Annotated in this window: 45 protein-coding genes and 1 riboswitch (1 of these 46 running past the window's edge); of the genes, 21 read left to right on the top strand and 24 right to left on the bottom strand. The window is 54.2% G+C overall.

Going from position 1 to position 57,671, the window contains the following annotated elements:
- The 3 genes from VGM48_RS11105 to VGM48_RS11095 all read right to left on the bottom strand — a co-directional run.
- Positions 1-1,023 carry the 5' portion of a vitamin K epoxide reductase family protein gene (locus tag VGM48_RS11105; protein ID WP_331579015.1) on the bottom strand. The gene continues 606 nt to the left of window position 1, outside the view, so only the first 1,023 of its 1,629 coding nucleotides appear in the window; it begins with the start codon at positions 1,021-1,023; the stop codon falls past the left edge of the window.
- 359 nt (positions 1,024-1,382) lie between these two features.
- A complete protein-coding gene (locus VGM48_RS11100; protein ID WP_331579013.1) occupies positions 1,383-2,930 on the bottom strand; it encodes a DUF6734 family protein in 1,548 nt (515 codons plus the stop codon).
- A 10-nt stretch (positions 2,931-2,940) separates the two neighbouring features.
- The gene (locus VGM48_RS11095) at positions 2,941-3,735 is read right to left on the bottom strand and encodes a 2OG-Fe dioxygenase family protein (protein WP_331579011.1); all 795 of its coding nucleotides are present in this window, start codon (positions 3,733-3,735) and stop codon (positions 2,941-2,943) included.
- A 155-nt stretch (positions 3,736-3,890) separates the two neighbouring features.
- Between VGM48_RS11095 and VGM48_RS11090 the strand changes: the two genes are divergently transcribed.
- On the top strand, positions 3,891-4,499 hold the full coding sequence (locus tag VGM48_RS11090) for a flavin reductase family protein (protein WP_331579009.1): 609 nt from the start codon (positions 3,891-3,893) through the stop codon (positions 4,497-4,499).
- On the opposite strand, the gene VGM48_RS11085 is transcribed toward VGM48_RS11090, so the two are convergent.
- Positions 4,496-5,932: a hypothetical protein gene (locus tag VGM48_RS11085; RefSeq protein ID WP_331579007.1), complete on the bottom strand. Its 1,437-nt coding sequence runs from the start codon at positions 5,930-5,932 to the stop codon at positions 4,496-4,498. The two genes, VGM48_RS11090 and VGM48_RS11085, sit on opposite strands and share 4 nt — an antisense overlap.
- Before the next feature lie 115 nt (positions 5,933-6,047).
- Between VGM48_RS11085 and VGM48_RS11080 the strand changes: the two genes are divergently transcribed.
- From VGM48_RS11080 to VGM48_RS11070, 3 genes are read left to right on the top strand one after another with little or no spacing between them, the layout of a single operon-like run.
- Complete coding sequence (locus VGM48_RS11080; RefSeq protein ID WP_331579005.1) at positions 6,048-7,418, top strand: N-acetylglucosamine-6-phosphate deacetylase; 1,371 nt, start codon at positions 6,048-6,050, stop codon at positions 7,416-7,418.
- Entirely contained in the window at positions 7,405-8,175 is a 771-nt protein-coding gene (locus VGM48_RS11075) for a glucosamine-6-phosphate deaminase (RefSeq protein WP_331579003.1), read from the top strand. Before VGM48_RS11080 ends, VGM48_RS11075 begins: the two co-directional genes overlap by 14 nt.
- Positions 8,172-9,686, top strand: a complete 1,515-nt coding sequence (locus tag VGM48_RS11070; protein WP_331579001.1) for a beta-N-acetylhexosaminidase — start codon at positions 8,172-8,174, stop codon at positions 9,684-9,686. The genes VGM48_RS11075 and VGM48_RS11070 overlap by 4 nt, the downstream gene beginning before the upstream one ends.
- Here the strand turns inward: VGM48_RS11070 and VGM48_RS11065 are convergent.
- Positions 9,602-9,844: a CBU_0592 family membrane protein gene (locus tag VGM48_RS11065; protein WP_331578999.1), complete on the bottom strand. Its 243-nt coding sequence runs from the start codon at positions 9,842-9,844 to the stop codon at positions 9,602-9,604. The two genes, VGM48_RS11070 and VGM48_RS11065, sit on opposite strands and share 85 nt — an antisense overlap.
- An 18-nt stretch (positions 9,845-9,862) precedes the next feature.
- Positions 9,863-10,399, bottom strand: coding sequence for a GyrI-like domain-containing protein (locus VGM48_RS11060; RefSeq protein WP_331578997.1), 537 nt, complete (start codon positions 10,397-10,399; stop codon positions 9,863-9,865).
- 113 nt (positions 10,400-10,512) lie between these two features.
- On the opposite strand from VGM48_RS11060, the gene VGM48_RS11055 reads away from it, so the two are divergent.
- On the top strand, positions 10,513-10,998 hold the full coding sequence (locus VGM48_RS11055) for a nuclear transport factor 2 family protein (RefSeq protein WP_331578995.1): 486 nt from the start codon (positions 10,513-10,515) through the stop codon (positions 10,996-10,998).
- A 42-nt stretch (positions 10,999-11,040) separates the two neighbouring features.
- Here VGM48_RS11055 and VGM48_RS11050 read toward each other — a convergent pair whose 3' ends face one another.
- A complete protein-coding gene (locus tag VGM48_RS11050) occupies positions 11,041-11,436 on the bottom strand; it encodes a VOC family protein (RefSeq protein WP_331578993.1) in 396 nt (131 codons plus the stop codon).
- Positions 11,437-11,683: 247 nt separating this feature from the next.
- On the opposite strand from VGM48_RS11050, the gene VGM48_RS11045 reads away from it, so the two are divergent.
- Positions 11,684-12,121: a hypothetical protein gene (locus VGM48_RS11045; RefSeq protein WP_331578991.1), complete on the top strand. Its 438-nt coding sequence runs from the start codon at positions 11,684-11,686 to the stop codon at positions 12,119-12,121.
- A 53-nt stretch (positions 12,122-12,174) separates the two neighbouring features.
- Here VGM48_RS11045 and VGM48_RS11040 read toward each other — a convergent pair whose 3' ends face one another.
- The gene (locus tag VGM48_RS11040) at positions 12,175-12,540 is read right to left on the bottom strand and encodes an SWIB/MDM2 domain-containing protein (protein WP_331578989.1); all 366 of its coding nucleotides are present in this window, start codon (positions 12,538-12,540) and stop codon (positions 12,175-12,177) included.
- 284 nt (positions 12,541-12,824) lie between these two features.
- On the opposite strand from VGM48_RS11040, the gene VGM48_RS11035 reads away from it, so the two are divergent.
- Both VGM48_RS11035 and VGM48_RS11030 read left to right on the top strand, forming a co-directional pair.
- Positions 12,825-14,831 carry a glycoside hydrolase family 97 protein gene (locus VGM48_RS11035; RefSeq protein ID WP_331578987.1) on the top strand — a complete coding sequence of 669 codons (2,007 nt, stop codon included), beginning with the start codon at positions 12,825-12,827 and terminating at the stop codon, positions 14,829-14,831.
- Between the two features lie 23 nt (positions 14,832-14,854).
- A complete protein-coding gene (locus VGM48_RS11030; RefSeq protein ID WP_331578985.1) occupies positions 14,855-15,391 on the top strand; it encodes a Crp/Fnr family transcriptional regulator in 537 nt (178 codons plus the stop codon).
- On the opposite strand, the gene VGM48_RS11025 is transcribed toward VGM48_RS11030, so the two are convergent.
- A complete protein-coding gene (locus tag VGM48_RS11025; protein ID WP_331578983.1) occupies positions 15,388-15,813 on the bottom strand; it encodes a response regulator in 426 nt (141 codons plus the stop codon). The two genes, VGM48_RS11030 and VGM48_RS11025, sit on opposite strands and share 4 nt — an antisense overlap.
- A 217-nt stretch (positions 15,814-16,030) precedes the next feature.
- Here VGM48_RS11025 and VGM48_RS11020 point away from each other — a divergent pair, with 217 nt between their 5' ends.
- The 5 genes from VGM48_RS11020 (at position 16,031) to VGM48_RS11000 (ending at position 24,608) form a co-directional block, all read left to right on the top strand.
- On the top strand, positions 16,031-17,242 hold the full coding sequence (locus VGM48_RS11020; RefSeq protein WP_331578981.1) for a HAMP domain-containing sensor histidine kinase: 1,212 nt from the start codon (positions 16,031-16,033) through the stop codon (positions 17,240-17,242).
- Between the two features lie 148 nt (positions 17,243-17,390).
- A complete protein-coding gene (locus VGM48_RS11015; protein ID WP_331578979.1) occupies positions 17,391-18,698 on the top strand; it encodes a BamA/TamA family outer membrane protein in 1,308 nt (435 codons plus the stop codon).
- A 13-nt stretch (positions 18,699-18,711) separates the two neighbouring features.
- The gene (locus tag VGM48_RS11010; RefSeq protein ID WP_331578977.1) at positions 18,712-20,382 is read left to right on the top strand and encodes a M28 family metallopeptidase; all 1,671 of its coding nucleotides are present in this window, start codon (positions 18,712-18,714) and stop codon (positions 20,380-20,382) included.
- A 17-nt stretch (positions 20,383-20,399) separates the two neighbouring features.
- Positions 20,400-22,196, top strand: a complete 1,797-nt coding sequence (locus VGM48_RS11005) for an ABC transporter ATP-binding protein (protein ID WP_331578975.1) — start codon at positions 20,400-20,402, stop codon at positions 22,194-22,196.
- A gap of 21 nt (positions 22,197-22,217) precedes the next feature.
- A complete protein-coding gene (locus VGM48_RS11000) occupies positions 22,218-24,608 on the top strand; it encodes an ABC transporter permease (protein WP_331578973.1) in 2,391 nt (796 codons plus the stop codon).
- Between the two features lies 1 nt (position 24,609).
- Here the strand turns inward: VGM48_RS11000 and VGM48_RS10995 are convergent, their stop codons facing one another.
- Entirely contained in the window at positions 24,610-25,866 is a 1,257-nt protein-coding gene (locus VGM48_RS10995; protein ID WP_331578971.1) for a homoserine dehydrogenase, read from the bottom strand.
- 21 nt (positions 25,867-25,887) lie between these two features.
- Positions 25,888-27,183 (bottom strand): PLP-dependent aspartate aminotransferase family protein, encoded by a 1,296-nt coding sequence (locus VGM48_RS10990; protein ID WP_331578969.1) that lies wholly within the window; start codon positions 27,181-27,183, stop codon positions 25,888-25,890.
- A 141-nt stretch (positions 27,184-27,324) separates the two neighbouring features.
- Positions 27,325-27,448: riboswitch (SAM riboswitch) on the bottom strand.
- Between the two features lie 190 nt (positions 27,449-27,638).
- Between VGM48_RS10990 and VGM48_RS10985 the strand changes: the two genes are divergently transcribed.
- The 4 genes from VGM48_RS10985 to VGM48_RS10970 all read left to right on the top strand — a co-directional run bounded on the left by VGM48_RS10985 (position 27,639) and on the right by VGM48_RS10970 (position 34,890).
- Entirely contained in the window at positions 27,639-30,437 is a 2,799-nt protein-coding gene (locus VGM48_RS10985) for a hybrid sensor histidine kinase/response regulator (RefSeq protein ID WP_331578967.1), read from the top strand.
- A 94-nt stretch (positions 30,438-30,531) separates the two neighbouring features.
- Positions 30,532-31,416, top strand: coding sequence for a DUF4382 domain-containing protein (locus VGM48_RS10980; protein ID WP_331578966.1), 885 nt, complete (start codon positions 30,532-30,534; stop codon positions 31,414-31,416).
- Between the two features lie 102 nt (positions 31,417-31,518).
- Entirely contained in the window at positions 31,519-34,350 is a 2,832-nt protein-coding gene (gene uvrA / locus VGM48_RS10975; protein WP_331578964.1) for an excinuclease ABC subunit UvrA, read from the top strand.
- A gap of 9 nt (positions 34,351-34,359) precedes the next feature.
- Positions 34,360-34,890, top strand: a complete 531-nt coding sequence (locus VGM48_RS10970; RefSeq protein ID WP_331578962.1) for a 5' nucleotidase, NT5C type — start codon at positions 34,360-34,362, stop codon at positions 34,888-34,890.
- A 171-nt stretch (positions 34,891-35,061) separates the two neighbouring features.
- Here the strand turns inward: VGM48_RS10970 and VGM48_RS10965 are convergent, their stop codons facing one another.
- The 4 genes from VGM48_RS10965 to VGM48_RS10950 form a co-directional block, all read right to left on the bottom strand.
- Complete coding sequence (locus VGM48_RS10965) at positions 35,062-35,502, bottom strand: T9SS type A sorting domain-containing protein (RefSeq protein ID WP_331578960.1); 441 nt, start codon at positions 35,500-35,502, stop codon at positions 35,062-35,064.
- A 109-nt stretch (positions 35,503-35,611) separates the two neighbouring features.
- On the bottom strand, positions 35,612-36,586 hold the full coding sequence (locus VGM48_RS10960) for an outer membrane beta-barrel protein (RefSeq protein WP_331578958.1): 975 nt from the start codon (positions 36,584-36,586) through the stop codon (positions 35,612-35,614).
- A gap of 166 nt (positions 36,587-36,752) precedes the next feature.
- Positions 36,753-37,202, bottom strand: coding sequence for a GNAT family N-acetyltransferase (locus VGM48_RS10955; protein WP_331578956.1), 450 nt, complete (start codon positions 37,200-37,202; stop codon positions 36,753-36,755).
- A gap of 24 nt (positions 37,203-37,226) precedes the next feature.
- A complete protein-coding gene (locus tag VGM48_RS10950; protein ID WP_331578954.1) occupies positions 37,227-38,492 on the bottom strand; it encodes a replication-associated recombination protein A in 1,266 nt (421 codons plus the stop codon).
- Positions 38,493-38,561: 69 nt separating this feature from the next.
- On the opposite strand from VGM48_RS10950, the gene VGM48_RS10945 reads away from it, so the two are divergent.
- The gene (locus VGM48_RS10945) at positions 38,562-39,965 is read left to right on the top strand and encodes a S1C family serine protease (protein ID WP_331578952.1); all 1,404 of its coding nucleotides are present in this window, start codon (positions 38,562-38,564) and stop codon (positions 39,963-39,965) included.
- Positions 39,966-39,973: 8 nt separating this feature from the next.
- Here the strand turns inward: VGM48_RS10945 and VGM48_RS10940 are convergent, their stop codons facing one another.
- Positions 39,974-40,486, bottom strand: coding sequence for a hypothetical protein (locus tag VGM48_RS10940; protein WP_331578950.1), 513 nt, complete (start codon positions 40,484-40,486; stop codon positions 39,974-39,976).
- The gene (aspS, locus tag VGM48_RS10935; RefSeq protein WP_331578948.1) at positions 40,483-42,321 is read right to left on the bottom strand and encodes an aspartate--tRNA ligase; all 1,839 of its coding nucleotides are present in this window, start codon (positions 42,319-42,321) and stop codon (positions 40,483-40,485) included. The genes VGM48_RS10940 and aspS overlap by 4 nt, the downstream gene beginning before the upstream one ends.
- A 61-nt stretch (positions 42,322-42,382) precedes the next feature.
- On the opposite strand from aspS, the gene VGM48_RS10930 reads away from it, so the two are divergent.
- Positions 42,383-43,234: a zinc-dependent peptidase gene (locus VGM48_RS10930; protein ID WP_331578946.1), complete on the top strand. Its 852-nt coding sequence runs from the start codon at positions 42,383-42,385 to the stop codon at positions 43,232-43,234.
- Positions 43,235-43,428: 194 nt separating this feature from the next.
- On the top strand, positions 43,429-44,277 hold the full coding sequence (locus tag VGM48_RS10925) for a zinc-dependent peptidase (RefSeq protein ID WP_331578944.1): 849 nt from the start codon (positions 43,429-43,431) through the stop codon (positions 44,275-44,277).
- Between the two features lie 5 nt (positions 44,278-44,282).
- Here VGM48_RS10925 and VGM48_RS10920 read toward each other — a convergent pair whose 3' ends face one another.
- The gene (locus VGM48_RS10920; RefSeq protein WP_331578942.1) at positions 44,283-45,368 is read right to left on the bottom strand and encodes an FAD-binding oxidoreductase; all 1,086 of its coding nucleotides are present in this window, start codon (positions 45,366-45,368) and stop codon (positions 44,283-44,285) included.
- A gap of 46 nt (positions 45,369-45,414) precedes the next feature.
- Between VGM48_RS10920 and VGM48_RS10915 the strand changes: the two genes are divergently transcribed.
- The gene (locus VGM48_RS10915; RefSeq protein WP_331578940.1) at positions 45,415-45,918 is read left to right on the top strand and encodes a hypothetical protein; all 504 of its coding nucleotides are present in this window, start codon (positions 45,415-45,417) and stop codon (positions 45,916-45,918) included.
- Positions 45,919-45,985: 67 nt separating this feature from the next.
- On the opposite strand, the gene VGM48_RS10910 is transcribed toward VGM48_RS10915, so the two are convergent.
- The 6 genes from VGM48_RS10910 to VGM48_RS25660 all read right to left on the bottom strand — a co-directional run bounded on the left by VGM48_RS10910 (position 45,986) and on the right by VGM48_RS25660 (position 57,439).
- Complete coding sequence (locus tag VGM48_RS10910) at positions 45,986-52,072, bottom strand: alpha-2-macroglobulin family protein (RefSeq protein WP_331578938.1); 6,087 nt, start codon at positions 52,070-52,072, stop codon at positions 45,986-45,988.
- Positions 52,073-52,203: 131 nt separating this feature from the next.
- Positions 52,204-52,485: a hypothetical protein gene (locus tag VGM48_RS10905; RefSeq protein WP_331578936.1), complete on the bottom strand. Its 282-nt coding sequence runs from the start codon at positions 52,483-52,485 to the stop codon at positions 52,204-52,206.
- Between the two features lie 98 nt (positions 52,486-52,583).
- Positions 52,584-53,456: a succinate--CoA ligase subunit alpha gene (gene sucD, locus VGM48_RS10900; RefSeq protein ID WP_331578934.1), complete on the bottom strand. Its 873-nt coding sequence runs from the start codon at positions 53,454-53,456 to the stop codon at positions 52,584-52,586.
- A 61-nt stretch (positions 53,457-53,517) separates the two neighbouring features.
- Positions 53,518-54,327 (bottom strand): ABC transporter ATP-binding protein, encoded by an 810-nt coding sequence (locus tag VGM48_RS10895; RefSeq protein ID WP_331578932.1) that lies wholly within the window; start codon positions 54,325-54,327, stop codon positions 53,518-53,520.
- Between the two features lie 25 nt (positions 54,328-54,352).
- Positions 54,353-55,090, bottom strand: a complete 738-nt coding sequence (locus VGM48_RS10890) for an ABC transporter permease (protein WP_331578930.1) — start codon at positions 55,088-55,090, stop codon at positions 54,353-54,355.
- Positions 55,091-55,108: 18 nt separating this feature from the next.
- Positions 55,109-57,439, bottom strand: a complete 2,331-nt coding sequence (locus VGM48_RS25660; protein WP_331578928.1) for an NADP-dependent malic enzyme — start codon at positions 57,437-57,439, stop codon at positions 55,109-55,111.
- Positions 57,440-57,671 lie beyond the last annotated feature (232 nt).

Below are 57,671 nucleotides of genomic sequence, written 5' to 3'. Positions count from 1 at the left end.
TACGATGCCCAATAGAAGAACATAGATAAGCCGGATACCGGCAAACGGCATTGCAAAGGCGGTGGGAAAAAAGGAAGGGTTCGGCGCGGCCCAGAAATTAAAGGCGCTCCAGATCAATTCACCTAAGAGCACTGACTGAACCGTAAGACAAAGCGGACACCATTGTTTAGCAACAACCGATTGATAATAAATGCTGAAGATGGTATAGGGCACGGCGCAGGCATTCAAAACGGCCAGCCAACCTATTTTTTCTTTGAGATCGATGTTTGGGAACAACAGCAACATCGATGTCGACGCAAAATAAAACAAGCCAACCTCACTCCAGCTGATCCCCCCTATTTTGGAGGCTTTGCTGTTTAAAATGGCGTCGCAATTCATTTGCCTGCCGGCACGACAGATATTTTTTGCAAAGGCGTTCTCTTTGTTGTTCTCATAAACGATCAATAAGACCGCCGATGCAGTACCAATACCTTTCAAAATTGCAATAGAAGTAAACGCAAAAATATTCCCACCGGACAGGTTGGCCACAAACGCCGTCAGCATCAGCAGGACGACTCCCGCCGTCCAGACAAGTCTTTTATTTCTAGCGGCTTTTTCCTGACCGAGCTTCCTGGCAAAATCTTTCTCGCCACTTTGCTCGTCCGGCTCTGCGATCCATACAACATTCTGATACTTCTGCAGGAATTCATCCTTCGAAATGGTATGCGCCTTCCTGTCTTTGTATAGATACTCAACACTGCTGCCGGAAATGCCGGTTACCAACACAAAGTCCTTCCCGACCTTCGGCAACTTCAGATAGGCGATAAAGGGCGGCTCCAACCGGTCCAGGTTCTCAGCCCTGATCTCAAAGGCTTTGTTATTTATATGATAACGGCTGAAAGTCTCTGTGAGGCTGAGCAGACTGGGAAAATGGGGGTTCTCCTCGATAGATCTTTTTATAGAAGATGCTGTAATTTTTACCTTCAGCAATCTGGCATAGTGGCCGGCAACATTTTTCAAAGAGGTGTCAAAGGATTGAGCCATAGAACAGCGGCGGTAACAGGTCGTAAGAAAAAAGGTCTTAAGAAGTTGTTCTTAAGACCATAGTTGAAGCTGATCATTTTATTGACATCAACAGTCCCGTGGAATAGTGCAATTATCGACAATGTTGGAATGCCACACCTGCTGACAATAGGAAACAGTGATCTGGGAGATCGTGCAACTCATTACGGTGCCATCGCATTTGTAACCGGGGATGTCACAGCCGCCGCCGCCTAAGATCTTTTTCTGTTCATTTTTTGAAAGCTCCCTGGCAAGGCTCAAGGTACCGGCTCTTTTTAATTGATTCATAAAATAGGTTTAAATGGTGAATGATAATGGTATCCTAATTTAAACTACTATTTCTATCTTTCAAAAAGAATCTTTAGCACCCCTGCATAGGATAAACGCTTCAATGTATCAATTACCAATTTTTCAAGTCCGGCCGGATTGGCGGCGATTTCGTCCGGATCGAAATACTGTTTTACCTCTTCGATCAAAGACTCAATGGTATATACGCCGCTTCTTATCGTTTCCACTATGAGCGTATCTAATTGGTCCATGTAATATTCGTAGATGTTTACTCTTACGATGCTCGGGACCAATGCCACCATATTCGAAGACCTGTCTTCGGCGAGGTTTTTCTCCAGGAGCTTTTTTATCGAGTCTCTTTCGGCATATTGCCATATCCAGCCGAGTTCTATCAGCAGAACATTTTCATTCACCTCAACCAATAAGCGAAGCATTTCGGGGGCGCCAAGGGAAAACGCTTGCTGAAGGCTTTCATATTTAAGGGCTTCTTTTTTGTATGGCGATGACATTTCACCGGAATGAGCGAATATTTTTTCAAATAGCCGGTCTTTTTGCTGTTCAAGGTGGTGTAATTCCGCGATCAACTCATCCTTTTTCTGATCCCCGGCACTCCAAATGGACTTTGCTTCACCGGTTCTTTCATAAACGGTATAAGGGTTTGAAATGCCGGTCGAAGGGGAATTGTAAATTTTGTTTGTCATCGGGACGCCCGCCTGCTTTACCATCTCCATGATCCTATAGTAAAATGCCGGGTAGCTTGCCCGGAGGCTGTTTGAAAGATGGTCGCACAAATTCACATGCTTTTTAAAACCTCCCACCGGGTGGACCATTTTTACAGCAGGTCTGTCCTGAAAACGTATGAGGTCTTCATAGACCGGGGTTTCGATCACTTCTTCGAGATAGAAGGAAATGTTCCTGTTCTCTCTCAATGCGATCTGAACCAATGCATATTGTTCAAATAAGAAATTGAGATTGGATAGATTAGCCGGATCGATCTTGTCGATATCCTTCCGGTTCCTATCGACAAATGCAAATGCCTCGGCGCAATAGATCTTAAAGAATTCCAGATCCTTACCGCCGATAAGCCCCGCATTTCCGGAATAGATCGTTTTGTTCTCATAATATCCCTTTTGGTAGATGGGGGGAAGATCGCCGAAGACTTCATTGATCCCATCCAGGGCGGCTTTGTAGAAGAAGAGGTCTTTCTCGAGGTTTTGGGAAATGATCCCCGCCTCCATTATTTTTTTATCCGGTTTTTCCCAGAGAAAGACATCCCCGTCGATATGAAGAAATGGCTCGGACTGGATGCTGTATGAAAATATTTTTGCCAGGGCCCAGAGCTGCGACGGATAGTCCCGCAAAACGCCTTCCAATTCCGTTGACACCCCGGAATAGGGTAGTCCTAACCTGTCTATCAGGATCTCTTTACCAAAATGGTCCGTCACCAGATGAACCTCGTTAAAAAGCGAACAGGCCTGCAGACAGCTCAATGCCCAGCTGATCCAATGATATTCGGATGTCGGCCAACCGGCCTTGATATCGATCGATCTGTTTTGGCTTCCGGGCGCATTACCTGTCCAGAATGTTTGAACGATTCTCATTGCGTTGATCTCATATCGCTTTTCTGAATGGCTCCGGCACCGGCCCAATGGGCATATTGGCCGGCGGTGTCTTGGCGCTGAGAATAATGATATCTCTTGTTCCCCTCCCGCCATTCACGCTTCCGTCCGCGACTTTGAGCTCAGTGCCATAGTGCCAGACCCTTTTGTCGTTCCAGAAGATCAGCTGCCCCGCGGGTATTACCGAATTGAATACGAGGTCATCCGTCTTTTTGCCTTGATCATCCAATACATACTGGCTGACCCCTGAATCATCCGTAAGGTTGGTCCGATTGACTACCAGCATTCCAACATGCCTGTTGCCGTCCTGGTGAAAACCCTCCACGGCGGGGAGGCCGATTCGGTTTGTGAAGCAATCCACCCGTTGGAACTGCACCAGCACGATGGCGTCACTCCAACCGAAAAAGGCGGCATAGCAGGCCAACAGTTTATGAAAATCCGGGCTGTCGGTGATGTTATTGCTGATGCGGGGATATTCCCTGCGCATATCGCCATGAACGGGATTATACCTGATCGATTGTTGCAGGGCGTACTGCGGCAAATTCCAGCATCGATAGCCCGTTTCGTCGGATTGCCAGGCCGGAAGTCCAGTACTGAGATACCGGTTGCTTTGCGCATCGCTCATGCCGCTTAACTGGTTGACCATGGAAATATGTTCATCAATTGCTTTTATCGGAGCGGCCATTGCATGCTTCATTCTAAACCAGGCGATCGACTTGTATCTATAGCCGTCCCGGATATAGGGATCAACGGGGATCTCGTCGAAGAAGGGAGACCAGCTGTGCACATCGATAAATTTTGAGGCGTCAATGGCCTCATATAAGAAATTTGATAAATCCAACTCGGACGGTTGCTGACCCTGGGTGTGCATCACTGAAAGTTTATATGTAATAATATTGAAAATTGTACACTTCGTGGCATGAAATTTTGTGCCGATACTACATGCAACACCGTATAATAGAACCGACGATCCTGTACTTCGGCACTCCGGTTGCCCTTATCACCACCCTTGATCATGCCGGCAATGCCAATATCGGCCCGATGTCTTCCGTCTGGGCATTGGGATGGACGATGATGCTGGGACTGGAGTGTGCGTCAAAGACCTATCAAAATCTGATCGCCACGAAAGAATGTGTGGTAAACCTTGCCGATCACTCACTTTTTGATAAGGTGGAAAGCATTGCCACCCTCACCGGCGCGCAGCCTGTTCCTGAATATAAAAAAGGCCGCTATACGTATGAGCCCGATAAATTTAAAGCCGGGGGTTTCTCAAAATTAGCAGCTGAAACGGTAAAGCCTCCGCGGATTGCCGAATGCCTTCTCCAACTGGAAGCGGTTTTGAAGGAGGTGATCGTCATTACCGACGACCCCAAAGAGGCCGGCGACACGGCTGCTGTGGCTGTAAGGGTGGTGAAGATCCATGCGCATGAGAGTATCATTGCCGATGCCAACCATATCGATCCCGTTAAATGGAATCCGCTTATTTACAATTTCCGTCACTACCGCCAACTGGGCAAGGAGTTGGGCAAAACGTTCAAGGCGGAGATCTAGCCCTTCGGTTCGCAGGCCACCCCAAACAGGCAGCGCTGTTTGATCATGGTGACGACCTCGGGCGGCACATACTCCTCCCATCCCTGTTCGCCGTGCTTGATCATATGCAGGACCCGGTCTGTCTGGACCTGGAGGTTGCGCTCCTCGTAGTGCCGGATGTCTTCGATCTTGTTGTTGGCGATCAGGTAACGATACAGGTCCACCAGATGGGTGGGCGGGTCGAACCGAAGGCAGTTATAGATGATGCCGTTTCGCAGTGTAGGATAGATGAACAGTTTTACGTTTCGGCTGAAGAGGGTGGCGAACGATTCCAGGATGCCTCCCTGCAGGTCCTGGTAATGTTCTTCGGAAAAAATATATTCGAGGTTGGGATACCCTAACACAACGCCCATTTTCAGCTTTGTGATCTTCGAAAGATAAGATACCAGCTTATAGTACTCATGGAAATCCGAGATCAGCACCGTCTGGCCCAGCGCAGAAAGGATATCCACCCGGTCGAGAAAGTCCTTTTCATCGATCTCGGCCGTTGGGTCGGCATCCCGTTCTTTCAGGGCCTGCAGGGTCAGTTCGGTAACGACCACAAGATTATCCTTGTCGACGTCGGGCTCCTGCATAAACTGCAGCACTCCATTTGTCAGCATGTCCAGGTGTACGTTGATGACGGGACGAAACCGCCCGCGGATCATCACCAGATGTTTCTTATACAGCACTTCGGAAGGCTGCATATTCTTGCCGTCCGGTCCGAAGAGGGCGGCATCCGAAAATCCATATTTTACGAGATGCAGTGACATGAGCCGGTTGTCGACCTTTGCAAAGTCGGGACCTTCGAACCGGATCATATCGATCTGGATGGCATCCTTCGACAGGTTGTCCATCAGGGAAAGCAGGAAAATATTCGGATGAGTGTGATAGTAAAAGCAGGCGTAGAGCAGGTTAACGCCAAGGACCCCCACGGCGGCCTGTTGCAGGACGTTGTCGTTATCCAGCAGCTTCACGTGCAGGACGACGTCATTGTGCGGACCATTCGGTGTCAGCTGGAACCGAACGCCCATCCAGCCATGTCCTTCGTTCGTTTTGTGATAGTTGAGGGCCGACATGGTATCCGCAAAAGAAAAGAAGGTCGTCTTGTCGCCGCGCGATTCGGCGAGCCGTTCGATCAACAATCCATATTCTTTTTCCTGCATCGCCAGAAGCCGCGCTTCGCTTACATACCGGCGGCCCTTCTGAACTCCATAAATAGCATCGGAAAAAGTCATGTCGTAAGCCGACATCGTCTTGGCGATAGTGCCTGAAGAAGCGCCTGCCTTAAAAAAATAGGCTGCGACATCCTGGCCGGCGCCGATCTCTGCAAAGGAGCCGTAAATCTGTGGATCAAGATTGATGGCAAGCGCCTTTTGTTTCGTCCCTAAATCCTTGTTGTGAATGACGCTCATGCACAAAGATACATATTTCCCATTACCAAATAATTATCTGTTAAGCAGTTATCACCGCGAACTATAACGTTAAATTTTGTTACTTAGCATACTGTTTTTTCACTCATTTTTTACCATGCGCCCTATCAGGATCGTTAATGGCCGGATCATAACCCCTTACCGGGTTCTTTCCAATGCCACTCTGCTGCTTGCCGGGGGCCGGATCGCTGCGATCAGTGAAGGGGGTGAGCCCGCCCGCAATGGCGCGGCCGACATCCCTGACTCCGCAGACACCCCCGACTCCGCAGACACCCCCGGCATCCCGGACTCCGCCGACACGCTGGTCATCGACGCAGCGGGCCGGTATGTTTCCCCGGGCTTTATCGACCTCCATGTCCACGGCGGCGGGGGCCATGACTTCATGGATGGCACCGACGAGGCCTTCCTCGGCATCGCGAAACTCCATGCCCGGCATGGCACCACGGCGATGACCCCCACCACGCTTAGCGCCGGAAAGGCGGAGCTGCTCACCACCCTCGAGACCTACGAGCGCCTCGCCGGCCTGCAAAGCCGTGCCGCATCGCAAAGCCTTGCCGCATCGCAAAGCCGTGCCGCATCGCAAGCTCCAGAGGGGCCAGGTCTCCGTGCAACTCCAAATGCCGCCGGCGCCCAATTCATCGGCATGCATCTTGAAGGCCCCTATTTTGCGATGGCCCAGCGCGGCGCGCAGGATCCCCGCTATGTCCGCAACCCTGACCCCGCCGAATATCGCGAACTGACGACCCGCTTCCCCGGCATTCGCCGCTGGAGTGTAGCTCCCGAGCTGCCCGGCGCCCTCGAGATGGCCGATTGGCTAAAGGGGAGAGGCATCCTTGCCGCATGGGCCCACACCGATGCCCTCTGTGAGGATATCCAAAAAGCTTTCGAACGCGGGTATACCCATGCTACGCATCTCTACTCGGCCATGCTGGGCGTCACCCGCATCGGCACCACCCGATATGCAGGCGCCATCGAAGCCGCTTTTCTGATGGATGAAATGACCGTCGAGATCATTGCCGACGGCGTCCACTTGCCCCCCGCATTGCTTCAGCTGGTATGCAAGATCAAGGGACCCGGCCGCATAGCGCTCATCACCGACGCGATGCGCGGTGCGGGCATGCCTCCGGGTGAAAGCATCCTTGGCGGGAAGAACAGCGGGCAGCCGGTGATCATCGAGGATGGAGTGGCGAAGCTACCCGACCGCAGCGCGTTTGCCGGCAGCGTGGCCACGGCCGACCGCCTGGTAAGGAATATGATCCGGCTTGCCGGTGTGCCCGTATCCGATGCCGTTCGGATGATGACCAGCACTCCCGCGGCGATCATGGGTGTCGGCGACCGCAAAGGCTCGATCCTCGCCGGCAAGGACGCCGATATCCTCATTTTTGACGAAGACATCAACATCGATCATACCATCATCGGCGGCGAGATCGTCTATACAAAAGAGAGGGAACAACATGCAAAGCGATAGTATCCGCGATAGCCACAATCTCGGAGTCCATATCTTCGACAGTCGCACCGACCTCGGTGAAGCGGCCGCCGCGGCAACCGCCATTACTATCCGGACGCTGCTTACGACCCGGGAAACGGTCAATATCGTCTTTGCCGCCGCCCCTTCGCAAAACGAATTCCTGGCCGCGCTGAACCGGCAACCCCTCGACTGGGACCGGATCAACGCCTTTCATATGGATGAATATCTGGGACTGGGCCCCGAAGCGCCCCAGTCCTTCGGCTACTATCTGAAGAGGCATATCTTCGACAAACATCCATTCCGGAGCGTCAACCTGATGAACGGCCTGGCCGCCGACCCGGAAGCCGAATGCCGCCGCTATACCGCCCTGCTCCAGGCCCATCCAACGGACATCGTCTGTCTCGGCATCGGCGAGAACAACCATCTTGCGTTTAACGATCCTCCCGTCGCCGATTTCCGCGACCCGCAAACCGTCAAGATCGTAACCCTCGACGCGGACTGCCGCCGGCAACAGGTGAACGACGGCTGCTTCCCCACGCTGGCCGCGGTGCCGCTACAAGCCCTGACCATCACGATTCCCGCGCTGATGGCCGGCCGTTACCTTTTTTCGATGGTACCCGGCGAACGCAAGGCCCGCGCCGTCGCCAACACCTTCGACCAACCCGTGACCGAACGCTACCCGTCGACGATCTTAAAACAACATCCCGCGGTGCAACTCTTTCTCGACCGCGACAGCAGCAAACTCTTGTCAACATGAAAAAACTACTGGTGCTCGCGCTGGCGATGCTTTCGATGAATGTACAGGCCCAGACCAACTTCGCCGTCAAGGCCTTTCATCTCGACCTCCGCATCCAGGTGATGACCCTGCCCGCCCTCGAGGCCTTTGCCCAGAAGCTCCAGGCCGGCGGCATCAACACCCTCATCATGGAGTATGAAGGCACCTTCCCTTTTGAGAAAAACCCGCTTATCCCCAACCGCTATGCCTATACCAGGGCGGAGATCGCCTCCTTCATCGCGTTCTGTAAAGATCTCCATATCGAGGTCATCCCGCTGCAACAGAGCTTTGGCCATGTCGAATACATCCTCCGCAACAAGCGTTATAGCGGCCTGCGTGAAGACAACAAGGCCCTGTCCCAGGTCTGTCCCTTGCGGGTCGCCGAAGACAGCCTTCTTTTCACCCAGCTGTATACCGAGCTTGCGCAGATGCATCCCTCACCGTATATCCACATCGGCTGCGACGAAACCTACCTGCTGGGGCACTGTGAACGTTGCCGCCGCAAGGTGGCAGAGGAGGGCATCTCGAAACTTTACATCGATTATGTCAGCATGCTCTGCAACATCGTCCTCCGGCTTGGCAAGAAACCCATCCTTTGGGCGGATATGGTGTTGAAATATCCGGAAGCGGTCAAGCGGCTGCCGGCGGGCACCATCCTGGTAGACTGGAACTATGGCTGGAGTATGGATCATTTCGGCGATCACAAAAAACTGCTGGCCAGCGGCTATACGATCTGGGGCGCACCCGCGATCCGCAGCAGCCCCGATAATTTTTATCAGACAAAATGGGGGAAACACTTCGACAATATCCGCGACTTCGTACCCTATGCCCGGAGTATGGGCTATAAGGGAATGGTCCTCACCTCCTGGTCCACTTCCGGCGCCTATTCCTACACCTATGAATCGGAGGACGAACTCTCGGACCTTCAGGCTATCCGGCATGTGTATCCGATCACCGGGTTCAATATTCTTATCGCCGAGTACTTCGAAAGCCTGAAAGAACAGATGCCCCTCGACATCCAGGCCTTCGTCATCGACTACTGTCATCGGCAATATGGTTTCACCCGCGAGCAGGCGCTTGTCTTTTGGCGCGGGCTTACCGACACCGGAACTGCTGCTGCGCAAACCCTGCGAACCCTTCATCCTCAGAAGAACTCCTCCGAATACGAACACTATCTGCTGATGGCCGATATCCGTGTCGAGCACCTGCTCTTTGAGCGCATCGAGTCGGAAGCCAACGCCCCCGGCTTCGGTGCGGGCGCCGTTCCGGCCCTCGCCGCCCGCCTGCGAGCGCTTCTCGACACCGAAACGATCCTCGCCCGCCGCTTCATCGCCCTCAACAAAGAGGCCTTCTATCCCGCCGAACTCGATCATGAGAACGAGCTTCGCGCCTTCCGCATGCGTGAACTCTACGCCCGGCTAACGAGGGATCGAACCAATCCCACGGCGGACACCAATGTCCAGCAGCCTTCGAGGATGATAAAGGGCCAATAGCGCAGCATCACCGATGCCCCACAGGCCAGCCCCGCGCCGATCATATTCAAAAGAAGATATGCGCCGCCTTCCTTCGACATCCTGCCGATCAAATTCAGAAAGAAGGCTATCAGCAGGAGAGTCACGCCGGTGGCCCCGGTATAATCGGTTATCGTCATGGCCGCAACTTACGATAATTACAGCGTGATCGGTAAAAGCCGTGCGCTCCGGCTATCTTTTGCGGGCAGGAAAAAAGCGACCTCCGTCTGCCATTGCGCCGGATCGGGCACCTCGCGTTCATCGGTAAGATAGAACTCGGTGCGGCTGCCAAATGCCGTTCCCTCGCCGGGGATCATCTCCTTATCGCAATGGCCGGCCTCCCCGATCCAGGTGTCCAGCGCCATATGCGCTTCCATCAGGTGACGGTAGTCGCCGGTATGGATCAACGTAGCATATTCCCCGGCAGGGAACAAGCCGCCGATGACCCGGTGATCGCCGGCCACGGCCTCGGGAACCGGCACTCCCACCTCCACCTGTAGCCGGCCGTCCTCCCGCATCATGAGATATTGAAAGAAGGGTGGACCATCCGGAGTGATCTCCTGCTTTTTCAACCAGGAATAGAGCTCAGGATACAGTTGGGGAAGGGTGGTGGGAATATCGTGTGGGGCGACCGTCAGCCGGATCGCGACATAATACCTTTCATTTCGATGGTGGATGACGGGTGTTGAAAGCATAGGTTCGATTGTTTTATGAGCAATGGCTCCTGCAAAAATACCCGATCCCGCCAAGTTCAAGACGGGGTAAAAGCGACAATTTCAGGGGCTTTTTTCCCTATCTTTAGAATACAATGAAAAACTTCCTCCTCTTCCTATTTCCGGCCTTGCTGGCCGCAGGCTGTGGCGGCTCGACCGTCGACACGGTGCACGAACTGCCGGACAGTGTTGCAAAAGCCAACCGGAAGGTAATGGCGGCCGCAGATTCGAGCGCGCTGACCGGCGTCCTGCGAAAGTCAGCCGATGATTGGAATAATGGTGATCTGGCCGGGTTCATGAATTCTTATGACGACAACGCCACGATGATGTCCCATCATGGGCTGATCGGTAAGGACTCGATGATGATCCATTACCGCCAAACCTATTTCAAGGAAGGCGCCGCCCGTCAGCAGCTTAGCTTCGATCAGTTTAAAATAACTCCGCTTGCCGGGTACTATGTCCTGCTGACCGGCCGGTTTACGCTCGCCGGAAATCATCTGCCCACCCTTTCGGGCTGGTTCTCCCTTGTCTGTGTGCATACCGGCACAGGCTGGAAGATCCTGCATGATCACACCAGTTAGGCGTCCGCTTTCAAAGCGGCCGCATACTCACGCGCCCCGCGGCTAGATACGCTTCTCGATCAGCCATTCATGGCCAAAAGGATCGACCAGCGAACCCTGCCGGTAGCCATATTCATAATCCTGCGCCGGCGACGTGATGCGGGCACCTGCCGCTACTGCACGCCCCATTACCGCGTCGACATCGGGAACAAACAACCCAATTATCGTGGTCACACCCCCGGCCCGCTCCGGATCGATGTTACCCTTCGACTGTCGCTCTTCATGAAAATGGAACAGGTTGCCGTCGATCGTCATCTCCGAGACATGGATACTGCCGTCGTCGTTGCTGAAGCGTCGCAGTTCCACCGCCCCGAAGGCATGGATATAAAAATCGAGCTCCATAACCCCGCTTTTGATGATCAGCTGCGGGGCGAAAAAGGTTTTGGGTGACTCATTCATGGAAATATGTTTTCGGTTTGAACAGCTAATTTACGGTCTAATTATGCACATTAACATTTCCCAGGTGGCTGATAACCAGTCCGTCTAAATCTTTTCTACGCGGTTATGCGGACTTTTTTGAGCCGGAGGGTTGCAAAATCCGGGTTCACCTGCTATTTTTACCTCGTTAATCCTACCTGGACAGAGTCTATTCCCTTGAAATACCGTGAGACAATTCATTGTATTTCAAAATTGTAAAACGGACTCTATGTTACACGCAAAAGATCTTAGATTTGGCAACAAGGTGTTTAACCAACAGGGCGAAGTGATCACCGTCCAGCAAATCCTCTCCAACACCGTCGTATACGACACTCAACTCAACGTAAACAGACAGACCTCAAAAGTGAGCAACGGCTATAACTATTCCTATACCATGCAGGTAGTGGAAGTCGTAAAGGAGGCCGAACTGCAGGAGATCGAGCCTATCAAACTGACTCCAAAGGTGCTCGAGAAATGCGGCTTCCGGAATTTCGTTCGCGACGAGTGGATCTTTACTTACGGTAATACGCACACGGACTTCGAACTGACCGATGACGGGCTGAAGCTCAGGCACTCAACGCCGACCCGCGTCCCCATCAGGTATGTACACCAGCTGCAGAACTTCTTTTATGCGATCGCCGGCCAGGAGCTGGAGGTCGATCTGTAATAAAAAAACCGGCCATCGATACATCGATGGCCGGTTAAATGTTGTGAGACAACTTACTTCACGTTCTTGCTCACGATCTTTGCGAGGTCGAACATGGAGACCTGATCTTTTCCACCGAAGACAGCTTTCAGCTTGCTATCGGCATTGATCATACGCCTGTTCTTCTTATCCTGCAGGTTGTTCTTCTTGATATAATCCCATATTTTCTTTACGATCTCCGTTCTCGGCAAGGGCTTGCTGCCGATGACCTCGGCCAGTGTAGCGCTGGGAGAAAGAGGAGCCATAAATGCCGCATTGGGCTTGCGGGTGGAAGCCTTCTTAGCCGCCTTCTTCGGGGCTTTTTTCGCTGCTTTTGCAGGAGCCTTTTTGGCGGTTTTTTTGGCCGCTTTCTTCGCAGCCTTCTTGATAGCTTTTGCCATGATTATTTCATTTTAATGGGTTAATGAAATAAAAGTACAGATTTTAATTTTTCTGAATGCATAATTTTTTAAAATTTTCGACAAGCGGCGGCTAATTTTCCCTCGGAGAATGGTGGTTTTCCCTCGGAGAATGGTGAAAATCCCTCGGGCGCCGACGGGACCCTGGTCTCCGGGGTGTCATCGGCGCCGGCCGGGCAATGCCGGGAAACCCGCGCCAGGCCTGAATTTCGCCTTTGAAAATGCATGATATTCCCATACACCTATCTTTGCAAAAATTGTCCCTGATGCCTGCCATCCGCCTTTTCCCGTTCGTCACCGCCCTCTTTCTCTCTATGACGGGCTTCGCCAATGACATCGAGTTGCACTCGCCCGACGGCAATATCCGGGTTGTTGTCCGGCTTACGGACAGCGTTCCGCTTTACAGCGTCTTCTATAAGGCAATGCCGATTGTCGACGCTTCCCCGCTGGACCTCGTGTTCAAAGAACCCGGCGCTCCCGGGGGCGCTTCCTTCTTCGGCCGGGGAATGCTCATCCGATCCGGTTCCCGGGAAGGGGTTGACAGCTACACTCTACCGATAGGCCGCAACAGGAGGGTCAGCGATAGCTATCATGAAACGGCCATTACGATGGAAGAACCCCGCTCCCGTCATCGCCGGCTTACCCTTGTGTTCAGGGCCTATAACGACGGCATCGCTTTTTGCTGGGTCTTCCCAAAGCAGGCAGGCTGGACGCGGTACGCGCTGCTCGCCGAGAATAGTGGTATCCGGCTTGCCGGCGATCCGTTTTTGCAAGCCTCTTATCTTCCGGGATATACCAGCTCGCACGAAGGCCGCTATACCCGGCTGCCTTTTAGCGAAGTAAAGAGCGATACTCTTATGGACACGCCGGTCTTCCTGGAATTCCCCGGGAAGAACACGGGGACCGAGCCGCTTTATATGGCCGTCACCGAAGCCAGGCTTACCGACTATGCCGGGATGTATCTTATCAAACACAAGGGGATTCTGACAAGCGAATTATCTCCGCTTCCCGGCGGCCACGGGATCAGGGTAGAGGCCATCCTGCCCCACCGCAGTCCCTGGAGGGTGCTCTTCATCGGTCCGCGGCCAGGCGCTTTTCTCGAATCCAACCTGCTTACCGACCTGAACGACTCCTGCGCAATAAAAGATATTTCCTGGCTTCACCCCGGCAAGACGGATTTTCACTGGTGGAATGGGGATGTCGTACCAGATACGAGCTTTTCACCGGGCATCAACTTCGAGACCAACCAATACTATATCGATTTCTGCGCCCGCCAGGGGATCGCCTATCATACGGTCATCGGCTTTGGCGGCACCGCGTGGTATAAGAATGATGGTGTCAGCTATGCCCCCGGTCCGCATTCCGACCCTTCTGAACCGATACCCGGTCTCGACATGAAACAAATCTGCGATTATGCCGCCGCAAAAGGGGTGGGCATTCGTGTCTGGGTCCACTGGCAACCCCTCCTGCGGGATATCGACAAAACATTCACCCGGTTTGAGCAATGGGGGATAAAAGGGATGATGGTGGATTTCATGGACCGGGATGACCAGCAGATGGTGAATATCCAAACGGAGATCCTGCGCAAGGCTGCCGCCCATCACCTGCACATCCAGTTCCATGGGGCTTACAAACCCACCGGGTTGATCCGCACCTGGCCAAACGAGCTTACGCGTGAGGGGACGCTCAATTATGAGAATGACAAATGGGATAATCCCATCACGCCCGAAGACGACCTCAACGTCGTCTTTACCCGCTTACTGGCCGGAGCCACCGACTATCATCTGGGCGGGTTCCGTGCCGTGCCGCGCTCGGAATACCGGGCGCAATTTACCCGGCCGCTGGTGCTGGGTACCCGATGCCATATGCTTGCGATGTATGTCGTGCTGGAAAGCTATCTGCCGATGGTGTGTGACTATCCGGCGGCTTATGAGGGCCAGCCGGGATTCGAATTTATAAAGGCTGTCCCTTCCAACTGGGAGGAGACAAAGGTCCCGACCGCCATGCCCGGGCAGTGGGCGACCGTCGCGCGGCGCAACGGCGATGACTGGTTTATCGGAACCATCAGCGGCCCAATCGCCCGCACTCTGCGGATCCCGCTCCGGTTCCTGTCATCCGGCCGTTATGAGGCGACTATCTTCAGCGATGCTCCCGATGCGGCGGGACACCCCAACCGGCTCATCCGGACTAGCCGGGTCGTCGAATCGACGGACAGCATCGAAGCCGTGCTGGCCGACGGTGGCGGCCAGGCTGTCATCCTGCGAAAACTATAGTCGCTTTTCCCTATCTTTCAACTATGCCCGATACCTATTGGAGCCAATACAGGCATTTGTGGACGGAGAAGGTTATTCCGGCCAGAACGACGCTCTTACGCGAAGGCGAGGTTGCCCGGCAGGCCTATGCCATTCAAAAAGGCTGTCTGCGGCTTTGGTTCAACAACAATGGTAAAGACATCACTTTCCAGTTCTTTTTCGAGGGTCAGGCCGTGTCTTCCATCGAAAGCTTTCGCAACGGCCGGCCGAGCCTTTTCAGTATCGAAAGCCTCGAACCCTGTGAGCTGCTGGTGATCACCAAAAAGAATTTCGATATCCTGCTGGCCGAGGCTCCGGGCTTCAAGGGACTTGTCGAGGAAAGCGTCTATCAGCGGCTGGAGCATTATTCCTCGTTGTTCCTTTCTCATATCCGCGACACGCCCCCGCAGCGCTATCAAAAGCTGCTGAATGAACATCCCCAGATCATCCAACGCATCCCCCAGCATTATATCGCCAGCTATCTGGGTATAACACCGGTCTCACTCAGTAGGATCAGAAATAAGGCAGGGAAGGGTTTTTAACCCGTGGCGGACGATGATTGCTGACCGGCCGGCTCGCCACAGGCCTGCTCGCCACAGGCCGGCTCGCCACAGGCCTGCTGCAAAAGGAGCACCAGCGCATCGAGGTCGAACGGCTTCTCGATATAGCGATCCGCCCCTGCCTCTCCCGCCAGCCGGGCGATGTCCAGGTTGGCGCTGAAATAAACGATCGGCAGCCGGTGAAAGGCGGGAGTTGCCTTTATCTCCTGCGTGGCCACGATACCCCCGAGTGGCGGGATCTTGTTATCCATCAATACGACATCCGGTGCGGTATCCAGCACCTTGCTCAGGAGGTTCTCGCAATTGTTCTGAGTAACCACCTCGAATCCGTTTGATTCCAAAACGATGGCACATACTTCCAGGATGTCCGCATCGTCATCGAAGATCAGGATCTTTTTCTTCATACATTATCCGTTAATAGGCGCGAAATCAGCGGCTGCAAGGGATTATTATCTACATCTATGCCAAACATACAATAAAACGACAAGAATTGACCGATGCCCTGAACCTTTACGTGAGAAAGCGGTGCGCCCCATGGAACGATAATTGCACCGGCGCTTTACAGGGAGTTCTGCGAGAGATGGATGGATCATCCGTAATAGTGTGTAAATCAGTTTAATCATGACAGAGATCACCAGGCTTTCATTGGAAAATGAAATGGATATCGTGGTTGCCCACAAACGCATGGTCAATGTCGCCCATTTTTTTTCCCTGCCGGATTCGACACAGACAACCGTCGCCACTGCCGTTGCGGAGGTGTGCCGGGTTATCGTTGACAAGACGGATAAAGGCTTGTTGACCATTTACGTCAAAAAGGACCACGGCAAATACTCGCTTGGCGGTCAGGTCACCTGGCCTGCCGATATCGTCGTGAGGGAATCGGAGGAGGGGTTACGCTATGTTCAACTGCTGGTTCCCGAATTTCATCTGGAACAGAAATATGCGCCGGTGATCACGGTGTGTATCGGCATTCCCCGCAGCCTCCGCGTGACGGACAAGATGGTTAACGAAGCAATGGAGCATTTCCAATCGGTGAAACCCGCCACACCCTATGAAAAATTAAAGCTCAGGACTGCTGACCTGCATTGGCAGGCGGGGGAACAGGAGGAAGAACGGCGTTGCAGCCGTCTGCTGGATGAGAAAAAGAGCGAGTTTATCAGCATCGCCAGCCATGAACTGAAAACCCCGCTTACCTCGATCGTGGCCTTTACCAAATTGGCTCTGCAAACGGGCGCCGCGGGTGATCCGGCAAAGACCCAGCGGTATATCGAGAAGATCGACAGCCAGGTAAACAAGCTGCACATCCTCATCGGGCAGCTGCTGGATCTCTCGACGATCGAATCGGGAAAAATGAATTATCAAATGCAGGAATGGGGCTGGAACGGTTATTTGCAGGACCTGATCCCGCTGCTTGAACACCTGGTTCCTTCGCATCGGCTGTTCTGGCAACCCTGCATTACCGAGGTTCGGGTTCGGATGGACGGATTGCGGATGGAGCAGGTGCTGACCAATCTTGTCGGTAATGCCGCGAAATACTCCAATGCCGATACCCAGATCGATATCGATTGCTCCTGCGATGCGGACAACCTCACCATCCGTGTGCGCGATGAGGGTATCGGCATCTCCGAGGAGAACATGAGCCGCATCTTTGACAAATATTTCCGGGACGAAGCCGTCGCCGATAAATACAGCGGGTTTGGAACGGGGCTTTATATCAGCTCGGATATTATCAGGGAGCACAAGGGGACCATTCGTGCAGAGAAGAACGAATCCGTCGGTTCCGCGTTCTATTTTACGCTGCCGCGTATAAAGGCCGGAGGGCCAGTTGCCTGATCTGCAAAACAGGTAAAATAACCCGGCTTTTCCCCGACTTATGGCATTTAGCGCCCCTTTTTCGGGAATTTCTATCCATTGCCCGTAATTTTACAGTTGGAAGATAATCGGAATGGCGTTTGTAAATAGAAGAGGTACAAGGTAATTCATGAGCAGGATCAGCTACTTATTAATTTTATTCATCAGCATCCGCGGCATTGCTTACGGCCAGGTAGGCCATCCGGCGGATTCCCTCAAATCGGATTCCATCCGCCTGAAGCTGGCGCAGGATCAGCATCCAACCGAAGATGTCTCCGGCCAATATGATTTTGGCGATCTGACCCGGTTCATCCTAAATCACGGGCGACCCGCCAAACCCGGCCACAACCGTTCGGGCATAACCGTCGTTCCCAATGTTGCGGCAAACCCCACCATCGGCGGACAGCTGGGGATAAAGGCCGTAGCCGGCAAGCGCCTTGGCAACGATCCCAAGACCCTTTTCTCGACAGCGGCCACATCGGCGTCCATCACGACGAAGGGCATCATTTATTTTTATGTCAACCACAATCTCTTTACTCCCGGCAATAAATATAATTTCCAGGGCAACCTGGTAGCCGCTAAAACGGTGACCCCCGATTTTGGTTATGGCATCGGCCGGCCCATAAAGGGGGGGACAGCGGCCGACTCCGTGCTGGCGAATCCTGCGCATAAGGGGCACGCCATTCACTCTCACTATTACAACATCCGGGAAAAGATATACAAGAATGTTGCAAAGAACCTGTTCCTCGGCGCCGGATTGTCTTTCGAGATCAGGGATCACATCGATGTCGGGGACACTGCCGCGAATGCCACCCCTTCCAGCGTCTATAACATCCGGCATGGATTTCCCCAGGATCACTACCTGGCAAACGGATTTCTCTTCAACCTGGAATACATCACCCGGGACAATCCCAACCGCGCGTACAAAGGTATTTTTTTCGACTTCGGGATCCGGGTGAACCAAACCTGGATCGGCAGTACGAAAAATTCGGTGCAGCTGACCTCCGACTTCAAAAAATACTTCTCCCTTTCTCCCACGCACCCGCAATTCGTGCTGGCGCTGTGGAACTGGGGTTCTTACCTGGTAAGCGGCGATATTCCCTATCTCGAGCTTCCCGGCACCGCGCGGGACGGCACCTACCGGAGCGGCCGGGGATATACGGCTCAATACTTCAAGGGAACGCAATTCAACGATACCGAAGCCGAATTGCGTTTTCCCCTTCTGTCCAACCAATTCATCAGCGGGGTCGTGTTCGGAAACCTCCAGTCAGGAAACGATGAGCATGGGACGAAGCTGTTCCAGCAGTTTCAGCCGGGATATGGCGCCGGTTTTCGCGTGTTGTTCAACAAAGCCACCCGTACCAATCTGGCGCTTGACTATGCCTGGGGCCGATTCGGCAACAAAGGTTTCTTCCTGAACCTGAACGAGAGTTTTTGAGTATATTGCTACTATGCCCAACTATCAACTGACTGCTCTCGTTCTGGGCCTGGCCCTTCTTTCTGTGCCGGCCTGCACCCAGACACCAACTGCTATTCCCGCCGCACTTCGATCAGAGGTCGCCGGCGCCTTTGAAAAAGTAAGTCCCGATTCGATCCATGCCGTCATGAATGTGCTCGCGTCCGATGCGCTGGAAGGAAGGCAGCCCGGCACCCGGGGTTTTGACCGGGCCTCCGAATATGTGCAGGGAAAGATGAAAGCCATGGGACTAAAACCCGGTGTCGCCGGCAACTCCTATGTCCAGCCGCTGTTGTTCAAAAAAGGGCTCGTTGCGCCGGCCACTTCTTCCTTTGCGTTTATGGATGGCGCGAAAGCCCAAAGCCTGGTCTATGGTCAGGACTTCCTGCTTTATCCCTATTTCTATAGTCCGACCTCTTCGGTAACGGCTCCCCTGGTCTTTGCCGGCTATGGCATTTATGCGCCTGAACTGAAGTATGATGATTACGGCGCCACGGATGTAAAGGGAAAGATCGTCGTGTTGTTTGGTCAGGCGCCCGCCATCTTCCCTTCCAATGAGCGGGCTTATTTCTCCTCCACTGCCACAAAATATGCCGAGGCAGTAAAAAGAGGGGCGGTAGGCGTCCTGCTGATCTCGCCCACGGGCACAGCAGCGGGGTGGGAGGCCGCGGTAAAAAGGATAGGCCAGGGAATCTATCGCTGGGCCGAGCCAAACGGCAACATACAGCCCGACTTCCCGGAACTACGGGTTATCGGAGGCTTGAACCCTTCGCTGAACGAGATGCTTTTCGCCGGCTCCGGCCACGGCTGGCAAGCCGTTCTCGACAAAAGAAAAGCCGGCGAACCGCAATCTTTTCCGTTGAACAGGACTGCCTCGCTGCGGGTGACGACTGCCTACACCGATGTTCCAACCTCCAACCTGGTAGGGGTCATTCCCGGCAGCGATCCGAAATGGAAGGATCAGTATGTCGTTTATACCGCGCATCTCGATCATTTCGGCATCGGCACGCCGGTAAAAGGTGATTCCATCTATAACGGGGCCCATGACAACGCTTCAGGCGTGGCTTTGCTGCTGGAGATCGCCCGAACTTTCCGCGGGCTGCCCAAGGCCCCCAAACGATCGGTCATCATCACCATCGTCACCGGGGAAGAATACGGGCTGCTGGGAAGCGATTATTTTATCCATCATCCTACGGTTCCGAAAAAAGACATCGTGGCCAATATGTCCCTCGATATGCCTTTCTTCTTTCATCCGGTACTGGATATCGTTCCCTATGGCGCCCTTCATTCCAGCCTGTCGCGCCAGGTGGAAGCCGCGGCGGGTTACATGGGGCTGGGTATCGGTCCGGATCCATTCCCGGAACAGGTCGTGTTCATCCGCAGCGATCATTACAGCTTTATCCGTCAGGGCATTCCTTCGCTGTTTATAAAGAGCGGCTTCAGGACCGTTGCCGCGGACACCGTCAACCGGAGCCGCACCGATGTCGACTGGCGGCGAACGACCTATCACACGCCACAGGATGACATGAGCCAGGCCTTTGACTTCAGTGCCGGCGCGACGCATGTAAAGCTGAACTTCCTGATCGGTCTGCTGGTTTGCGAAGACCCGGGCCGCCCGGTTTGGAACGAGGGTGATTTCTTCGGCGGCAGGTTCGGACATCCATAAAATCGTATTTTTGTGGGATGACCAACCCTTATCTTTCCCTGCTCGGCACCGCCTGGCGTTATGCCCGCAACGAGAAGAAGAAATATCTGCTGGTCTATCTCATGTTCCTCTTCGCCAATCTGACCTGGAGCCTGAACCCGCTTCTCTTCGGTTGGTTTATCAGCCGCCTCCAGCTGGACACCACCCATGTCTGGCGTTATGCCCTGCTTTACGGCGGCGGCTATATCGGCATCAAATTCGTTCAATGGTGTTTCCATGGCCCGGCCCGGATCATGGAGCGGACCCTTGCCTTTCATCTGAGCCGCAATTTCCTGCAGGAGAAATACCATCAGGTGTTGCACCTTCCGGTGAAATGGCAGCAGGATCATCACAGCGGGTCGACCATCAACCGGGTCCGCAAAGCCTATGAGTCCCTTCGTGAATTCTTCGACCGGGGCTTTATGTACCTGTATGCGATCACCAAATTCGTCATTGCCGGCACCGCGATCCTTTGGTTCTCGCCTTTTTATGGCGCTATTGCCATCTTGATCGGCGCAGGTATCGTGCTCGTGATCAGCCGGTTCGACAAACCCTTTATACGGGCGCTCGATATGGTGAACGAAAGAGAACATGTCGTCTCGGCCACGCTTTTCGACAGCCTTTCCAATATCATGACCGTGATCACCCTCCGCCTCGAAAAGAGCATGGAGACCGGCCTCATGAATAAGGTGATGCAGATATTCCGGCCTTTCCGAAAAAGCGCCGTTATCAACGAATGGAAATGGTTTTGTGCTGAAATGATGATCGTTTCGATCTATGCCCTGATCGCTATCGGCTATATCCACCAGCACTGGACCCCCGGAAAACTATTCCTCATCGGGGGGCTGGTCACCCTGCTTGGCTATGTGAACACTTTTACCAGCGGCTTCCAGGACATCGCCTGGATGTACACGGATATCATCCAATACAACACCAATGTGCAGACGGCTTCCGCCATCAGCGAAGCCTATGCGGAGCAACACCGAGCAGATCGAACTGACGGGCTTCCGGCGGGCTGGACTGCGTTGCGGATCAGCCGGCTGAACTTCACCTATAACCAGGTCTACGACCGGCAGCAGGGCGCCCAAAGCCTCCACAACCTGCAACTTACCATCCAGCGGGGCCGGCGTATCGCCCTCATCGGCGAGAGCGGCAGCGGCAAGAGTACCCTGCTGGCCTTGCTGCGCGGACTCTATCTTCCCGAACCCGGCTTTGACATCCAACTCGAAGGAAATAATACAGCCGCGGGTGACAGCTCCCTGGCGCTGCTCGACCGGGTCAACGAAGCCGTCACCCTCTTCCCGCAGGAGCCCGAGATCTTCGAGAATACCCTGGCCTATAACATTACCCTCGGCCTCCCCTTCCCGGAAGAAGAGATCATGAAGGTGTGCGAAAGCGCCCATTTCACGGAGGTGATCCACCAACTGCCCCAGGGGTTGGAATCCGATATCCGGGAAAAAGGTGTGAACCTCTCCGGGGGCCAGAAACAACGCCTGGCGCTGGCGCGTGGTATCCTTGCCGCCCGCGATAGCGACCTCGTTCTGCTCGACGAGCCTACCAGCAGCGTCGACCCCCGAACCGAAGTCCTGATCTATGAGGGACTCTTCAAGGCCTTCGCCGACAAGGCGATCGTCTCTTCCATCCACCGGCTCCACCTTCTCGCCCGCTTCGACTATATCTATGTGCTTCATCAGGGCCGGATCGTCGCGGAAGGCGACTTCGAACACCTCCGGGACAATGACCCTACGTTTCAGGAGATGTGGCGTCATCAAAAAGAGCAACAGACCGTATTATAAAACCATCCAAAACCCAACGCTATGTTCCGGAACTATCTCAGGATCGCGCTGCGCAACATCGCCCGCAACCGGGTCTTTTCGTTAATCAACATCGCGGGCCTCGGCCTCGGCCTGGCCTGCTGTATGCTCATCTTCCTTTACGCCAAGGACGAGCTTAGTTTTGATCGCTTCCAAAAGAACGGCGCCCGGCTTTTTCGCGTTACCCGGCATATCGTCGATAAAAAGCATAGCCGGGACATTTCGATGGGCATTTCCGGGATGGTACAGGGACCGGCCTTCACACACGCCATCCCCGGGATCCACAGCTATGTCCGGACCAGATGGAACTCCTTTACCCTGCGCAGCGGCAAGGAACTGTTCGACCAGGGCGGAACCTGGGTGGACGACAACTTCTTTAGCGTCTTTTCTTTTCCGCTGTTGTCCGGTAACCCTGCAAAAGTGTTGAGCGAACCCTATTCCGTCGTTCTCACCGATGAGACGGCGAAAAAATATTTCGGCACTGCCGACGCCGTCGGCAAGACCCTTGAGCTGGAACTCGATGGGAGGTTCCAAACTTATACGGTCACCGGCATTGCAAAGCGATCGCCCGAAAATTCTTCTATTCGGTTCGATATGCTCTTGCCTTTTTCCCAAATGGAGAAACAGCATCCCAACGATAACTGGATGTATTCGTCCTACAGCACCTATCTTTTGCTGGAACCCGGCGTTCCGCCCAGGACGGTGGCCGATAAGATGCAAAAAGTATACATGGCGGCGGCGGCGGGCCAGCGGGCCCGGGAGGCTCAAAGGGGCAGCGACGTGATCACCACCTGGGGATTGCAACCCTATGCGGAAATGCACCTGGACACGACGATCCTCGATGCGGGCATCAGTAACAGGAGCGATCCTGCCTATTCCTATATACTCATGGGCATCGCCGCTTTTATCCTCGTCATCGCCTGTATCAATTTTATCAACCTGACGATCGCTCAATCGCTGAAACGCAGTAAGGAGATCGGGCTTCGGAAAGTCGTGGGCAGCAGCCGTGCCCAGCTGGTTCGCCAGTTCCTCGGCGAATCCTTTATCGTATGCGGATGCGCCTTTCTGCTGGCGCTGGCCCTGGCGGGCCTGATATTGCCGCTGTTCAATGAGATGGCAAACAAACGGCTCAGCCTTAGCTATCTGCTGGATCTTCCCCTGGTCGCCTCTTTCCTTGCTTTGTACCTCTTCACCAGCTTTGTCGCCGGCTTTTATCCCGCACTCGTACTATCCCGGTTCAAACCCATCGAAACCCTTTATCATCGGGTCACAGGGATAGGCGGAAAGAACTATCTGGCAAAAGGACTCGTCGTTCTGCAGTTTGCCCTGGCTACCTTCCTCATCATCGGAACCCTGTTCTTTTATTCTCAATATGACTACCTTACCCATACGGATCTGGGATATAATGATAAGAACCTTCTAATGGTGTATGTTTACGGCCAGGACAGCGCCGCCTTGCAAAATACCTATAAGACGGAGCTCGGCCGGATACCCGGAGTGACGCGAGTGGCAAAGACCCTGAATGGAATGTGGTATGCCCGGGCCACGACGGAAGGCCACGACATCGACGTCCGGTTCATGCATGTCGACGAGGACTATCTGCCCACCATGGGGATATCCCTGGCAAAAGGCCGCAATCTCTCGCGCGCCTTCCCTGCCGACAGCAGCCAGTCTGTGCTCGTCAACCAGGCCTTCGTGGAGGCGGCCGGCTGGAAAGACCCTATCGGAAAGACTATCGACCGGCTAAATGGGAACGAGAGAAAACTATATGTGGCAGGCGTTGTAAAGGACTATCATTTTTCGTCGTTGAAAGACAAGATCGGCCCGGAGGTCTTCACCAACAATGCCGGGGATCCCTACGGCGCTTATGCGATCCGTATCGATCCTGCAAACACTGCGCGTACCCTGGCGGCGATCGAAGCGGCCTTTCAGCGCTTTTATCCCTGGCAGATCTTCAACCATACGTTTGAAGAAGAAAGCAACTATAACAGCTACGAACAGGAAGCGAGGTGGCGTCGCATCATCACCAGCAGCGCCATCATCACGATCTTCATTTCCAGCATCGGCCTTTTCGGTCTTTCTCTCCTGTCGATCCGTAAACGGACAAAAGAGATCGGCGTTCGCAAGGTGCTGGGCGCGGGCGTCTGGCGGGTGAGCTCCCTCGTAGCCCGCGGCTTTATTGGGCTGGTGCTCCTTTCCTTCGTCATTGCCATTCCCATTGCCTGGTACGTGGTCGGCCGCTGGCTGGATAATTTCCCTTACCGGGTGTCCCTCAACGGCTGGGTGTTCGTTCTTGCCGCCGGGGCCACCCTGGTCCTCGCCGCACTGACGATTGGCTTCCAGGCGGTGCGAGCGGCGCGCGCCAATCCGGTCGAAAGTCTGCGCACCGAATGATCTAGATCAGTCCCGCCAGCTCCAGGCTCTTCTTTTTCAGTTGCCGGACATCCATGTCCTCGATGATCGGATCGGGTGTGAGGACCAGCGATGTGCCGTTCTCCTTCCACCAGGATTGGGTTTTGAGCTCGCGAAAGTGGATCACGCCGATCAGGTATTTGCGGTCATTGTCCGCATGCCACTCCTCGATGGATTGAAACCTTTCCTTGGGAATATTCTTCAGGTCGTCGAAGCTCAGGTACACCCGCACATAAAAGTCATCGGTCAGATGATGCGGCGCGTGGTGATAGAGCTTTTTGTATTCGTACTTGTATTCGTACCGAAGCGCGGAGAGATCGCTGAGCACGGCCGAAGCGGTAGGGAAGGAGCCCGCGCCCTTGCCATAGAAAAATTGCTTGTCCGCGAAGCCGCTCTCGATGACCACCCCGTTGAACTCGTTCTTCACAAAGGCCAGATGGTCGTCCTGTTTGATGAATTGCGGCAGTACAAAAGCGGCCACTTTTCCGTTGGCCAGTTTCTTGGCCTGAGCGACAAGTTTAATGTCATAATGCTTCTCTCTTGCCACCTCCGCATCACCGCCCTGTACATGTTGGATCCCGTTGAAGACGAGATTGCCGGTGTCGACGACGATGCCATAGGCATGTGTAAGCAGAAAGGTCCATTTGTTGGCGGCATCGTATCCTTCGACGTCGAGGGAGGGGTCGCTCTCCGCGAAGCCTAACTGCTGGGCAAGCAGCAGCGCTTCCTGGAAACCGAGTTTTTCCTCGAACATTTTTGTCAGGATAAAGTTTGTGCTGCCGTTGACGATCGCTTTGATGGAATGCAGCAGATCGTTATCGTAGTATTCCTCCAGGTTGCGGATAACCGGGATAGACGCGCAGGCGGCCGACTCATAGAGGAAGGAGGCGGTCGTTTCCTTTTGCAGCTGCAGTAATTCGGGCAAGTGTTCGGCGATCATCTTCTTGCTCGCGCTGACCACCGACTTGCCGCTTTTAAGCGCCCGCGAGACGATCTCGAAAGCCGGCCCCGATTCGTTGATCACCTCCACCACTACGTTGATCTCGGGATCGTTCAGGATAGCATCCCGGTCGGTCGTGAAAAGTTCGGCGGGCGCCTCCCGCTTCTTACCGGGGTGCTTGATACATACTTTCTTTATGGAAGCCTTCAGGGAAGGCGTTTGCTTCAATACTTTGTAGAGACCTTCTCCTACGACCCCAAAGCCAAAAAGACCGATCGTCAGCTGCTTATGTGTGTCCATGAAATACTGCTTGTTTTTTATTTAGATTGCTTTTTCCAATTTCCTTTCTGTTGTGCGGTAGCCCGGGGCTTCCGGCTTTGCCGGCAAGCGGTCGAGTGCCTGCCGCAGGTCGGCGATCAGGTCTTCGGTGTCTTCCAGCCCTGCCGACAGCCGGATCAGGCTATCCGTCACACCCGCGGCCTTCCGCTTTTCGGCGGGGATCGTCTTATGCGTCATCTGCGCGGGATGGGAGACCAGGCTTTTGATCCCGCCAAGGCTCTCGGCAAGTTTGAAAAGTTGTGTCGAGGTGATGAAGGCGTTGGCCGCGGCGATGTTATCTTCCTTCAAGGAAAAGGAGACGATGCCGCCAAAGCCCTTTGACTGTCCTGCAGCGACGTCATGACCGGGGTGCTTTATTAACCCCGGATAGAACACTTTGTTCACGGCGGGATGATTCTCCAGGAAGGCGGCGATGGCCCTTGCGCTGGCACAGTGTTGCCGCACCCGGAGATGCAGGGTCTCGATGCCTCTGATCAGCAGGAAGCTGTCCTGCGGCCCCAGTATCGACCCCGTGGCGTTCTGCAGGAATTTGATCTTCTGACCCAGCTCGGGGTCTGCCGTCACGACCAGTCCGGCGATCAGGTCGCTATGGCCGCCCAGGTACTTTGTCCCTGAATGGACGACCAGGTCGGCGCCCAGCAGCAAAGGCTGCTGCAGGGCAGGCGATGCGAAGGTATTGTCCACGCAAAGCAGGCACCTTTGAGCCGCTGGAAGCGGCTCGTCCGAAGGACGGACATTAGCGGTTTGAGGGAAGCGGGCTATTTTTTCTTTAGCCCCGCTTCCCTCATATTTATGCGCCTTTGCGATCCGGGCGATTGCGCGGATATCGGTGATCTTTAACGTTGGGTTGGTGGGCGTTTCGATCCAGATCAGCTTTGTCTTTGGCGTCAGCGCATGAAATACGGCCTCGGGATCGGATGTGTCGACATACTGCGTGGTGATCCCGAACTTCCGGTACACCTGCTCGAAGAGGCGGTAGGCGCCGCCATAGATGTCGTTGACGGCAATGATCTCATCGCCTGTCTCGAGCAATTTGACCACGGCGTCGATCGCGGCCAGCCCGCTTGCAAATGCGGCGCCGGTGCTGCCTGCCTCGAGCTGCGCTACCAGGTTTTCCAGGATGGCGCGGGTGGGGTTACCCGTGCGGGCATAATCATAGCCCCTGTTTACCCCGGGCGCCTCCTGTACGAAGGTGGAGGTCTGGTAAATAGGCACGGCGATAGCGCCGGTTAACGGGTCAACGGGAATGCTGTGAATCAGTTGTGTTGTCGCTTGCATGAGAAACAAATTTTAAAATGTTTAAAAAATGTTCAGCGACACCACTTACCAAGGCCATCAGAAGAGTGCAAAAAAAAAGCTCTTCTGATCTGTCAGAAGAGCTTTTGAATATTTTGGATCGATATTTTCAAGCTGGGATCTGACTTATCTGTCCCGATATTCCATCGGGATGGAGTTGGCACCTTACTTTCCACCGGATCTATCCGGTATCAGCAGGTTGTCAAGGCTTCATTGGGCCATTTCCCTCAGCCTTTCTTGATAAGAGATGTTGTAAGAACTGGTGCAAATATAGTATCCCCCCGCCGATATTTCCAAATCCGGCACCGGATTTTTGTCCGGACACCCCTTTAAAGGCTGATTAACATCCTAATAACAAGTTCGAAAGCGTGGCCGGGCGGGTCCGGCAAAATAAAAATGGCCGTTTTCGGTTTATGTCTAAAGTCTGATTGTAGCCCATGTTCAATTTGAAGCGACTACTGCGTTATGCGATTGGCTTATTGTCTGTCGCCCTCCTGTTCAACATCCTTGGCTACATCTACATCAGTTACCAGTCCAGGGAGAACGACCGGCAGGAAGAGAATGAAAAGGTCGCCGGCATGCTCCAGACCCTGAGCCAGCAGGTATCCAAGGACATGGTGCTCCTTCTCGTCGACTCTTCCAGCCAAAACCGATCCCTTGGCCTCGCCGACGAACTCCAGCGTTGCCTCATGGATTTCGAGGCCAAACAAGCTTTTCTCCGCAGCGAGATCCGGCGACCCAAGGCCAAGGCCTCGGGCGCTTTGCAGGGTATCGACACCCTCTTCTCCCAGATAACCCCATTCTATAGCCGGCTCGACTCGTTGGGCCGCCTCCTTTTGGAGAACAAATCCGCCGCCGGCGCCGCCCTGCTGGCCGATCATATCCGGTACAACGAATCCCAGTACCTCGAACGGATGCAGGACATCAACCGCATCTATCACAATGTCGACAACGGCTTCGTCAACAAGATTTTTTTCGTCAACACCGGTATCCTCACCTCCCTGATCTTCGCTATCCTCCTTATGGCGGTGTTCGTCTTCATCCCGATCATCAAGCAAAGCGACAGGAACTACCGCGAGGTCCGGTCTTCGCTCAATAAGGTACAGGAGTCGGAAACGGCCTTGCGCAAACGCGAGAACCAGCTGCAGGCCCTTGGGGCAGCCACACACCAGTTGATCGGCAGCGACCTCCGGCCTACGATGCAGCAGGCGGTGATGCTTATGGGCCAGCAGATGGACACCGACCGCACGACGGTATTCGAATTCCGGCAGCCCGCAAAGGAGGGTGAGAACTGGCAGGCGGTGCGCCTCGCGCATTGGAACCGCAATGGCCAGGAATCCCTGATCGTCGGCACGGATGTCTTCCCCTGGGAAGTGATGGCGCCCATCGTCGCCACCCTTATGAAGAACGAGGTCTTTGCCTGCCCCTGGCAGGATGCCCCATCGCCGAAGCTGAAAGAGTGGTTCAGCCGCACCGGGACAAAATTCGTCATCTGCGTCCCCATTTTTGTCGGTACTGAGCTCTGGGGACAGCTTGGACTCTCGCATTGCAGCACCGACCGGGAATGGACACCCGCGGATTTCTCCATCCTCCGTTCCTTTGCCGCAAGCCTTGGCTCGGCCATCGAACGCGCGAGAATGGAAGAGCAGCTTGTTCTTGCAAAGGAAGCTGCCGAAGCCGGCAGCAGGGCACGAAGCGAGTTCATGGCCAATATCAGTCACGAACTGCGTACCCCGATGAACGGCATCATCGGTTTCTCCGACCTCCTCCTCACCACGATCATGCAGGAGACCCAGCGGGAGTACGTCCAGCATGTCAGCAAATCGGCCTATAGCCTGCTGAGCATCATCAACGATATACTTGACTTCTCGAAGATCGAAGCGGGGAAATTCTTCCTCGAGCACACGGCTTTCGACCTCAGCGACCTGATCGGCGACGCCGTCGACATCGTCTCCATCAAGGCCTGCGAGAAAGGATTGGAACTCATCGTCGACAGTCCACCCGATATCCCGACCCAGGTTTGGGGCGATCCCCTGCGTATCCGCCAGATCCTGATCAACCTGCTCGGCAACGCCATCAAGTTCACCGACAGCGGCGAAGTGAGTATTACGGTGCGTCAGTCGGGCGAGCCGGTGGTCCGCGATGGGAAGACCTGGATGTCCTTATCCGTCGCGGTAAAGGACACGGGCATCGGCATCCCGGCCGGGAAGCTCGGCACCATCTTCGAAAGCTTTACCCAGGCAGACTCCACCACCACCCGCAAATACGGCGGCACGGGGCTCGGACTCACCATCTCGAAGAGTCTTGCGGAGATGATGAACGGGGGGCTCTCCGCACAAAGCCTGGCCGGAAGGGGCAGCACCTTCACGCTGCAACTCCAGCTGGAGATGGCGGGCGACCAGCCGGTGGATGCCGCGCTGCTGCGTACGCCGCTGCAAAGTGTACTGGTGATCGACGACAACAACACCAACTGCCGGATCATGCACGAATTCTTTACGCATTTTCATGTTGCCTGCGAAACCTGCACCGATGGGGAAGAAGCCCTGCAAAAGATAAGAAGCACCCTTGCCGGCGACAGGAACTATGACCTGATCATCATCGATCATCATATGCCCGGCATGGATGGGATCACGGTCGTCAGAAAGATCAAGGATATCCTCGGCCCGGTACCCGGTCCCTTTATCCTGATGTTGTCCTCGCTGGACAGATCGCAGCATCGCCTCGAAGCAAGAACCGCCGGGATCGATCGCTTTCTGGCCAAACCCGTCAAGTTAAAAGAACTACAGACCCTTATCCATACCATCTTCGACAAATCCGGGGTGGCCCGTCCGGCCGTTGCCAAACAGCTGATCGAAAAATTATCCGCCGGGGCGAAGGTGCTTGTAGTCGAGGACGAACCTGTTAACATGATGTTAATTTCAGAGGTGCTGAAAAACATGGGCGTCGAAGTGCATCGCGCCAACAATGGAAAGGAAGCCCTTCATCTGCTGCAGGAGATCCATCCTGCCGTCGTCCTCATGGACGTCAACATGCCCGTTATGGATGGATTTACCGCTACCCGTCATATCCGCCAGATGCCACATCCTCACCGGACCATACCGATCATCGCATTGACCGCGGACGCCACGGCCGATGATAAGGAAAAATGTCTGCAGGCCGGTATGGATAACTTCATCTCCAAACCCTTCCGCATAGATGAGATTGCGACTATGCTGAAGAGGTATCTCCCGGCTTAACACCGGCTTAACCGGATGATAACGAATTTTTGGAACGGTTTTTGGCAACTTTAGGGTGGAAGATGGAGTATCTCTACCTATAAACTACACAAACATGAAAACGGTAACCAAATGGCTGGCCGCCACCACAGGCGCCACAGCCATGCTCCTCTTCTTTGCTTGTCATAAGAACAACTCCACTGATTCCAACCCCAACATCCCTAAAGGACAATCCCAGGTCTCCTTATACATGACCGACGGTCCTGCCGACTTTACAAAAGTATTGATCGACATCCGACAGGTAGCCGTAGAGATCGACACCGCAACAAAACAGAATGATCCCGACCATGATGATCAATGGGATGACAACTACTGTGGTCCGCATCGCACGAAGGACAACAGTTCCGTCATCTGGGATACGCTGACTATCACTCCGGGGATCTACGACCTTCTCCAATTACGCAACGGCACCGACACGCTGCTGGGTTCCGGCCTTTACGCCACGGGCAAGATCCTCAAGCTCAAGATCACCCTGGGCTCCGACAACACTGTCTATACGGACAGCACTACCCACTATCCGATGGAAATTTTCGGGCCGCATCCTTATTTCACGGTCAACGTAAGCCGAACGAATGTCGGCGCCGTCACCAACAACGATTTCAAGATCTGGCTCGACTTCAATCTTGGCCGTTCGATCTTCTTCTGGAGTGGAACCTATTATCTGTCCCCCTACTTTGTCGTATTCAATAACATGGTATCGGCCAAGGTACAGGGTACGGTCCTGCCCCGTGGCGCCGGCGCTCTCGTCACCGGTATCAACGGGACGGACACCATTTATGCCGTACCCTTTGGGAATGGCCAGTTCAAATTCAGCAATGTAGCTGCGGGTACCTGGTCGTTCAATTATAAAGGGCGTGGCGGATATCACGACACGACCATTAACAATATCAAGGTGGACTCGATGAAAACGGTCAATCTGCCGACGATCACGCTGCACTAAGCCGATTGCAATCGATTAGCTATTAATCATTTAAACCTTCCCTGGGCCGGAGCATCGCTCCGGCCCAAATTTTTTAGCAAATTAGTCGTAAATTGCGGTGATATGGAAGAGAGCATCGAAGTATCCGGGGCCCGGGTACACAACCTGAAGAACATCGATATCCGCATCCCGCGCAACCAACTGGTGGTTATTACCGGCATCAGCGGCAGCGGTAAATCCTCCCTCGCATTCGACACCATCTATGCTGAAGGTCAGCGCCGGTACATGGAAAGCTTCGGCGCTTACGCGCGGCAATTCATCGGCGACATGGAACGACCCGATGTCGATAAGATCACCGGTCTGAGCCCGGTTATTTCCATCGAACAAAAGACCACGAATAAGAATCCACGCAGTACGGTGGGTACAGTTACTGAGATCTATGACTTTCTCCGCCTGCTCTACGCCCGTATCGGTGAAGCGCACTCGTATAACACGGGGAAGAAGATGACGAAATTCAGCGAAGAGGAGATCGTGGACAATGTCTTCAAAAAATTCAAGGGCAAAAAGATCTCGATCCTCGCGCCGCTTGTCCGCGGCCGTAAGGGTCACTATCGCGAACTGTTCGAGGATATCCGCAAAAAAGGATATCTCAAGGTACGGGTCGACGGTGAGGTGAAGGACCTCGTCCCCAAGATGCAGGTCGATCGCTATAAGATCCATGATATCGAGGTTGTCGTCGATCGTCTGGCTGTCACCGAGGACATGAAGGCGCGGCTCGGGCAAAGCGTTCAAAAGGCGCTGCAAATGGGGAAGGATCTGATCTTTCTCCTGCTGAATGACGACAACAAGGTCCTTCAATACAGCAAGCAGCTGATGTGCGAAGACACGGGCATCAGCTATGAAGAGCCTTCGCCGAACAGCTTTTCCTTCAACTCACCATACGGAGCCTGTCCCACCTGTAAGGGACTCGGCGTTGTCTACCAGATAAGCCTCGACGGGATCATCCCCGATGCTTCGAAGAGTATTAATGAAGGCGGCATCGTCCCCCTTGGCGAAGAGCGGGAAGCCTATATGTTCCGTCAGGTGCAGGCGCTGGCGAAGAAGAACCGGTTCTCCCTCGACACCGCGATAAAGGAGATGCCCAGGAAGGCGCTGAACCTTGTGCTCTACGGCAACGAAGCCGGCGAAGACTCCCTTGACGTGGAATATGACGAGAATGCGAACATGGGGCAGATCTATGCCGCCGACTACGAAGGCATCATCCCCGCGCTGAAACGCTGGTTCTCCGGCGGCGGCCAGAGCGAATCCCTGCGGGAATGGGTCGAACGCTTTATGGAGCTCAAAACCTGCGACACCTGCGGCGGTGCGCGCCTGCGCAAGGAAAGCCTCTGGTTCAGGGTAGGAGAGAAGAACATCGCCGAACTCAGCGCCCTGAACCTCAACCGGCTGATGGAATGGTTTGGAGGCGTGGAAAAAAAGCTGAGCAATAAACAGAACATCATTGCAAAGGATATCCTCAAGGAGATCCGGGAAAGGCTGCAATTCCTCTCGGACGTGGGCCTTACCTATCTCACCCTCGACCGGCCCTCGCGTACGCTTAGCGGCGGCGAATCCCAGCGGATCAGACTGGCTACGCAGATCGGTTCCCAGCTACAAGGCATCACGTATATTCTCGATGAGCCCAGTATCGGGCTCCATCAAAGGGATAACCATCAACTGATCCAGGCGTTGAAGAACCTGCGGGACATCGGGAACAGCGTTCTTGTCGTCGAGCACGACAAGGACATCATGCTGGCGGCCGACTATCTGATCGATATCGGTCCGAAGGCCGGATTCCACGGCGGCCGTGTCGTCGCCCAGGGCCGGCCGAACGCCCTGCTGAAGCTGGATACCCTCACCGCTGCCTATCTCAACGGGCATAAGAAGATCGAGGTTCCCGCGGAACGCCGCAAGGGCAACGGCAAATTTCTGGAGTTGAAGGGGGCAAAGGGAAACAACCTGAAAAACGTCGACGCCAAATTCCCCCTCGGAAAGCTGATCGTCGTCACGGGAGTAAGCGGCAGCGGTAAATCCACGCTGATCAACGAGACCCTTTATCCTATCCTCAGCAAACATGCTTACGGGAGCCGCGTGACCCCGTTGGAACATAAAAGCATCAAGGGCCTGGAGAATATCGACAAGGTGATCGAGATCGACCAATCGCCGATCGGCAGGACTCCCCGGAGCAACCCCGCCACTTACTGCGGGTTCTTTACCGATATCCGCACGCTTTTCGCCTCGGTTCCTGAAGCGAAGATCCGGGGCTATAACGCGGGCCGGTTTTCCTTCAATGTCAAAAGCGGCCGTTGCGACGTCTGTGAAGGCGGCGGCATGCGCGTTATCGAAATGAATTTTCTGCCCGACGTCTATGTCCACTGCGAAAAGTGCAATGGCCGGCGGTATAACCGCGAGACGCTGGAGATCCGATATAAGGGGAAATCCATCAGCGACGTCCTTGACATGACCGTCGATGAGGCCGTGGAGTTCTTCCAGGCGGTTCCTTACCTGTTTCGCAAGATAAAGGTGTTGCAGGAGGTGGGCCTTGGATATATCACCCTTGGTCAGTCTGCGGTCACCCTGAGCGGCGGTGAGGCACAACGGGTGAAGCTGGGGACCGAACTTGGCAAGAAGGATACCGGGAAGACCTTTTATATTCTGGATGAACCCACTACCGGGCTTCATTTCGAGGACATCCGCCATTTGCTAGACGTGCTTAATAAGCTGGTCGATCGCGGCAATTCCGTGCTTGTCATCGAGCATAACCTGGACGTGATCAAGGTTGCCGACCATCTTATCGACCTCGGACCCGAGGGCGGGGACGGCGGCGGCAGGATCCTTTTCGAAGGCACTCCTGAAGAAATGATAAAGAACAAAGAGAGTCATACGGCAAAATTCCTGAAGGAAGAGTTATCATAAGAGAATCATATGAGCGAACGTATCATCATAGACATGGACGAGGTCATTGCCGACCCGATGGGCGAAATGATAGAATGGTATAAAAAAAATTATGGCGCCGAACCCGACAAAACGAAAATGACCGGGAGCTGGATCATCGGTTTCCCGGTTGAGCATCAGCCATTGATCCTCGACCGGCTGAGGTCGCCCGGTTTCTTCCGCAACCTACCGGTCATGGAAGACAGTGTGGAGGTACTTAAGGAACTGAACCGGCGATACGAGGTGTTTATCGTCTCCGCGGCGATGGAGTTTCCCAACTCCCTGAAGGACAAATACGACTGGCTGATGGAACATTTCCCTTTTTTTACCTGGAAGCAGATAGCCCTTACCGGTAGTAAGGACCTGGTCTTCGGCGATTATATGATCGATGATCATATCAAGAACCTGAAAGGCTTCAAGGGCAAGCCCTATCTGTATACCTCGCAGCACAATCTCGATGTCACCGGCTACGACCGGATCAACAACTGGAAAGAAGCGGCTGATATCTTCCTTAAATGGTAAATGGCCGCCCATGCGGCCAAATTCCCAATAAGCGGTAGCAGGGAGTGATTAATAAAATCTTTGTGTTTGTAAAGGGTACCTAAATAGGGAACGGATCAGGTTTTACTAAACCTTCGGATATTCGGATTTTACCAATTTCCCTGCTTGCTTATTGGTTAGACATTGCTGAGGTCACCTCACCGTCAACTGCCCATTCTCAATACGCTCATCATCGGTGAAAACCTCGAAAAGAAAGTTTCCTTCTGAAATATTTGTAAGCACCGTGGTCTCACGGCTGCGGATACGGGTCTGACTGACCAGCCGGCCGTCCATGTCGAACAGGTACAACTGATAGACTTTACCTTCATTGCCATTGGCAGAAAAGAACAACACCTGCTGTCTGGCGTCGGAATACAGCTTGATCCTGTGCTTTCTGCTTGTTTGGGCTTTACTGATCTGGATACTGTGGATAGTATCTGAGGACCCCGTTGAAGAAGTGGTTTGCGAGCTGGTCGGGTCGGTGCCGGCCGCAAAGGCGGAACATTGGACGCTAAGGGCCAGACCCATGAGGGTCAGCTTCCATCCGGCGCCCGGTGACGGGGTAGTTTTCTTCAGGGGTACAGTTCGGTTCATAGATTTTCAATAAATGAAAAAAGGGTACGGATTAAACAACAACTTAAAACAACAACTTAAAACAACGATCAGGAACAAATATGAGTACGATCAACAACTAAAGCAATTTTTAGAATCTCAGTAACGGGCAGTGTGTAGAGTTCCTCCAGCGATCGGATGTGCGGCCACCGATCCGGATACCTATCTTGAACTGTGCCGTGAAATACGCGTCATTCTGCGTGGGGTCGCCTCTCTTTGCATTCACCCCGTAGCCCGGTGTATTATAACCCTGAGCAGACTTGTTGGCCATCGCCGCGGCGATCGGGGCCTGCGAGGGAGACAGATACTTATAGAACAGGCTCGGATCCACGAACCGCGTGCTGACGTCATCGATATAGTCCGTGAACGTCTTGCGATGTACGATCTCGAAAGAGAGGTTCAGGTTCTCGGACAGGAAGTATTTGATACCTACGCCGATGGGGATATTCAACTGTGTCAGCTTATACGCTTTGCGATCGGGATACTCCGGGAACCCTTGTCCTTCGGTGTGCAGAGGGGCCAGGTCAACCCAGTAAGTATCGCCCGTATTCGTATTGTGATAGCTGCCCTGCGGGTTGAAATGGAACAGACCCAGGCCGATCACTCCATAAGGCCGAAGTCTTGCCGTCACATCATCGGGTTCATCTTCGAGTAATACCGTAGGATAGACCTCGGCCATGAATGTACCTTCGATTATTTTGCTCTGGAAGTCGAGATTGCGGGCCAGACGTGTTTCTTCATCACCGCCTTTCGGCTTGATCGTCTGATCGCTTCCTTCGATCGAACCATAATTTAAAGAGAGACGGAAACCCAACCACTGTGCGGGATAGAAGGCGTAGTAACCGCCAAACGCCAGCTTCGTGGTGTTCATGTTGTAGTCCTTGATGAAGGTGGTGCCCTTCCCTGCGTGACCACCCAGGTCACCTAAGAAGACCATGGGCCCGATCGTAAAGCCAGCCTCCGTGTTGTTCTTTGCTTCTTCCTGACTGTAAACAGAAGATGTAAGGCATAAGGTAACGGCCACAAACAAACACTTCCACTTCAAGGAGTGTAGACTCTGTTTCATTTGATATTAGATTTAGTTTTCCGATGGTTTGGATTCCTCCTTTCAATCGAAATTGAAAAGGGGGTTGCATGTAAGAAACGAAAATAGAGAATCAAATTGTGTATGCTAAACCAACTATTTTATCCACAAAAGACATTCCCAAGTCATTCCCAATGAGGGAACTACGTTAATGGTTGGGTAACAGCATCTCTATATGTTCGATTCCGTCTTCGAGATAGATTTCCCCTTTTTGGACAAAGCCGAACGACTCATAAAATTTCTTCAGGTAGTATTGCGCGCCGATACGAATAGCGCATCTTCCATACAACGTATATAGATGATCGATGCTTTTAATGAGTAGTTCCCTGCCGATGCCTTCGCCTCTTGCAATAGGGGATGTTACTATCCTTCCTATAGAAGATTCCACATAGGAAATCTCCGCGGGCACGATGCGCGAGCAGGCTGCGAGCAGACCGTCTTTCCATCCCATGACATGATAACAATGCTGGTCCTTGTTATCCATGTCGAGGAAAACGCAATTCTGTTCGACGACGAACACTTCGCTGCGCAGGCGAAGGATAGCATAAAGTTCTTCCGTAGTAAGCTGATGAAATGGTTTGAACGTCCATGTTGTCATATCCGATGATGGTCTTGCTTTATCTTAGTACTTGTATTTTTCTCCCCAAAGTCCGCGAAGAAATTTTCGCAGCTCTTCTTCCCGCGCGTTCTTTCCCGGTTCATAGAATCTCGTTCCTTCCAGTTCTTTCGGGAGATATTCCTGGATTGAGAAATTCCCTTCATAGCTGTGGCTGTATTGATATCCTTTTCCGTAATCGAGGTTCTTCATCAGCCGGGTAGGTGCATTGCGGATATGCAGCGGCACGGCCAGATCACCGTGATCGCGTACGGCGGCCTGTGCCGCACCGATGGCTGCGGTCGCCGAATTGCTCTTGGGAGAGGTGGCCAGGTAGATGGTGCATTGCGATAAGATGAGATTGGATTCGGGATAGCCGATCTTATGCACGGCTTCAAAGCAGGCGTTGGCCAGCAGCAGGGCGTTCGGATTTGCATTTCCGATGTCTTCGCTGGCGAGGATCAGCAGCCGCCGTGCGATGAACTTCACATCCTCGCCGCCTTCGATCATTCTTGCCAGCCAGTAAACGGCCGCGTTGGGATCGCTTCCGCGGATACATTTGATAAAAGCGGAGATGATATCATAGTGTTGCTCGCCTTTCTTGTCATAAAGCGCCACCCGCTGCTGGGCGATCTCCATGACGATCGCGTCGGTGACGACGGCGCCTTTGCCGGCGGCATCACAAACCACCTCCAGCAGATTGAGAAGCTTCCGGGCATCGCCGCCGGAGATATTGATCAGGGCGTCCCGATCCCGTAATTCAATACCCAGTCCTTTTAGCCAGTCATCGGTTTGGAGGGCATGGTCGATCAGGCGGTTCAGGTCTTCTTCGGTCAGCGGCTTCAGAACATATACCTGGCAGCGGCTCAACAAGGCGCTGTTCACTTCAAAGGAAGGGTTCTCGGTGGTGGCGCCGATGAGGGTCACCACGCCCTTTTCCACGGCCCCCAGCAGTGCATCCTGCTGGCCTTTATTGAACCGGTGGATCTCATCGATGAACAGGATGGCCTTCTCTTTATCTTTGGCCTCGGCGATCACCTCGCGCACTTCTTTGACGCCCGCGGAAATAGCGCTTAACGTATAGAAGGGCACCTGCAGGGTATTGGCGATGATCCCGGCGATGGTGGTTTTGCCTGTGCCCGGCGGTCCCCACAGGATCATGGATGGCGGTTTCCCATGCTCGATGGTTGTCCGCAATACACTTTTCTTACCGGTCAGGTGTTGCTGACCGACCAACTGATCGAGCGTTTGCGGACGGAGCCGCTCTGCCAGAGGGGCTTGTGGAGCTACCATAACAAAATTTAAACAACAATAGTACAACAAGTTATCCTTTTTCCTGTTTAATAGCCCAGAGGCCCGACTATGCTCAACAACCTCATGCCGAATCGATTGCCATTGGCTTTTCTCCTCTGTCTGCTGTTGGCCGCCCGCAGCACTGCTACAGGGCAGGACCCCAGACTATCCGGGGTGGAGAACTACGCCCTCAACCGCCCGGGCGTCGTCATGATCCGAACCGAGTACACCGCAAACGTCTACGTCAACAGCATGAAAATGGATAACAAGGCATTCAATGCCTTGCTGGATTCCATACAAAACCTGGACCATGGGGGTGGGGTCACCGCCGAGCAGAAGCTGGATATCGTTCTCCAGGAGATGAACAACCGGCCCGCCCGGTTCTTCCAGACGACTTTCGACTATATCAAGCAGCCCGAACAGATCACGGCCATCGGTACGGGCTTTTTTATTACAGGCGACGGTTATGTCGCGACCAACTGTCATCTGATAGACCGGGAGGACGCCTTTATCCGCCGCCAGTTTATCCTCTCCGCGTTCCGGCAGATAACCGAGGCTTCCATCGCCGCGCTGGAGACCTCCTGGGCGACCCATTTTACCGAGGCGCAACGAAGCCTTCTCTATACTACCTACGCCTCGGTGTACTCCCGGCTCTTCTCGATGATCCTCTATGACCTGAAGAAAAACGTCTATGTGGTGTACCGCAGCGACAACGGTAACCATCATTCCGATACGGTCAAACGGCCGGCCGACATCGTCATCAAGGGCCAGCCGATGCCGGGTAAGGATATCGCGATCCTCAAGATCGACGCCAAAGAAGAAATGCCCGTGCTCAACCTGGCTCCCCAGGAGCTACCGCAGGTCGGCGAACAGCTGTTTGTCTATGGCTATCCGGCTCCCGTCACCAACAACGACTTTGTCTCTGCTGCCTCGGCTATCGAACCGACCCTGACGACCGGGATCGTCAGCGCGATAAAACGGTCGGTTGGCGGCTGGCCGCTGGTCCAGATGGATGCCAATATCAACCATGGCAGCAGCGGTGGTCCCGTATGTAATCAGCGGGGAGAAGTGGTAGGGCTGACCACCTTCGGCAGTCTGGAGAACAACGGCATTCTGGCGGCGGGTCTCAACTTCGCCGTACCGGTCGCCATTCTCAAAGAATACCTCGACAGCGCAGGCATCACCGCCCGGCCGGGTAAGGCTACCCGCCGGTTTGCCCAGGCGCTGGATGAATATGAACGGCACGAATATGCAGCCGCCCTCCAGGGATTCGATGCCGTATTGCAACTAAACAGCCACTACCCGGGTATCTACACCTATATTGCCAATTGCCGGGAGAATATAAAAAGAGGGAAAGGCAGGACCCTGGGCTCGGTGGAACGTATGCTGTTTATCGCAACGATCCTGATCGCCCTGATCGGCGTCCTTGCCGGATATGGTATCCGCCGTTCGAAGTCGGCCGACCGCCGCTGAGAGACCCCTTATTGCGACTCGTCGCGTTTGGACGCGTCGCTTTGATGAACCAGGTAGTACCAGCGCAGCAGCCGAAGGTTCAGGATCACATTTACCACCGTAATCAGCCCGAGCACCATGGCAAGGTACCCATACCGGCGAAGGTCGTCGACGGTGATCCTGTCGTACATTTCCTTCATGAACCCTTGCTCCCTGGCTGTCGCAAGCATTTCCGCCGCATTTTTGGACATGATCATTCCCCCCAGAAGAAAGAGAAATCCGATCATCAACGCGACGAGCCCGACGAAGCGGATCCCCGAGGGGGTCTGGTGGCTGAGTTTGATCTCCGGCCGCCGGATGCTTTTGTGAAGCTGGATCGCAGCATAACTATGAAGAGGGATCGAAGCCAGGATCACAAGCATGACGAGGATCAGCGGATTGAAGGCCGTCAGGGATCCGAGGATGCCCGAGATCACATTCAACCCCCAGAAGAGCAAGCTGATCCACGACAGCACGCTGGCTACTTTGAGCGATCGGGTCATAAGCTGTCCCTCCCGCTGAGATCCAGTTGGACCGACAGCTCTTTCAGTTGTTTCTCGTCAATCGTGCTCGGTGCATCCAGCATCACATCCCTTCCGGCGTTGTTCTTGGGGAAGGCGATAAAATCCCGGATGCTTTCACTCCCGCCAAGGATCGCACAAAGCCGGTCAAACCCGAAGGCGATGCCGCCATGCGGCGGAGCGCCGTATTCAAAGGCGCCAAGAAGGAAACCGAACTTATGCAAGGCCTCTTCCTTGCTCATCCCAAGGGCGGCAAACATTTTCTCCTGCAGCTCCCGCTGATAGATGCGGATGCTTCCGCCGCCGATCTCGTTGCCGTTGAGCACCATATCATAGGCATTCGCTTTAATATGATTGTAGGGGTGTTCAAGATATTTTTCCGCGTTGGCGATAACCGGACTGTTGTCGATCATCACATCGATATCCGAGGGCTTCGGCGATGTGAAGGGATGGTGACGCGCCACCCAGCGGTTCTCTTCTTCGGCATATTCGAAAAGCGGGAAATCCAGCACCCACAGCAGTTTGAACTCGTTTTCCCGGCGGAGGCCCAATCTCCTGCCCATCTCCAGCCGTAGCTCGCTGATCGCCTTCCGCGTCCGTTCTTCCCGCCCCGCCAGCACGAGGATCAGGTCGCCGGACTTTGCACCCGCCGCATCTGCGATGGCCTTCAGCCGGGCCTGATCATAGAACTTGTCGACACTGCTCTTGAACCCGTCATCAGCACATCTGATATATACAAGCCCCTGCATTCCTATCTGTGGCCGCTTTACCCAATCCGTGAGTTCATCGATCTGCTTGCGGGTATATTCATTGCAGCCCGGCACCGCGATAGCCAGCACCGTCTCCGCGTTGTCGAAAACGCCAAAGCCGGCGTTCTTGATCAACTCGCCTGTTGCGACGATGTTCCCCCCTTTTGTAAAGGCAGATTTGAGGTTCAGCAGGCGCATTCCGAACCGGATGTCCGGCTTGTCATTGCCATATTGCCACATCGCTTCTTCCCAGGTAGTCCGTTCCACTTTTTCGGTATAGTCGATGTTCTTCACGGTCTTAAAGATATACTTGACCATTCCCTCGAACATCGCAAGGATATCTTCCTGTTCCACGAAACTCATCTCGCAGTCGATCTGGGTAAACTCGGGTTGCCGGTCGGCGCGGAGGTCCTCATCGCGAAAACACTTGACGATCTGGTAATACCGGTCGTAGCCGCTGACCATCAGCAGTTGTTTAAAGGTCTGCGGCGACTGTGGGAGGGCATAGAACTGGCCCGGGTTCATCCGGGAGGGAACGACAAAATCCCTGGCGCCTTCCGGTGTCGATTTGATGAGGAAGGGCGTCTCCAGATCCATAAAATTATTTTCATGCAGGTAGTTACGGGCTGCGCGGTTTACGGCATACCGTAATTCGAGGTTTTTGCGGAGCGCGGCACGACGCAGGTCGAGGAAGCGGTATTTCATCCGCAGATCGTCGCCGCCATCCGTTTCGTCCTGGATGGTAAAAGGCGGCGTCATGGCTTTATTCAGGATCGAAAAGGACTGCACGGTGATCTCGATATCGCCTGTTGGCAACTGCGGATTCTTGCTGGTGCGCTCAGTGACCGTTCCCTTTGCCTGGATGACAAATTCCCGGCCAAGCGGGTTATCTATCAGTTGCCTGTTCAGCTCTTCTCCGATCAAAAGCTGGGTAATCCCATAGCGGTCGCGTAAATCGATAAAAGTGATACTGCCAAATTTCCGAAGCGTCTGCACCCAGCCTGCCAGGGTAACGGTCTGACCGATCTGAGCGCTTCTTAATTCTCCACAAGTGTGCGTCCTGTACATTCCCTATTTTTTGAGCGCCAAAGGTATGCAGGATGCGGGAAAAATCGCTATTTTTCCGTTCATGACCGTCGATGCTGCCTATATGACCGGGTTCTTCCTCCTGGGCCTTCTCCTTGTGTTTCTGGTCTACCGGTTATTCATCCGGGTGCAGACGGAAAAGAACAACCGGGTCTATGAGGCCAGACACGATGATTTCGACAGCCTGCTCTCCCGCTATAACCCCTATTACCGCAGTCTCAGCAACACCGACCGCCGGCGCTTTCTCCAACGGGTGCTGCTCTTCATGGAAGCCAAGAAATTCGAATATATCGACATCGAGCCCGATGAAAGCATGCCTCTGCTGATCAGCGCCGCTGCCGTTCAACTCACCTTTGGACTGGAACACTTTCGCCTCGACTATTTCAGGACCATCCATATCTTAAAAGATAAATACCGCTTCGGGCTTTATAACATGCCTTTCGAAGGCCATGTCTGCGAAGACGGGATCTATCTCTCCTGGACCCATTTTATCCGGGAATTCACCGATTACTCCGATGGGCAGAATGTCGGGCTTCACGAGATGGCGCATGCGCTGACCTATGTCAACTTCACGGTTCATGACGGCCGTGACAATAGTTTTCACAGCCGGTTCACGGAATTTTCGGCGGTAGCCCGGCCAATCTTTGAGCGCATGCAAGGCGGAGAGCGTACCCTGCTCGACCCCTACGCCGCCACCAACTACCAGGAATTCTGGGCTGTTTGTATCGAAACCTTTTTCGAGCGGCCGACCTCTTTCAAGCGGCAGCTGCCCGAATTGTACTATTCACTGTGCACCCTGCTGAACCAGGATCCGCTGACGCCTTATAAAGTGTTGGATTCCAGTATTATATCGGCTGAAGATGTCGGCGACGGCCTTGGGCAGACCGGTTCCTGAAATGAAAACTTTCCACAACGCTTCTCTTTTTCAGGAATTATTTCTATTTTGTTCGCATCCGTACGATTCATTCCTCTTGATTAAACCCCTCTACTGGTTTTCCCTTCTAATCTGAAAACCCTTAGTTCCGTATCCATAGCCAATGTAAGACCTGGTTTATTTTATCATTTCTTAGACTACAGAAAATGAACCTTATGGAAATCATTGTCATCTTTTCATTGGTACTGGGGATTCTCATTCTTAATCGTCCGGTCACATTGCTGTTTCAGCGCCTTTACACAAAACATCAGTTTAAAAGATTTGTCGCGAATGAGACCTTCTACCATTCGGTGGTTGCCCGGCATTTTCGCTATTACAACCGGCTGGGGTTGGATGAGCAGCGGAAATTCCTTTTCCGGACCTGGCTTTTTCAGCATTCCAAGAACTTCCACTATATAGAGGTGGAACAGTCAGCCGAGATGCCGATACTGGTCAGTGCGGCGGCCGTTCAACTGACCTTTGGGCTGGATAAGTACAAGCTCAATTATTTCGACGATATCTTCATCCTTCGCGACGACTATCACTACGGTTTCTATTCCCGGCCCTTCATGGGGCATGTCGACCAGACCGGGATCTATCTTTCCTGGGATAATTTTATGCGTGGCATTTCGGGACAGACCGCCAACTGCAATGTAGGTCTTCATGAAATGGCTCATGCCCTGGCCTATGTGAATTTTATCACCCAGACGGAAGAAGACAAACATTTCAAAAAGGAGTTCCCCAACTTCTCCAAGGTAGCCCGGCCCATCTTTACCTCCATGCAGGGGGAACATGGGATCCGGAATCTTCTGGGTGACTATGCGTCCACCAACTATCACGAGTTTTGGGCCGTCGCCGTGGAGGTCTTCTTTGAGAGCCCGGTTCAGTTCCGGCATGAGCTTCCCGATCTGTATAGGGCTATGTCACGCGTTCTTAATCAGGACCCCCTGGATTGTATCTCGGGCAGCACGACCCTGATACTCCGTTCGGAATCGGTTTCCCAGGAGGAAACTACGCTTCTATAGAATCCTTATTTCCTTGTCAGAACCTTTGTAAATCTTTTAACATCGGCATCTGCCCGGATCGGGCGGCCGGTCAAAACATTTTGTACCAGCTCATGCGCAAAATAAGGAGCCAGGGAACATCCCTTCGTACCCATTCCATTAAGTATACCTACGGCCGGAGATCCCGGATGAAATCCTACAAACGGGCGACGCTCCAGCGTAGCCGGGCGCACAGCGGCCCAGTGCTCAACAGTACGGAAGGGCTCTTTCAGCCAATCCCGCAACGCCGCCTCCGTTCGCGCCCGGAAAAGTTCCGTCGGCTGCGCATGTTCAAACGACCATTCATACGAAGAACCTGCCCAGTATAGGTTCTCGCGCCAGGGCACGAGACTGATGCCTTTCTTAAACACCAGCGCTTCGCCGGCGCCTGCCGGCCGGTCTTTCCAACCGGGTATCTCCACGATCAGGGCCTCGCCTTTATTGGGAGCGAAGGGCAGCCGCGAAAACCAGGGGTTGTCAAAACCGGCGGCCCCGTCGCAAAACACGATCCGCCGGGCTTCGATATCCCGATAGCGCACTCCTTCTTCGTCCACCCGTAATTCCGCTGATTCGAACCGCTCTTCCAGGACCCGTCCCCGCGTCTTCATCCGCTGGCGGCAGGCTTCGAGAAGGGCCGGGACATCGACAAGATAACAGGGGCCGATGAGCCCATAACCCAACTCGTAATAAAAACGGTCCAGCCAATCGCGTTCGTCGTCCGGTAATCGCAGGTAGGCGCCGCCTTCTTCCAGCCGCTTTAGAAAGGCCAGCCGCATCTGCGCCGTCGGGAAATAATCGACCACGGTCGCCGGCGAAAAAAAACGGGCGCCCAGTTCTTCCGCGGCGCGGTCATACGCTTCGCGTGCAAAGCCGAGCAGTTCGTCGATGATCCAGGTGGTGACCAGCCGGCGACCTGTCACGGGGTTGATCAACCCTGCCGCCACCCGCGATGCCGCGAAAGGGGACCCCTCATCGATGACCAAATGGGACAACCCTGCCCTTTCCAGCTCGAGATGAAGAAAACTCCCGCAAATACCCGCGCCGATGATCAGCAATTCTACTTGTCGTCCCATCCTTGGTTTGAAGTTTGCATGAAGATAGTAAATGGAGAGAAACCGGATGACTCAGCGTCTCGCCTACTATGGCTTTCGAAAAATATTCGACAGCATCAACCAGCATGGCATCCAGAAAGGGGTGGACCGCATGGGGATCGATGGATTTATCGAACATTGCGCGCGGCTGGCGGCGTCCACCGGCGCCGTCACCGGCATGGGTGGTGCTGTGACCATGATCGTCGGTATCCCCGCCGATCTGTTCAACAACTTTGCGCAACAGTTCCGGGTTACGTTGGGGATCATCTACGCCCGGCGCGGGAACTATAACGTCAGTTTTGAAGAGCTGATGTCGGTGGTCGGCGTCTCGCTGGGCCTCGAGGCGGGCCTGCTCCTGACCCGTGAGATCCTGGAGAGAGTCGCCGAAAAATTATTGCTTCGCATGGGCGCGAGGGCCGGTGGCCGCCTCATCCCCGTCGTCGGGGCCGTCGTCGGCGGCACCACCAATTATCTCTTTATAAAAGGGGTCGGTGCGTCGGTGAAAAGGATCCCCCTGCTTCCGCCATCCTAGGGGGACCTTCCGCCTCAGGGCGCGGCCTGCACATTCCGTCTTAGGGCGCGGCTTCCACATTCCTTTTTTAGGGAGCGGCTTCCACATTTACGCGGATCCCCTCGCTATGGAAGGAGAATTCCGGCGCATACATACATTCGATACTCGTCAGACCATTGCTGAAGTTGCCTGCCTGACCCGTGAAGAGCGTATATTCGAAAACATGGGTCCCCTTCGGCAGCCAGCTGAAGAAGAAATCCGTGCTGGCATCCCTGGTACTTTCGTAATACCCCAGTCCATCCTGCCATTTGTAGCTGCTGATCACATTCACCGGTTCGAAACAAGCTCCCCGCATATCCTTCATATGCACGTACTCGAGGCTGCGATCGGCGGTGATCACGATCCGCACGACGACCTTGTCGCCGGGTTTCAAAGATCCATTGTCGACAATCGGCTCCAGCACGGGCCCCCGGTCGGTATTGCGGGATAGGAACAGCTTTTTTTCGATCCGCAGGGCGGCCTTGCCCGGTGCCGGCGGGGTGATGCGGTCGAGCATGTCGAAGTATTGCCAGTAGACGGCGCCCCAGGCGGGTGAACTGCCAGTGGGGGCGGGGCCATTGGTTGGGGTGGCGCCCCGGGCGGGGTTGGCGCCGGCCGCGGCGGGGGTGGCGCCGGCTGTCTTCATCGTCACGGTTATATTTCCCATCGAAGGATTGACGAATGGGGCGTCAAACACTTTTTTGTTATAGCCGGTGCCTGCCTCGCCCGAAGCATTGGCCGGCCAGTCGATCTTTTTATCCCCCAGCGTGATGGCTACATTCCTTTCGGCATTCAGCCAGTTCTGTCCACCTATCATCAGTGCATAACAGGCATCCGCGGTCGCCTTTGTCGTGGGCCAGTTGTGCGTTTGTTTCTGTCGCAGCAGCCAGGTCTTTAGCTGCCGGTCGACGACGGCGTCCGGGGCGATCTCCCGGAAGGCCTCCACCAGCAGGGATTGGGTTTCCACGGGCGCCTGGTACCAAAAATAACCGGTCTCCATTCCCTTCCAGTACATGCCCTTCTCCTCGTCGCGGATCGCGGTCTGCTTCAGGGAAGCAATGATATCCTTCGCCGTCCGGATATCGCCGGTACGGAAGAGCGCCAGCGCGATCATGCCCTGCATATACTTCCCTTCCTGTACCCAGGTGTTCTGGCACTGCTTGCGATAATAGCTGACTGCGGGTAATATATCACCCGGAATGCCGGATTCGTTGAAGAAGCTCCGCATATACAAATACTGTATGGTCAACCGGCTGATGACGCCGGCGGTAAGCGGTCGCGCCCCACCTTTTGCCCGGAGCTTTTCAGCGGCCAATTCCTTTTCATAGTCCATGCGCACCTGCGCGTCGAGCCAGGGCAGCGCCGCTGACAGCACCATTTTTATCTTCGTTTCCGTCGAAGCGGGGAGGGCCTTTAGTCGCTGTAGGCGGCCGATACCGGTAAGGATATACTGGGTGATATACCGGTCGTCTGTGCCGCCCTCAAACCAGGGGAAGCCGCCATCCTGCGATTGTAAGCGGCTGAGGCGGTCGATCGCCGACTCCAGTTCCCGGCTCATCCGATCCAGATCAAACAGCAGCGCGATATTCTTTTTCTGCTGCTCTTCGCTTTTCCCCTGCAGTACCCAGGGGGTCTCTTCGAGCAGCACCGATTTCAACCCGGAGTTCTTTTGCAGATTGCTCAGCAATGCCGCGGTATCCGACCGCCATTTCTCAAACACCTGGCGAAGTCTGGGGGTACCGGTCACGATCTTCGTGGCCAGCGCATTGGCATATGCCCGGTTGAAGGTCTGTTCGGTGCATTCATAGGGATACTCCATCAGGTAGGGGAGGGCCTGCACGGCATACCAGGCGGGGTTGGCGGTGAACTCCACCGTCAGCGCATGGTGATTGAGGGTCTCGCTGCTACCACTTTTCAGCAACTTGTCAAAGCTGAAATGCTTTGTACCATCTCCGGGCATGTTCAAGGGGAGGCTCTCGGTCACCAGCATGCGGTTGCTTACAACAGGCAGCGTGGCTTCTTCGCCGTCGCTGTAGTTACGGGCTTCGGCGGTGACCTTGTAGGTCAGCGGCCGGTTGTATTGATAAGGAACATCCAGCGGGAAACCGACGGAGACGCTTTGATGCGCAGGCACGGTAAAGTATTGATTGGCCTGGCGATTGGTAAACCAGCCATCGGCCGTTTCGCCCGTCGTTGGATCGGTGAGTTGCAGATACATCTGTCCCGTCAGTTCCGAATCGGTGAGGTTGACCACTTTCACCGGCAATTCCATCCGGTCGCCTTCGCGCAAAAAGCGGGGGGCATTGGGTTGGACCATCAGCTGTTTCTGCGTGATGATGGATCGCTCAGAATAACCAAAGGCCAGATCGCGGGTATGCGCCAGCGTCATCCATTTCCAGCTGGTCAATGCTTCGGGCATGGTGAAGGTAAAGCTTACGTTGCCTGCGCTGTCGGTATGCAGCTCGGGGAAGAAGAAGGCCGTCTCCCGGAAGTCCTTGCGCGCCTGAACGGGCGGCGGGGCCGGAGGAGGCGCGGAGGCCACGACCTCGTCCTCTGCTAACCGGCCAGACACCAGCCCGCGCTTGTCCATGGCCGCCGAGGGCATCGCTTTTAGCAGATCGGCATGGGCATACATCTCACTGGGTGCCGATAGCGCGTTTCTATAAAGCAGCGGTCCCGCTCTCTGCGGCTGCAGCAACCGGTCATAGACCTTACTATAGAACCCCGGCCGGCGGGCGCCAAACTCCCGGCCCAGCGACCGGACCGGCGTAAACATCGCATAACCCGGCCACTCCGACGCACCGCCAAAAACCGGATAGAGGGTAGGCGTCTGCCAGCGATGTCCCCGGAATGCGTCCAGCGAAGCGTCGTACATCGCCGCCAGTACCTCGGCCGACGCCTTCTCGCCGTTGGTACCGGTGATCTTTACCTGCCATTTCTCCGTGCTGCCGGGTTGCGTTTTGTCCCGGTAGCTGGCGTAATGGATATCCAGTTGCTTATTCGACCAGGGCACGCTCACGGTCGTGGAATGCTGATAGATGCGATTGTCCCTGACAAATGCATCGAGCACCCCAAACCCGCCCCGGTCGGAATCCGCGATCGTCCATTCGTAGCTCTTCCTTTCTTTACTCAGGGCAAAGGGCTGATAGGTCTTCTCAGCCGGATGCTCCATGGTGCGGATCACGAAGAGGTCAGCGTCCGAAGACCCCATTGTCGTCGTCACCTTCTGCCCCGGCTCTGCCGTCACGGATTGCTTCGCCGGCCACACATACTGCGGATTGCCGGGCCGGCCCGTCTTGCCGTCATACAGCTGGATATACTGCTTATCCACCACCGGCTGCCCGTAATTGTCGACGGTGCTAGCCTCGAGGAGATACCAGCCCGGCGCCAGAGTTCCGCCCGGGATCGTCAGTTCCGGCTTACCCGAATCGGCGACCGATGACCTTTTTTCCCAGACCGCCTTTTCTTTTTCCCAGGTCTCTTTGTTTGTTTCTTCCCGGTATTCGTCGTGCGGAAAGGAATCGAGGAAGGTGTTCCGGGACAGCACAAAGCGGTCGGGCGGCGACCATAGCCGCGCACGGATCAGCCGCTGTGGCGCCTGTAAAGGATAAAGTGTCAGCCCCACATCGGCACCTACCGGCTCGCCCGAAAGATTGGTAGCGCCGACAGCGATCCGGACCGCACTATCCGCGGGCAACTGACCCTCCAGTGGCACCTTCAATTCCAGCCGCATAACCGTATAGCCGGCGACGATCGTCGTGCGGCCGCTTCGCGTCTCTCCGTTGACATCCGTCACATCCGCGGTCACCTCATAATCATATTCCGGCTTCGTATCCGGACTCACCTGCTCATCCGGCACGGCAAAGAACGGGATCGTGAATTTCCCCTCGGCATCGGTCTGCAGTTGGCCATGCCCGATCTCCGCCATGCTGACGGGCATGATCCGGCGTGAGAACAACCAGAGGTAATGGAAATGCGCCCGCCGGGTGATCCGGTAGACCACCGTGGCTCCATCGATCCCATTGCCCGCATAGGCTTTTGCAAAGCCGGTCACCCGGATACTGTCGCCCACCCGGTAACTGCCGGCCATCTTGTCGTAATCGACAAAGAATTTTGGCCGCTTGTATTCCTCTACCGAAAAGCTGACGGCTGTTCCGATATCCTCCTGTTGGATCGAAAAGCTCCCATTCAGCTGATGTTCCGGCAACCGGAATGCGCCATGATAGGAGCCGAAGGCATTCGTCTTACCGTCGAAACTGTCGATCTTTTGCTGATTCGAATTGAACAGGTACAGTTTTACCGCCGCATCCGTCATCAGCTTGTTCGTATGGCTGTCATAATCCTTCGTCACCTGGATACCTTTGAAATAAACGGTCTGTCCCGGCCGGTAGATCGCCCGGTCGGTAAACAGATAACCTTGCGCATGCCGGACTTCATAATCCCGCCTTTCTTCGGGCGCCGCATTACCGGTTTCGGGATAGTAATTGCCAAACACCAGGTCCCGCGGAAAATAATGGTCGCCCGCGATCGTCACCTCCAGCAGGGTAGGACCGGCGGACAGATCTTTCTTTCGTGGCAGGTGGAAATAACCCCGTGCGTCGGAGGTAAAAGCTTCACCTTTAACCAGCCGCTTCCCGTTACCGGTGTTGGGCCGGTCCCAGATGCGGACCCCGGCGCCGGCAAGCGGCTGCCCACTCTGCCGGTCCAGCACGAAAAAGTCATCGCCCTGGTTGATCCAACTGATGCGGGAGACGGCGAATCCCTGGAGACACATCACCGAACTTTTGAAACCCCAGCCCTCATCCGTACTTGCCAGCAGGGCATAGTTTCCCGGGGGCAGCGAGCCGACCGCGATCTCCACTTCATGCGACCTATAATCCTTTGTATCCGGCAGGTCCTGGGTCCAGGCGCGGATAACCGGGGTTTGCAACGCTTTTTTCCAGAATACCGTGTCATGAACATAGTTCTGCGATTCGTCGGCGGGGTCATACGCGATGAGCCGCAGGTAAAGCCGGGAGAAGTTGCGCCACTGGACCAATACGCGGAAAGGCAGATTGGGGATATTTACTTTCTCTGTCGTGAGATTGATCGTCTTTCGTTGCAGATCGTACAACAGGCGCTCGCAATGCCCCCGGCCTTCGCTGCTGTCTTTCGAGGCAAGCACCCGCTCACAGATGGTAACCGCTTTTTGATTACCGAGACTATCCTGTTGGTTGGCAGCAACGCCCGAATGACCGGCATAGTACTGCGCCTGGAGATACCAGGCTTCCGCGGAGGAAGGATGTGAGCCATACTGATCCGTTATCCGGACAAGTTCCCGGAGGTATCGCTGATCCTTTTTTTCGGAACTACCATATTGATATTCGAAGACCGCCTGTTCGATCTGCAGATCGATCAGCGCATCAGGGGTTTTATCGGCCTGATGCCGCCGGAGAAGCCGTTGCAGCAGCAACCTGGCCTGGCTTTGGCCTGAAAGACTATCCTTCCGTTGTTGATCGTTCATGGCATCGATGATCTTGAAATAATCCAGGGCGGCGTGCCCGAGCAGGTCCAGCAGGGTAGGACGCAATGCGGAGGCGTTTCCCCGGACGACGATCGGGGAGTAGTCTGTCGTCGGCGTTTGCCAAAGCTGCTGTTCGCCGGTGAGGGAACCCAGGTATAACCCGGTGATCTTTCTTTTGAGATCATTTATTGACCAGGTGGCGACATCTTTCTTTTCAAAATTGACGGTGTTGCTCCGACTGCTCAACTGATAGAAGTTGGTACGGAGGTAATCATAGTATAATCCCGCAAGGATGGACTGCAGGATCGACCGCGCCGGCTGCCGGTCATTGTCCGTCGACAGTTCGTGTTCGAGGTCGTTTATCGCGAATAGTATCCCGCTGTCGGTGCGAGTCTGTTCGAGTCGCAGCCGGTAGACGAGTCCTTTGATGAGCTGTGGATCGTTCTTCTCCCGCCGGGCAACGACGACAAGCTTGTGCACTTCGTCGAGTGCGGACTGTGTCATTCCTTTTTTCAGGATCAGCGAATCGATCAATTTCCATTTCGCGTCATAACCGGATGGGTTCGGTTGGGCGTTGACGATAAACGTCAGGGCGCAAAAGAAAGACAATACCAATACACGTCGGACACCCATGGGAAATATTTGTTTAAAGATAGTTTTTTTGAAGGATTGGCCCATTTAACAAGGTTATAACGTATTCCTTTTAAACACAATAGCTTACCCGGAATCTTATATATGAGTCTGCTATTAGGCTCCACAAAAACTTAAAAATTACTAGTATGAAAACGAAACTGACCTTTCTTCTTGCCGCCGGCCTTTTTTTCGCCGTTGGCATTCAGGCTCAGGGCCGCTATGATAATCGTCGCGATATGCATCATGACCGGATGGATGTCCGTCATGACCGCAACGATATCCGCCGTGACCGTGCCGATGTCCGGTATGACCGGACGTTTGATCGCCGTGATCTCGCTCATGACCGGCGGGATATGAACCGGGATCGCCGTGATCTCCGTTTCGACCGGCGCGATGTCTACCGTGACCGTCACTGTTTCTAGCTACGCTGTTTCTGACTACACATAGGCCATCAATGAGAAAGCCGGCCCCCGAGAGGGGGCCGGCTTTGCTATTTGTCAATTACCTGATACTATTTCTTGAACAGCCTGGCCATTGTCGAACCGATCTCCGCGGGTGTTTGCACCACGGTGATTCCGCATTCGGCCATGATCTTCATTTTCGCCGCTGCCGTATCGTCGGCGCCCCCGATGATCGCACCGGCATGACCCATCCGGCGGCCGGCAGGCGCTGTCTGGCCCGCGATGAATCCAACGACGGGTTTGCGGTTGTTATCTTTTATCCAGCGGGCGGCTTCGGCTTCCATGCTTCCACCGATCTCCCCGATCATGACGATCCCTTCTGTTCCAGGATCGTTCATCAGCAGTTCGACCGCTTCTTTTGTCGGGGTCCCGATGATGGGATCGCCGCCGATGCCCACAGCCGTGGAGATACCCAGCCCGGCCTTGGCCACCTGGTCGGCGGCTTCATAGGTGAGCGTACCCGATTTGCTGACGATACCGATCTTCCCTTTCTTGAATACGAAGCCGGGCATGATCCCGACCTTGCACTCGCCGGCGGTGATAACCCCCGGGCAGTTGGGACCGATGAGTCTTGTATTCTTACCCAACAGATAATTCTTAGCCTTCACCATATCCTGTACGGGGATACCTTCGGTGATACAGATGACCAGTGCGATACCGGCCTCTGCCGCTTCCATGATCGCGTCGGCCGCAAAAGCCGGCGGTACAAAGATGATCGACACATTGGCTCCTGTCGTCTTCACCGCATCAGCTACGGTATTGAAAACCGGCCTTTCCAGATGTGTGTTGCCACCCTTGCCCGGGGTAACGCCGCCCACTACCTGTGTTCCGTATTCGATCATTTGTGTAGCGTGAAATGTCCCTTCTGTCCCTGTAAAGCCCTGTACGATGATTTTGGATTGCTTGTTAACTAAGATTGACATGAGAGTAGATTTGATATCGTATCCTGCTGGTGATTCGGTGCGCAAAAATAGGGGAAAAAACTCATTTCAGCAATTCATCCATATTACGGTTGTTGTCGATCTTTCCCTTCGATTCGAGCATCCGCATATCTTTTGCGTCCCGGAGGAATTCCGAGGCAAAGATGAAATCGTTGAGCAGCTTGTTCTTGCTGAAGATGATCTCCTTGTTCGTCCCCTCCCATTCCTTATGGCCCTGGTACATATACATGATGTGGTCCCCGATCTCCATTACGCTGTTCATGTCGTGTGTATTGACCACCGTCGTGATATTGTACTCGATGGTAATCTCTTTGATCAGCTGATCGATCAGCAGGGAGGTCTGCGGGTCGAGGCCCGAGTTGGGTTCGTCGCAGAAAAGATATTTCGGGTTTAGCACGATCGCCCGGGCGATGCCTACGCGCTTTTTCATCCCGCCCGAGATCTCGGCCGGGAATTTATGGTTGGCGTCTTTGAGATTGACCCGGTCGAGCACCTCGTTGACCCTTTTCAGCTTCTCCGCCGGGGTGTTCTTTGTGAACATGTCCAGCGGGAAGAGGATATTCTGTTCGACGGTCATGCTGTCGAAGAGGGCCGAGCCCTGGAACAGCATGCCGATGCTTTGCCGCAACTCTTTACGATGTTCTTCATTCATCTCCGAGAAATTTTTCCCGTCGTAAACGATCTCGCCGCTGTCGGGCTCGAAGAGTCCGACCAGACATTTCATCAGGACCGTCTTGCCGCTACCGCTGGTTCCAATGATCAGGTTGCATTTCCCGGTCTGGAAAATAGCGCCTACGTCATTGATCACCGTCTTATCGCCAAAGCCCTTTTTTATATTCTTTATTTCGATCATTTGAATTTGTTTGGTCGGGTTCTTCCTAGAGCAAGACAGCCGAAAGAATATAGTCTGCGAATAAGACCAACACGCAGGACACTACCACCGACTTGGTGCTCGCGCGGCCGATCTCCAGGGCACCGCCTTGTACATTATAACCGTAGAAGGCCGGGATACTGGAAATGATGAACGCAAAGGTATAAGACTTTGCCATGGCAAAGAATACGTTATAGGGCTTGAAATATTGATGCAGCCCCTTGTCGAAGGCCGCGGGTGAAAGGATGCCCGTGAGGGTTCCCGCCAGGCGGCCGCCGACCATACCCAGCACCATCGAGATGACGACCAGCATCGGGATCACGACCGTTGCCGCCAACAGCTTGGGGAAGATGAGGTAGGATTTTGTATTGATGCCCATGATCTCGAGGGCATCGATCTGTTCGCTGACACGCATATTGCCCAGTTCGCTCGCGATCTTACTGCCTACGACACCGGCCAGCACGATACATACGAGCGTCGGGGAAAATTCGAGGATGACGGTATCCCGCACGATCTGTGCGATAGTAGAAATGGGGATCAGGGGGCTCACCAGCTGGTAGGCCGTCTGCAGGGTCGATACCGCACCCATGAAGACCGAGATGATCGCGACGATACCCAGCGAGCCGATGCCGATCTCCGAGCATTGGTGCATGAATTCCTTCCAATACATCTTGCCGTTTTCCGGCTTGGTAAACATTCCTCTTAAGGTCAGCAGATAGCTCCCGAATTCCGTAAAAAAAGTCATTATCTAAAATTATGCTTTTTAATGTCTCGCCCGTTTCCACCAGGGCGCTTTCTTTGCTTCTTCGTCTGATGTGTTCTTGCATTTTATCTGCGCGTCGACGATAGCCACCAGCGCCATATTATAGATCTGCCGGACCGAGCTTCCCAGCTGCAGGACATGGACGGGCTTTTTCAGCCCCAGCAGGATCGGCCCGATGGCGTCTGCGCCCCCGACCTCCTTCAGCAGGTTGTAAGCAATATTGCCCGCCGCGAGATTTGGGAACACCAGTGTATTCACTTCCTGATCAACCAATTCGCTAAACGGATAATTTTCCTTGATGAGCTCGTTGTTCAGCGCGACGCTTGCCTGCATTTCCCCATCGACGATCAGATTGGGTTCTTTTTTCTTGACGATCTCGCGCGCCTCGGCTACCAGGCGGGCTTCGGGCGAATCGCTCGTGCCGAAATTGGAATAGCTGAGCAAGGCAACCCGGGGTGTGAGGTTGAAATTCTGGACTTCCCGGGCTACAAGCAGTGTGATGTCGGCCAGTTCTTCCGCCGTGGGGTTGAAGTTGACCGTGGTATCGGCGAGGAACAGCGGCCCCCGTTTTGTCAACAGCAGGTACATCCCGGCAATCTTCTTAACGCCTTCCTCCGTACCGATGACCTGCAGGGCGGGCCGGATCGTATCGGGATAGTTCTTTGTCAAGCCCGAGATCATCGCGTCCGCTTCACCCGTTTCGACCATCATACAACCAAAGTACAGCCTGTCCCGCATCCGTTTATAGGCCTCGTATTTATTAAAGCCCCGGCGCTGGCGCTTCTGGAAGAAGAGGTCGCCGAAACGTCTCCGCTGTTCTTCGTATTCGTCGTTATAGGGATTGATCACCGGCATGCCTTCCAGATCGATCTGGTTGCTGGCGGCGATATGCCGGATCTTTCGTTCGTCCCCCAGCAGCATCGGAAAGGCCACGCCCTCATCGTAGAGCATCTGGGCCACTTTCAGGATCTTCAGGTTGTCGGCTTCGGCGAAGACCACCCGTTTGGGGTTCAGCCGGGCCTTGCTGCTCATCACGCGCATCAGTTGGTTGTCCAGACCCAGCCGGCGATTCAGTTCGATAGCGTAAGCCTCCCAATTTTCGATATGGGTTTGCGCGACGCCGCTTTCCATGGCTGCCCGGGCGACTGCCGGTGCGACCGTCGACAAAAGCCGCGGGTCAAGCGGCTTGGGAATGATATAGGTAGGCCCGAAAAGCATGTTCTTCTCATTGTAGGCCATGTTCACAATATCCGGAACGGGAGTCTTGGTGAGTTCGGCCAGGGCTTTTACGGCCGCCAGCTTCATCGCCTCGTTGATCTGGGTGGCCCGGACGTCCAGCGCTCCCCGGAAGATGAAGGGGAATCCCAGGACATTATTCACCTGGTTGGGATAATCGCTGCGGCCTGTGGCCATGATGATGTCCTCCCTTGCCGCCGTGGCCTGATCATAGGTGATCTCCGGGTCGGGGTTGGCCATTGCGAACACGATGGGCCTGCGGGCCATACTCTTTACCATTTCGGGGGTCACCACGTTGCCGATGCTGAGTCCGACGAATACGTCGGCGTCCTTCATCGCCTTGTCCAGCGTCCAGTCGTTCTTTTGTGTCGCAAACTTCCGCTTCTCGTCGTCGAGATCGGTGCGGTCGGCATGGATAACGCCGTCTTTATCAAAGAGGATGAAATTCTCCGGCCGGGCACCAAGCGCCACATACAGCTTGACGCAGGCCATGGCCGCGGCGCCCGCGCCGTTGATCACGAAGCGAACCTTATCGATCTTTTTCTTCTGGAGTTCGAGCGCGTTCAGCAGGGCTGCGCTGCTGATGATGGCCGTCCCATGCTGGTCGTCGTGCATCACTGGGATCTTCAGCTTCTCCCGCAGGGCCTGTTCGATATAAAAGCATTCCGGGGCCTTGATGTCTTCCAGGTTGATCCCCCCAAACGTGGGTTCCAGCGCTTTGACGATCTGCACGAACTTCTCGGGGTCCTTCTCGTTGATCTCGATATCGAATACGTCGATATCGGCGAAGATCTTGAACAAGACCCCTTTCCCTTCCATGACGGGTTTTGAGGCTTCCGGGCCGATATCGCCCAGGCCCAGCACGGCGGTGCCGTTGGTGATCACGGCCACCAGGTTGCCTTTGGCCGTGTATTTATAGACTTCTTCTACGTTTTTATAGATTTCCTTGCAGGGTTCGGCCACTCCGGGTGAATAGGCAAGGGATAGGTCCCGTTGTGTTTTTGCCTCTTTCGTCGGAACGACCTCTATCTTTCCCGGCCGTCCTTTGGAATGATATTCAAGAGCCTGCTCTTTGCGGAGCTGTTTTTTTTGCATTAAAGGTATTTACACGGACATGATTAGCGGTGCAAAATACGAAAATGCTACAAACTAGGCTTTTATCCATTTTTACCCTTCACCACCCGTTTTTTGGCCGTGGGCCGCACCCGTGAAATCACCTTTTTTCGGGCGATTTTGACATGACTGCACTATAAATGCGCATGGCTTTTATAAGTTTACACTTAAGTGGTTGTAATTCAAACTACTACACCAAGATTTGTCCCTTTTT

This window comes from Puia sp., from assembly GCF_036500295.1.
Classification (GTDB): Bacteria; Bacteroidota; Bacteroidia; order Chitinophagales; family Chitinophagaceae; genus Puia.
Note: the sequence above shows the minus strand (reverse complement) of the source record. Positions and strands in the feature narration are given on the sequence as shown.

Coding starts and splice junctions, on each gene's coding strand:
- VGM48_RS11100 (WP_331579013.1), bottom strand. CDS start 2,930: ATGAGAATCGTTCAAACATTCTGGACAGGTAATGCGCCCGGAAGCCAA.
- VGM48_RS11090 (WP_331579009.1), top strand. CDS start 3,891: ATGCAACACCGTATAATAGAACCGACGATCCTGTACTTCGGCACTCCG.
- VGM48_RS11085 (WP_331579007.1), bottom strand. CDS start 5,932: ATGAGCGTCATTCACAACAAGGATTTAGGGACGAAACAAAAGGCGCTT.
- VGM48_RS11080 (WP_331579005.1), top strand. CDS start 6,048: ATGCGCCCTATCAGGATCGTTAATGGCCGGATCATAACCCCTTACCGG.
- VGM48_RS11075 (WP_331579003.1), top strand. CDS start 7,405: ATGCAAAGCGATAGTATCCGCGATAGCCACAATCTCGGAGTCCATATC.
- VGM48_RS11070 (WP_331579001.1), top strand. CDS start 8,172: ATGAAAAAACTACTGGTGCTCGCGCTGGCGATGCTTTCGATGAATGTA.
- VGM48_RS11065 (WP_331578999.1), bottom strand. CDS start 9,844: ATGACGATAACCGATTATACCGGGGCCACCGGCGTGACTCTCCTGCTG.
- VGM48_RS11060 (WP_331578997.1), bottom strand. CDS start 10,399: ATGCTTTCAACACCCGTCATCCACCATCGAAATGAAAGGTATTATGTC.
- VGM48_RS11055 (WP_331578995.1), top strand. CDS start 10,513: ATGAAAAACTTCCTCCTCTTCCTATTTCCGGCCTTGCTGGCCGCAGGC.
- VGM48_RS11050 (WP_331578993.1), bottom strand. CDS start 11,436: ATGAATGAGTCACCCAAAACCTTTTTCGCCCCGCAGCTGATCATCAAA.
- VGM48_RS11045 (WP_331578991.1), top strand. CDS start 11,684: ATGTTACACGCAAAAGATCTTAGATTTGGCAACAAGGTGTTTAACCAA.
- VGM48_RS11040 (WP_331578989.1), bottom strand. CDS start 12,540: ATGGCAAAAGCTATCAAGAAGGCTGCGAAGAAAGCGGCCAAAAAAACC.
- VGM48_RS11035 (WP_331578987.1), top strand. CDS start 12,825: ATGCCTGCCATCCGCCTTTTCCCGTTCGTCACCGCCCTCTTTCTCTCT.
- VGM48_RS11030 (WP_331578985.1), top strand. CDS start 14,855: ATGCCCGATACCTATTGGAGCCAATACAGGCATTTGTGGACGGAGAAG.
- VGM48_RS11025 (WP_331578983.1), bottom strand. CDS start 15,813: ATGAAGAAAAAGATCCTGATCTTCGATGACGATGCGGACATCCTGGAA.
- VGM48_RS11020 (WP_331578981.1), top strand. CDS start 16,031: ATGACAGAGATCACCAGGCTTTCATTGGAAAATGAAATGGATATCGTG.
- VGM48_RS11015 (WP_331578979.1), top strand. CDS start 17,391: ATGAGCAGGATCAGCTACTTATTAATTTTATTCATCAGCATCCGCGGC.
- VGM48_RS11010 (WP_331578977.1), top strand. CDS start 18,712: ATGCCCAACTATCAACTGACTGCTCTCGTTCTGGGCCTGGCCCTTCTT.
- VGM48_RS11005 (WP_331578975.1), top strand. CDS start 20,400: ATGACCAACCCTTATCTTTCCCTGCTCGGCACCGCCTGGCGTTATGCC.
- VGM48_RS11000 (WP_331578973.1), top strand. CDS start 22,218: ATGTTCCGGAACTATCTCAGGATCGCGCTGCGCAACATCGCCCGCAAC.
- VGM48_RS10995 (WP_331578971.1), bottom strand. CDS start 25,866: ATGGACACACATAAGCAGCTGACGATCGGTCTTTTTGGCTTTGGGGTC.
- VGM48_RS10990 (WP_331578969.1), bottom strand. CDS start 27,183: ATGCAAGCGACAACACAACTGATTCACAGCATTCCCGTTGACCCGTTA.
- VGM48_RS10985 (WP_331578967.1), top strand. CDS start 27,639: ATGTTCAATTTGAAGCGACTACTGCGTTATGCGATTGGCTTATTGTCT.
- VGM48_RS10980 (WP_331578966.1), top strand. CDS start 30,532: ATGAAAACGGTAACCAAATGGCTGGCCGCCACCACAGGCGCCACAGCC.
- uvrA (WP_331578964.1), top strand. CDS start 31,519: ATGGAAGAGAGCATCGAAGTATCCGGGGCCCGGGTACACAACCTGAAG.
- VGM48_RS10970 (WP_331578962.1), top strand. CDS start 34,360: ATGAGCGAACGTATCATCATAGACATGGACGAGGTCATTGCCGACCCG.
- VGM48_RS10965 (WP_331578960.1), bottom strand. CDS start 35,502: ATGAACCGAACTGTACCCCTGAAGAAAACTACCCCGTCACCGGGCGCC.
- VGM48_RS10960 (WP_331578958.1), bottom strand. CDS start 36,586: ATGAAACAGAGTCTACACTCCTTGAAGTGGAAGTGTTTGTTTGTGGCC.
- VGM48_RS10955 (WP_331578956.1), bottom strand. CDS start 37,202: ATGACAACATGGACGTTCAAACCATTTCATCAGCTTACTACGGAAGAA.
- VGM48_RS10950 (WP_331578954.1), bottom strand. CDS start 38,492: ATGGTAGCTCCACAAGCCCCTCTGGCAGAGCGGCTCCGTCCGCAAACG.
- VGM48_RS10945 (WP_331578952.1), top strand. CDS start 38,562: ATGCTCAACAACCTCATGCCGAATCGATTGCCATTGGCTTTTCTCCTC.
- VGM48_RS10940 (WP_331578950.1), bottom strand. CDS start 40,486: ATGACCCGATCGCTCAAAGTAGCCAGCGTGCTGTCGTGGATCAGCTTG.
- aspS (WP_331578948.1), bottom strand. CDS start 42,321: ATGTACAGGACGCACACTTGTGGAGAATTAAGAAGCGCTCAGATCGGT.
- VGM48_RS10930 (WP_331578946.1), top strand. CDS start 42,383: ATGACCGTCGATGCTGCCTATATGACCGGGTTCTTCCTCCTGGGCCTT.
- VGM48_RS10925 (WP_331578944.1), top strand. CDS start 43,429: ATGGAAATCATTGTCATCTTTTCATTGGTACTGGGGATTCTCATTCTT.
- VGM48_RS10920 (WP_331578942.1), bottom strand. CDS start 45,368: ATGGGACGACAAGTAGAATTGCTGATCATCGGCGCGGGTATTTGCGGG.
- VGM48_RS10915 (WP_331578940.1), top strand. CDS start 45,415: ATGACTCAGCGTCTCGCCTACTATGGCTTTCGAAAAATATTCGACAGC.
- VGM48_RS10910 (WP_331578938.1), bottom strand. CDS start 52,072: ATGGGTGTCCGACGTGTATTGGTATTGTCTTTCTTTTGCGCCCTGACG.
- sucD (WP_331578934.1), bottom strand. CDS start 53,456: ATGTCAATCTTAGTTAACAAGCAATCCAAAATCATCGTACAGGGCTTT.
- VGM48_RS10895 (WP_331578932.1), bottom strand. CDS start 54,327: ATGATCGAAATAAAGAATATAAAAAAGGGCTTTGGCGATAAGACGGTG.
- VGM48_RS10890 (WP_331578930.1), bottom strand. CDS start 55,090: ATGACTTTTTTTACGGAATTCGGGAGCTATCTGCTGACCTTAAGAGGA.
- VGM48_RS25660 (WP_331578928.1), bottom strand. CDS start 57,439: ATGCAAAAAAAACAGCTCCGCAAAGAGCAGGCTCTTGAATATCATTCC.